At 65.9% G+C, this 57671-nt stretch carries 49 protein-coding genes (2 of these 49 cut by a window edge); 28 read left to right on the forward strand and 21 right to left on the reverse strand.

Features of this window, described 5'->3' with window-relative positions:
* Together EDF56_RS00245 and greB are read right to left on the reverse strand one after the other, a co-directional pair.
* Positions 1-860, reverse strand: the 5' portion of a protein-coding gene (locus tag EDF56_RS00245) for a TauD/TfdA family dioxygenase (protein WP_132384747.1). The gene continues 121 nt to the left of window position 1, outside the view; the window shows 860 of its 981 coding nt (coding positions 1-860); the start codon lies at positions 858-860; the stop codon falls past the left edge of the window.
* A gap of 113 nt (positions 861-973) precedes the next feature.
* The gene (gene greB, locus EDF56_RS00250; RefSeq protein WP_132384748.1) at positions 974-1459 is read right to left on the reverse strand and encodes a transcription elongation factor GreB; all 486 of its coding nucleotides are present in this window, start codon (positions 1457-1459) and stop codon (positions 974-976) included.
* Positions 1460-1717: 258 nt separating this feature from the next.
* On the opposite strand from greB, the gene EDF56_RS00255 reads away from it, so the two are divergent.
* Complete coding sequence (locus EDF56_RS00255) at positions 1718-2944, forward strand: glycoside hydrolase family 27 protein (protein WP_243652402.1); 1227 nt, start codon at positions 1718-1720, stop codon at positions 2942-2944.
* 234 nt (positions 2945-3178) lie between these two features.
* On the opposite strand, the gene EDF56_RS00260 is transcribed toward EDF56_RS00255, so the two are convergent.
* Positions 3179-5143 (reverse strand): lytic transglycosylase domain-containing protein, encoded by a 1965-nt coding sequence (locus tag EDF56_RS00260; protein WP_132384750.1) that lies wholly within the window; start codon positions 5141-5143, stop codon positions 3179-3181.
* Positions 5144-5222: 79 nt separating this feature from the next.
* On the opposite strand from EDF56_RS00260, the gene dapA reads away from it, so the two are divergent.
* Complete coding sequence (dapA, locus tag EDF56_RS00265; protein ID WP_132384751.1) at positions 5223-6104, forward strand: 4-hydroxy-tetrahydrodipicolinate synthase; 882 nt, start codon at positions 5223-5225, stop codon at positions 6102-6104.
* A 463-nt stretch (positions 6105-6567) separates the two neighbouring features.
* Here the strand turns inward: dapA and EDF56_RS00270 are convergent, their stop codons facing one another.
* The gene (locus EDF56_RS00270; RefSeq protein WP_132384752.1) at positions 6568-8508 is read right to left on the reverse strand and encodes a S9 family peptidase; all 1941 of its coding nucleotides are present in this window, start codon (positions 8506-8508) and stop codon (positions 6568-6570) included.
* A 253-nt stretch (positions 8509-8761) separates the two neighbouring features.
* Between EDF56_RS00270 and smpB the strand changes: the two genes are divergently transcribed.
* The 4 genes from smpB (at position 8762) to recA (ending at position 13494) form a co-directional block, all read left to right on the forward strand.
* Positions 8762-9244, forward strand: a complete 483-nt coding sequence (smpB, locus tag EDF56_RS00275; protein WP_132385708.1) for an SsrA-binding protein SmpB — start codon at positions 8762-8764, stop codon at positions 9242-9244.
* Entirely contained in the window at positions 9241-9870 is a 630-nt protein-coding gene (locus EDF56_RS00280) for a DUF2062 domain-containing protein (protein ID WP_132384753.1), read from the forward strand. Before smpB ends, EDF56_RS00280 begins: the two co-directional genes overlap by 4 nt.
* On the forward strand, positions 9867-12320 hold the full coding sequence (locus EDF56_RS00285) for a PAS domain-containing sensor histidine kinase (RefSeq protein ID WP_132384754.1): 2454 nt from the start codon (positions 9867-9869) through the stop codon (positions 12318-12320). The genes EDF56_RS00280 and EDF56_RS00285 overlap by 4 nt, the downstream gene beginning before the upstream one ends.
* A 97-nt stretch (positions 12321-12417) precedes the next feature.
* On the forward strand, positions 12418-13494 hold the full coding sequence (gene recA / locus EDF56_RS00290; RefSeq protein ID WP_132384755.1) for a recombinase RecA: 1077 nt from the start codon (positions 12418-12420) through the stop codon (positions 13492-13494).
* Between the two features lie 369 nt (positions 13495-13863).
* On the opposite strand, the gene EDF56_RS00295 is transcribed toward recA, so the two are convergent.
* Positions 13864-14163 (reverse strand): hypothetical protein, encoded by a 300-nt coding sequence (locus tag EDF56_RS00295; RefSeq protein ID WP_132384756.1) that lies wholly within the window; start codon positions 14161-14163, stop codon positions 13864-13866.
* Here EDF56_RS00295 and alaS point away from each other — a divergent pair.
* The gene (gene alaS, locus EDF56_RS00300; protein WP_132384757.1) at positions 14162-16822 is read left to right on the forward strand and encodes an alanine--tRNA ligase; all 2661 of its coding nucleotides are present in this window, start codon (positions 14162-14164) and stop codon (positions 16820-16822) included. The two genes, EDF56_RS00295 and alaS, sit on opposite strands and share 2 nt — an antisense overlap.
* 78 nt (positions 16823-16900) lie before the next feature.
* Here the strand turns inward: alaS and EDF56_RS00305 are convergent, their stop codons facing one another.
* The 6 genes from EDF56_RS00305 to EDF56_RS00330 are packed head-to-tail and all read right to left on the reverse strand — an operon-like array spanning position 16901 to position 23799.
* On the reverse strand, positions 16901-17926 hold the full coding sequence (locus EDF56_RS00305) for an NAD(P)-dependent oxidoreductase (RefSeq protein WP_132384758.1): 1026 nt from the start codon (positions 17924-17926) through the stop codon (positions 16901-16903).
* Positions 17927-17928: 2 nt separating this feature from the next.
* The gene (locus tag EDF56_RS00310; protein WP_132384759.1) at positions 17929-19377 is read right to left on the reverse strand and encodes a GMC family oxidoreductase; all 1449 of its coding nucleotides are present in this window, start codon (positions 19375-19377) and stop codon (positions 17929-17931) included.
* Entirely contained in the window at positions 19374-19757 is a 384-nt protein-coding gene (locus EDF56_RS00315; protein WP_132384760.1) for a hypothetical protein, read from the reverse strand. The genes EDF56_RS00310 and EDF56_RS00315 overlap by 4 nt, the downstream gene beginning before the upstream one ends.
* A gap of 1 nt (position 19758) precedes the next feature.
* Positions 19759-20757, reverse strand: coding sequence for a UbiA family prenyltransferase (locus EDF56_RS00320; RefSeq protein ID WP_132384761.1), 999 nt, complete (start codon positions 20755-20757; stop codon positions 19759-19761).
* A gap of 43 nt (positions 20758-20800) precedes the next feature.
* Positions 20801-22399, reverse strand: coding sequence for a glycosyltransferase family 39 protein (locus tag EDF56_RS00325; RefSeq protein ID WP_132384762.1), 1599 nt, complete (start codon positions 22397-22399; stop codon positions 20801-20803).
* Positions 22399-23799: an aspartate aminotransferase family protein gene (locus EDF56_RS00330; RefSeq protein WP_132384763.1), complete on the reverse strand. Its 1401-nt coding sequence runs from the start codon at positions 23797-23799 to the stop codon at positions 22399-22401. The genes EDF56_RS00325 and EDF56_RS00330 overlap by 1 nt, the downstream gene beginning before the upstream one ends.
* A gap of 314 nt (positions 23800-24113) precedes the next feature.
* Here EDF56_RS00330 and EDF56_RS00335 point away from each other — a divergent pair, with 314 nt between their 5' ends.
* Together EDF56_RS00335 and EDF56_RS00340 are read left to right on the forward strand one after the other, a co-directional pair.
* Positions 24114-25067 (forward strand): glutaminase, encoded by a 954-nt coding sequence (locus EDF56_RS00335; RefSeq protein ID WP_132384764.1) that lies wholly within the window; start codon positions 24114-24116, stop codon positions 25065-25067.
* A 251-nt stretch (positions 25068-25318) separates the two neighbouring features.
* Positions 25319-25828 (forward strand): DNA-deoxyinosine glycosylase, encoded by a 510-nt coding sequence (locus EDF56_RS00340; RefSeq protein WP_132384765.1) that lies wholly within the window; start codon positions 25319-25321, stop codon positions 25826-25828.
* A 4-nt stretch (positions 25829-25832) separates the two neighbouring features.
* Here EDF56_RS00340 and EDF56_RS00345 read toward each other — a convergent pair whose 3' ends face one another.
* From EDF56_RS00345 to EDF56_RS00355, 3 genes are read right to left on the reverse strand one after another with little or no spacing between them, the layout of a single operon-like run.
* The gene (locus EDF56_RS00345) at positions 25833-26042 is read right to left on the reverse strand and encodes a hypothetical protein (RefSeq protein WP_132384766.1); all 210 of its coding nucleotides are present in this window, start codon (positions 26040-26042) and stop codon (positions 25833-25835) included.
* 44 nt (positions 26043-26086) lie between these two features.
* Positions 26087-27070 (reverse strand): hypothetical protein, encoded by a 984-nt coding sequence (locus tag EDF56_RS00350; protein WP_165912034.1) that lies wholly within the window; start codon positions 27068-27070, stop codon positions 26087-26089.
* 54 nt (positions 27071-27124) lie between these two features.
* Complete coding sequence (locus EDF56_RS00355; protein WP_132384768.1) at positions 27125-28903, reverse strand: cation:proton antiporter; 1779 nt, start codon at positions 28901-28903, stop codon at positions 27125-27127.
* Positions 28904-29113: 210 nt separating this feature from the next.
* Between EDF56_RS00355 and EDF56_RS00360 the strand changes: the two genes are divergently transcribed.
* The 4 genes from EDF56_RS00360 to ligA all read left to right on the forward strand — a co-directional run bounded on the left by EDF56_RS00360 (position 29114) and on the right by ligA (position 35606).
* The gene (locus EDF56_RS00360) at positions 29114-29914 is read left to right on the forward strand and encodes an outer membrane protein assembly factor BamD (protein ID WP_132384769.1); all 801 of its coding nucleotides are present in this window, start codon (positions 29114-29116) and stop codon (positions 29912-29914) included.
* Between the two features lie 185 nt (positions 29915-30099).
* Positions 30100-31776, forward strand: a complete 1677-nt coding sequence (recN, locus tag EDF56_RS00365) for a DNA repair protein RecN (RefSeq protein ID WP_132384770.1) — start codon at positions 30100-30102, stop codon at positions 31774-31776.
* 395 nt (positions 31777-32171) lie between these two features.
* Complete coding sequence (locus EDF56_RS00370; RefSeq protein ID WP_132384771.1) at positions 32172-33266, forward strand: OmpA family protein; 1095 nt, start codon at positions 32172-32174, stop codon at positions 33264-33266.
* A 180-nt stretch (positions 33267-33446) separates the two neighbouring features.
* Entirely contained in the window at positions 33447-35606 is a 2160-nt protein-coding gene (ligA, locus tag EDF56_RS00375) for an NAD-dependent DNA ligase LigA (RefSeq protein ID WP_132384772.1), read from the forward strand.
* A gap of 203 nt (positions 35607-35809) precedes the next feature.
* Here ligA and EDF56_RS00380 read toward each other — a convergent pair whose 3' ends face one another.
* Positions 35810-36112, reverse strand: a complete 303-nt coding sequence (locus tag EDF56_RS00380) for a DUF1153 domain-containing protein (RefSeq protein ID WP_132384773.1) — start codon at positions 36110-36112, stop codon at positions 35810-35812.
* A 306-nt stretch (positions 36113-36418) separates the two neighbouring features.
* Here EDF56_RS00380 and EDF56_RS00385 point away from each other — a divergent pair, with 306 nt between their 5' ends.
* Entirely contained in the window at positions 36419-36616 is a 198-nt protein-coding gene (locus EDF56_RS00385; RefSeq protein ID WP_243652307.1) for a hypothetical protein, read from the forward strand.
* Positions 36617-36655: 39 nt separating this feature from the next.
* Here the strand turns inward: EDF56_RS00385 and EDF56_RS00390 are convergent, their stop codons facing one another.
* A complete protein-coding gene (locus tag EDF56_RS00390; RefSeq protein WP_132384775.1) occupies positions 36656-37558 on the reverse strand; it encodes a 50S ribosomal protein L11 methyltransferase in 903 nt (300 codons plus the stop codon).
* A complete protein-coding gene (gene bla, locus EDF56_RS00395; RefSeq protein ID WP_132384776.1) occupies positions 37555-38523 on the reverse strand; it encodes a subclass B3 metallo-beta-lactamase in 969 nt (322 codons plus the stop codon). The genes EDF56_RS00390 and bla overlap by 4 nt, the downstream gene beginning before the upstream one ends.
* Positions 38524-38759: 236 nt before the next feature.
* Here bla and sdhC point away from each other — a divergent pair, with 236 nt between their 5' ends.
* The 7 genes from sdhC (at position 38760) to EDF56_RS00430 (ending at position 44830) form a co-directional block, all read left to right on the forward strand.
* Positions 38760-39155, forward strand: coding sequence for a succinate dehydrogenase, cytochrome b556 subunit (gene sdhC / locus EDF56_RS00400; protein WP_132384777.1), 396 nt, complete (start codon positions 38760-38762; stop codon positions 39153-39155).
* A 10-nt stretch (positions 39156-39165) separates the two neighbouring features.
* On the forward strand, positions 39166-39552 hold the full coding sequence (gene sdhD, locus EDF56_RS00405) for a succinate dehydrogenase, hydrophobic membrane anchor protein (protein ID WP_132384778.1): 387 nt from the start codon (positions 39166-39168) through the stop codon (positions 39550-39552).
* Positions 39552-41360 (forward strand): succinate dehydrogenase flavoprotein subunit, encoded by a 1809-nt coding sequence (gene sdhA / locus EDF56_RS00410; RefSeq protein WP_132384779.1) that lies wholly within the window; start codon positions 39552-39554, stop codon positions 41358-41360. Before sdhD ends, sdhA begins: the two co-directional genes overlap by 1 nt.
* A gap of 195 nt (positions 41361-41555) precedes the next feature.
* Positions 41556-42146 (forward strand): DUF308 domain-containing protein, encoded by a 591-nt coding sequence (locus EDF56_RS00415; protein WP_132384780.1) that lies wholly within the window; start codon positions 41556-41558, stop codon positions 42144-42146.
* Positions 42147-42172: 26 nt separating this feature from the next.
* Entirely contained in the window at positions 42173-42604 is a 432-nt protein-coding gene (locus tag EDF56_RS00420; protein WP_132384781.1) for a DUF202 domain-containing protein, read from the forward strand.
* Positions 42605-42677: 73 nt separating this feature from the next.
* Entirely contained in the window at positions 42678-43091 is a 414-nt protein-coding gene (locus tag EDF56_RS00425; protein WP_132384782.1) for a BlaI/MecI/CopY family transcriptional regulator, read from the forward strand.
* The gene (locus EDF56_RS00430; protein WP_132384783.1) at positions 43088-44830 is read left to right on the forward strand and encodes a M56 family metallopeptidase; all 1743 of its coding nucleotides are present in this window, start codon (positions 43088-43090) and stop codon (positions 44828-44830) included. Before EDF56_RS00425 ends, EDF56_RS00430 begins: the two co-directional genes overlap by 4 nt.
* Before the next feature lie 16 nt (positions 44831-44846).
* Here the strand turns inward: EDF56_RS00430 and EDF56_RS00435 are convergent, their stop codons facing one another.
* Together EDF56_RS00435 and EDF56_RS00440 are read right to left on the reverse strand one after the other, a co-directional pair.
* A complete protein-coding gene (locus EDF56_RS00435; RefSeq protein WP_207904592.1) occupies positions 44847-45587 on the reverse strand; it encodes a hypothetical protein in 741 nt (246 codons plus the stop codon).
* 133 nt (positions 45588-45720) lie between these two features.
* A complete protein-coding gene (locus EDF56_RS00440) occupies positions 45721-46590 on the reverse strand; it encodes a neutral zinc metallopeptidase (protein ID WP_132384784.1) in 870 nt (289 codons plus the stop codon).
* Positions 46591-46807: 217 nt separating this feature from the next.
* On the opposite strand from EDF56_RS00440, the gene EDF56_RS00445 reads away from it, so the two are divergent.
* From EDF56_RS00445 to EDF56_RS00460, 4 genes are all read left to right on the forward strand, one after another.
* A complete protein-coding gene (locus EDF56_RS00445; RefSeq protein WP_243652308.1) occupies positions 46808-48418 on the forward strand; it encodes a M28 family peptidase in 1611 nt (536 codons plus the stop codon).
* A gap of 74 nt (positions 48419-48492) precedes the next feature.
* Entirely contained in the window at positions 48493-49950 is a 1458-nt protein-coding gene (guaB, locus tag EDF56_RS00450) for an IMP dehydrogenase (protein ID WP_132384785.1), read from the forward strand.
* A 21-nt stretch (positions 49951-49971) separates the two neighbouring features.
* The gene (locus tag EDF56_RS00455) at positions 49972-51144 is read left to right on the forward strand and encodes an RsmB/NOP family class I SAM-dependent RNA methyltransferase (protein WP_132384786.1); all 1173 of its coding nucleotides are present in this window, start codon (positions 49972-49974) and stop codon (positions 51142-51144) included.
* Between the two features lie 49 nt (positions 51145-51193).
* Positions 51194-51700, forward strand: a complete 507-nt coding sequence (locus EDF56_RS00460) for a hypothetical protein (protein ID WP_243652309.1) — start codon at positions 51194-51196, stop codon at positions 51698-51700.
* Positions 51701-51989: 289 nt separating this feature from the next.
* Here EDF56_RS00460 and EDF56_RS00465 read toward each other — a convergent pair whose 3' ends face one another.
* Complete coding sequence (locus EDF56_RS00465; RefSeq protein WP_132384788.1) at positions 51990-52472, reverse strand: RNA pyrophosphohydrolase; 483 nt, start codon at positions 52470-52472, stop codon at positions 51990-51992.
* A gap of 282 nt (positions 52473-52754) precedes the next feature.
* Here EDF56_RS00465 and EDF56_RS00470 point away from each other — a divergent pair, with 282 nt between their 5' ends.
* From EDF56_RS00470 to EDF56_RS00480, 3 genes are all read left to right on the forward strand, one after another.
* Complete coding sequence (locus EDF56_RS00470; RefSeq protein WP_132384789.1) at positions 52755-54734, forward strand: 2-oxoacid:acceptor oxidoreductase subunit alpha; 1980 nt, start codon at positions 52755-52757, stop codon at positions 54732-54734.
* Positions 54735-54756: 22 nt separating this feature from the next.
* Complete coding sequence (locus tag EDF56_RS00475; protein ID WP_132384790.1) at positions 54757-55788, forward strand: 2-oxoacid:ferredoxin oxidoreductase subunit beta; 1032 nt, start codon at positions 54757-54759, stop codon at positions 55786-55788.
* Between the two features lie 352 nt (positions 55789-56140).
* Positions 56141-57109: a metal-dependent hydrolase gene (locus EDF56_RS00480; RefSeq protein ID WP_132384791.1), complete on the forward strand. Its 969-nt coding sequence runs from the start codon at positions 56141-56143 to the stop codon at positions 57107-57109.
* Here the strand turns inward: EDF56_RS00480 and EDF56_RS00485 are convergent.
* Positions 57066-57671, reverse strand: partial view of a phosphatase PAP2 family protein gene (locus tag EDF56_RS00485; RefSeq protein ID WP_132384792.1) — the 3' portion only. The gene runs 135 nt beyond the window's last position; 606 of the gene's 741 nt are visible here — the last part of the coding sequence; its start codon lies off the right edge, out of view; its stop codon occupies positions 57066-57068. The genes EDF56_RS00480 and EDF56_RS00485 overlap by 44 nt on opposite strands.

Here is a 57671-nt window from a genome sequence, read left to right on the forward strand (position 1 = left end):
ACCGCGTGGAGCATGCGGTGGTTGTCCCAGATCACCATGTCGGTCGGCTTCCAGTCATGCCAGTAGGCGCTGGTTCCGGTGCCGAGGCGATTGATCGCCTGGGCCGCCTCGTCGAGCAGGGCATCGCCATCGGCATCCTCGTGATGTTCCAGCGCGACGGCCATCCATGGGCCGAAGTGCAGCACTTTCTCTCCGGTCTGCCGCTTCCAGACGGCCGGGTGCATCGCACGAGGGAAGCGCGCGGCTTCGGCCAGCAATTGCGGCGTCGATTCGTATTCGGTGAGCGGCGTGAAATCGACGCCGTACTTCATCGTAGAGAGCCGGGTATCGAGGGTGTAGACCACGTTGTGCCCTTCCAGCCGGCGGCGCAGGCCTTCGGGAAACTGGCGGTAGAGCTCGACGCCGTCCATGAACCCGGTGCGCCCGCCGACCGGCGCATTGACCGGCGCGCGCAGCACGCCTGCGTAGTTCAGCTCATCGTTGTAGCAGTGGTCGAAATGCCAGGGCGAGAAGCGGGCGAGGATCTGCCCGTCGATCTCCACCAGACCTTCGCCGCGCGCGATCTCGTCGCGGGGCTGGTAATGCATGTCGATCACGCCTTCGGCATCGTCGCCGGTTTCCGCGTCGCGGGTGGTGGTCTTGGTCGGATGGTCCTTGAGCGGGCCGAACACCCGGCTGAGCGCCACCTGCATTTTCGAGCTGGGCTCCATGCCGGTGAAGACGATGACGCCGCGCTCGACGAACAGATCGCGCAATTGCTGGCGGACCGCCTCGTCCTCCAGCGCCGCGAAGGTCACGCCTTCGACCCGCGCGCCGAAGCTGGGGTTGTCCTGAAGATTCTCCACACGAATGCCGCTCATGGCCTTGCTCCTCTCTGGCCGTTCCGGTGCGTGCCGGAACGATCCTAAGCTTGCTGAGCATGGTGCCACGGCCTTTGTGCCGGGGCCAAGGAGAATTTGATCTTCTTGCCGCCTCAGGCAGTCGGGTAGGCGATCTCCATCACTTCCCATTCCTTCTCGCCGGAGGGCAGGCGCACCATGCGAAGGTCGCCGATGGCGGCTCCGCGCAGGGCGCGGGCGATGGGGGCGCTCCAGCCGATCAGGCCCTTCGCCGCGTCCTGCTCGTCATCGCCGACGATGGTGACGGTCTTGTGGTTGTCGTCCTCGTCCGCGATCGTGACGGTGGCGCCAAAGAAGACCTTGGCGCGTTCGGTCTGCTCGCGCGGATCGACCACGCGCAGCGCCTTCATGCGGCGGGCGAGGAAAGCCAGTTCCCGGTCGATTTCGCGCATGCGCTTGCGGCCGTAGAGATAGTCGCCGTTCTCCGAACGGTCGCCATTGCCCGCCGCCCACGAGACGATTTCCACGATCTCCGGCCGCTCCTTGCCGAGCAGATGGTCGTAGCGGGCGCGCAATTTCGCCATTCCGGCGGGCGTGATCGGGGGACCTGCGGGTTTCATCGGGTGAGCCTTATCCGGCGAGGCTGATGCGGGGAAGGGGCGGGGACGCTTCTCCACCGCCTTGCGCTCGGCTTATTAGTCCGACAAAAGAAGGCAAATCTATCGGGGATCGAGGAAATCATGGAACTCTCACGCCGCTCCGCGCTCATCGCTGCTGCTGCCGCGCCGCTTGCCGGGATGGCCGCGCGCGCCGTTGCGGCGGAGGGCGTCGGCGCTCTGCCGACCGCGCCGGGCGCGACACTGGCGCCGCGTCCGCCCATGGGCTGGAATTCGTGGAACAGCTTCGCCGGTACCATTACCGAGGCGCAGGCGCTCGAAACCGCCGCGATCATGCGCGATAAGCTGCTGCCCTTCGGCTACGACGTCTTCACCGTCGACATCCAGTGGTACGAGCCTGAGGCGAAGAGCTACACTTACAACGCCAACCCGGTGCCCGCGCTGGACGCCAACGGGCGGCTGATCCCCGCGCCGAACCGTTTCCCTTTGTCCAAGGGCGGGAAGGGCTTCGCGCCCTTGGCGGCCAAGGTCCATGCGATGGGCATGAAGTTCGGCATCCACGTCATGCGCGGCATCGCGCGGCTGGCGGTCGAGAAGAACCTGCCGATCCTCGGCACGCCCTATCGCGCGCAGGACATTGCCGACACCAGCAGCATCTGCCCATGGAACCCGGACATGTACGGCGTCGACATGACCAAGCCCGGCGCGCAGGAATACTACGACAGCATCTTCCTCCTCTACGCCTCGTGGGGCGTGGACTTCGTGAAGATGGACGACATGAGCCGCCCTTACGATGCCCACGCGCCGGAGATCGAGGCGGCCGCCAAGGCCATCGCGCGTTGCGGCCGACCGATCGTGCTCAGCCTCTCGCCGGGCGAAACCCCGGTTCCGCGCGGCAGCGAAGTGCGCAAGCATGCGCAGATGTGGCGCATCTCGGACGATTTCTGGGACGAATGGCCGCAGCTTTATGCGCAGTTCACGCGGCTGGAGAACTGGTCGCCGTTCACCGGTCCGGGCTCATGGCCCGACGCCGACATGCTACCGCTGGGCCGCATCGCTCTTGGCGAGCGCAGCAGCCGCTTCACGGCGGACGAGCAGCAGACCCTGATGACGTTGTGGTCCATTGCCCGTTCGCCGCTTATCATGGGCGGGGATCTGCGCGGCGTCGATCAGGCGACCATGGCGCTGCTGACCAATCGCGAGGTGCTGGCGGTGAACCAGCACAGCACCGGCAACCGCCCGCATTTCCTTGCCGACAACACCCGCGTCTGGTCGGCGTGGGCGGAGGGGGGCGAGGATCGCTATCTGGCGCTGTTCAACACCGGTGATGCGCCGCTGGAGGTTTCGGTACCGCTGCGCGAACTCGGCCTTCAGCGCGCGGCGGTGCGCGATCTGTGGAAGGGCGAGGACCTTGGCGTGAGCGAGGGCCGAGTGATCGCCAAGCTGCGCTCGCACGCCTCGGCGCTATACCGGGTGAAGGCAGCGTAAGCCGCCTCAAGCCACGCTAAGCCACACCACACCTCACTCACCAATCCCCGTCATCCCCGCGAAGGCGGGGATCCCGCTTCTTTTTCCTTGCACAGCCGCGGAGAGAACGGCGCATTGCTGCACGCCCCCCCCCTGCGTCTCCGCGTGAACTCAAGAAAAGCGGGCCCCCCGCTTTCGCGGGGGCGACGGAGTTCTGTGGTGAGAGGTGGAGGATGTTTGGTCCCCGTGCCCCCCTCAACCCGGCGTGTTCTTGCCCATCAACCGGCTCAGCGGCAGGCTGCTGCGTACACCCGCTTTGTCCGGATACATCGCCTGATAGACCACCGCGTTTTCCAGCACGCGCTGGATATAGTTGCGCGTCTCGGAAATCGGGATCTGCTCGATCCAGGTCACCCAGTCGACCGAGCCCATGCGCGGATCGCCGTTGGCGGCGAGCCACTTGTTCACATTGCCCATGCCCGCGTTGTAAGCGCCGATCGCCAGCGGATAGGAACCGCCGAAGTAGCTGCGCACGCGCGCGAAATAGGCATCGCCCAGCGTGATATTGAACTGCGCGTCGCTGACCAGACGGCCGTCGTCGTAGGACAGGCCGAGCTTGCCCGCCTGCTCGCGCGCGGTAGTGGGCATCAGCTGCATCAGACCGCGCGCACCGGCGTGGCTGAGTGCGTTCTGCGCGAACTGGCTCTCCTGACGGGTGAGCGCATGTACCATCGTCCAGTCCGCGCCCGGCGGAGTGGGGATCATCGGATAGGCGATCTGGCCGAAGTCACCATAGCCATCCGCATGGGCGCTCTGGCCGAGGATCACGGCAAGGTCGCGCCGCCCGATCTCGCGCGCCAGATCGGCGACCAGCACGTGGTCCGCCTCGCTCTGTGCCTGATCGGAGATTTCCTTGAAGAATTGAACGGCGGTCTTCCAGTCCGCATCGCGGGCCACGTCGCGCACGGCCTTGGTGATCGGCTCGGCCATGAAGGCGCTGCGCTGGGCCGATGTCGGCATCGAGCGCGGCTTGGAATCGAGGTCGGGCAGGGGGCGTCCCAGCCGTTCCAGCGCCAGCTGGCCGTAGAAGTACTGCGGATAAGCGGCCGCCATCTCGAAATAGCGCTTCGCCCCGGAGCTGTCGCCCGCTTGCGCCAGTGCGCGGCCCGCCCAGTAGAAGCCCTTGGACCGCGTGCCCGGGGTCTGCGCGGCGGCGCCGTAGCGGTAGAACAGCGGCGCTGCGCGGCGCGGATCGCCCATCGACCACAGCGCCTTGGTGCCGCCCAGCCAGACCAGCGAGGTGTAATCGTCACGCAGGCGGAAGGACTGCTTGGATATATCCGTGCCCGGCGCGAAGGCATCGTCGATCGAACTGGCGATCCGCACTGCCGAATCCGAACCCGCCCCGCGCGCCGCGTTGAGCAGTTCGCGCACCCACTTCTCGGGCTCCGGTACCGGCTTGGACAGCGGCGGACGGGTGGAGAGCAGCGAGATCTCGCCGGGCAGGTTGCCCGATTTCCGCGCCTGCACCGCGCGGGCATAGATATAGCCCGGATCCGCGTTCATCTGCGGGCTCAGCGTCAGCCCCATGGTGCCGGGGGGCGAGCCTTGCAGCATCGACAGCCGCTCCATGAACAGCGAACGATTGGCGGCCGAGACGAAGGAGATCTGCCGCTGCGCCTGATCGGTCTGGCCCTGCCAGAGCAGCTCGTCCATCCGCGCATCGTGATCCGCCTGCGTGAAGCGCGATCCATAGGTCGACATCAGCCGGGCTTCGTCATCCGCTGCCAGACTGCCGCCGCGCCATGCGGCAACCGCTTTTTGCGCGGCGTCCGGCCGCTGCAACGTAGAAAGCGCCACGGCGTAGCGCCCGGCGGCCTCGCTCGTCAGCGGCGGAAAGCGGGTAAAGAAGGCGACGGTGGTATTCGCGTCGGCCGGATAACGGGTCAGCGCGCCTTCGGCGTAGCGGCGAATCCGATCCTCCATCGGATAACCCGGATAGGTCATCAGGAAGTTCGAATAAGTACCGAAGTCGAGCTGATCGCTGGCCGAAAGCTGGCGCCAACGGTCGATGGACTGATGCACGCTCATGTCGTGCGATTGCATTTGCTGCGCTTTGGCGATGTCCCATTCGCGGCCGTCCTGTGCGAGAACAGGGCTCGTGAAAAGGAACGTGGAAGCAAGCAGGATGAGGGGGGCGGCACGCTGCATGCTGGACATTTGGGGAAAAGGCTCCTTATCAGGCGCTGAACGTCGGGACCGATCACCCGATGAATGACGATCAGCTGAGGTAAAGTCCATGTTCTCGGGGTCTATTCCTGCTCTTGTTACACCGTTTCGCGACGGAGCGTTCGACGAACAGGCTTTTCGGCGGCTGGTGGACTGGCAGATTGATTCGGGTTCTTCCGCGCTTGTGCCATGCGGTACCACCGGTGAAAACTCCACGCTTTCGAACGCCGAACACCATCGCGTGATCGAACTTTGCGTGGAACAGGCGGCGGGCCGCGTGCCCGTGATCGCCGGCTGCGGCAGCAACGACACGATGAACGCGCTGCTGCACATGAATTTCTCCAAGAAGTGCGGCGCCTCGGCCGCGCTGCTGGTGGCGCCTTACTACAACCGCCCCAGCCAGGAAGGCCTGCTGGCCCATTTCAGCTACTTGGCCGAGCACAACGACCTGCCGATCGTGCTCTACAACGTGCCCGGCCGCACGGTGACCGACCTGCTGCCCGAAACCGTGATCGAACTGGCGCGCCGCTATCCGGATCGCTTCGTCGCCATCAAGGACGCCAGCGGCGACCTCAGCCGCGTGACCGATCACCGCATGGGCATCGGCAAGGATTTCTGCCAGCTTTCGGGCGACGACGAACTGGCCCTGCCGTTCAACGCGGCCGGCGGCGTCGGCTGCATTTCGGTGACCGCGAACGTGGCACCGAAGCTCTGCGCCGAGTTCCAGGCAGCCTGCGCGGCGAACGACCTTGAGGAAGCGCGCCGCCTGAACGACCTGCTCTATCCGCTGCACTATGCGATGTTCGAGGACAGCTCGCCGGGGCCGTGCAAGTACGCGCTGGCGCAGGTCCACGACTGGATTGAGAACGAACTGCGCCTGCCGCTGGTCCCCTGCGGCGACAAGGCCCGCAAGGCCGTGGATGACGCACTGGTGCATGCCGGTCTGATCTGAGCGGTTTCGGTTTTCAGGGATAAGGGGGTGTCGGTGCGAACCGGCGCCCCTTTTTCTTTCTGTTCGGTGCGGGTTTCAAGCGGGCCACGCCCTCCCATGCACCGCTCATCCTGTGCTTGTCGAAGGATGGCAGCACCGCGCCCCGCTCTCCGGGGGCTTCGACAGGCTCAGCCTGAGCGGGATTGGAGAGCGCTATCCAGTCCGCCCCATGTCATCCTGACGTCCCACGTCATCCTGAACTTGTTTCAGGATCCATTTCGCGGCCTGTCCCGAACGGCGGTGTGAAGGGCGCGGCGATTGCCGGTTGCCGATCGAAGCACAACGCGGGCGGAAAAATGGATCCTGAAACAAGTTCAGGATGACGTTTGGGGATCCACGGTTTTCATTGTCGTCAGCCGGCATTTTTGCCGGGCTGACGGCAAGGCAAGAGCAGCGTGCGCTGCCCATCGCGTAACGAGGCCGCTCAATCCGCCGGATTGTACTTCTGCACAAAGCGCATCGTTTCCGAGAGCATGCGCTTGCGCGTCTCCTCACGCGACAGCCAGTGGTCCTCGCCGGGCAGCGTGACCATTTCGTAGGGCTTGCCTGCGTCCTTCAGCGCGTCGGCCATGATCGTGCTCTGGCGGTAGGCGACGACGGTATCGTCCTTGCCGTGGATCAGCAGCACCGGCGCGTCGGCCTTGGCGGCGAAGCGGCGGGGCGATATCGCGTCGAAGCCCGATGGATCGCCCAATTCTTCGAGCAGATTCTTGCGCAGCATCCGCGAATCGCCGCTTTCGGTGAGGTCGGTGTCATACATCAGTCTGACGTCGGCCACCCCGGCCACCGCGACGGCGCAGCGGTAGAGGCCGTGTTGCAGGGTGACGCCCGCCAGCGCCGCATAGCCGCCATAGCTGGCCCCGACGATGCAGGCGCGCTTGGGATCGGCCACGCCGCGCTTTACCAGTTCGGCAAGGCCGTCCGAGATGTCGGTCTGCATCTTGCGGCCCCACTGGCCGTCCCCGGCATGGCGGAAGGCGTCGGTGCGGCCGGTGGAGCCCCGGAAATTGGGCTGGAACACCGCGTACCCGCGCGAGGCGAAGGCCTGTGCCCACCAGTCGAACACCGGCTTGTCCTCCGCCGCCGGGCCGCCGTGGGGCAGCACCACGATCGGCAGATTCTTTGCCTCGCGTCCCGGCGGCAGGGTCAGCACGCCGTCCATCTCAAGGCCGTCGGCCGCCTTGTACTGGACCATGGAGATCGGCCCGACCTGTTCGGCAGCGATTGCCGGGCGTTCGTTGCCGACCGGATCGGCATGGCGCCCCGCCACGTCGACAAGGTACCAGGTGCCGCTGTCGCCATTGCCGCTGGTGTTGAGCAGCACCTTGGAGAAGTCGGGCGTCCAGTCCACCAGGTGCGGATTGCGGCCGGTGAAGGCCTTGAAGATCTTGTTGAGCGCGACCTGCTTGGCGGGATCGTACATCACCGTCGTCGCCTTCTCGCCGTCGAGCCGATAGCCGAGCAGGTTGCCGTTGGCGCGATCGACGAAGATGCGGTCGATCTTGCTGTCGTCCAGGATTTCGTGCGCCTCACCGCCGGCAAGCGGAACCTCGAACCAGTGCGAGGCGCCTTCCTTGTCGTCGATGGAGTAGACCACGGTGCTGCCGTCCTTGCCGAAGCAGATCAGGCTGACATTGCCGTGGAGATCGACGCCGCGCGCCAGTTCGGCGCCCTTCACGGCGTTGATCTTCCACGTGCCGCTGTTCTCGTCGATATCGAGAAGGACCGAGACCTGGCCTGCCGCGTCAATCAGCCAGTCGCGGTAATGGTCCTCGGCCGGGGCATTGGCGACCAGTCGCGGGCGATTGGTCTTCAGGTCGACTGCAAAGAGCGTGGTGCGGCCATGGACGAACTGCGGATCCGTGCCCCGGGTATCGAGCGCGATGCCGCCGTAGAAGCCCACCGTCTTGCCGCCGATCTGGCGAATGCCGAAGCTGCCGCGGGTGACAGTGGCGATGCTGTGGGTCTTGCTGAAGACGAGGCCTGCGGCGCCGCCGTTCAGGGGCAGGATGACCGTGCCGTAAAATTCGTACTTGGCAGCGGCAAAGCCGAAGAGGGGAACCGTCGCGCTGTTGGTGAGCAGGACGGTGTCGTCATCGGCCCATTCGATCGAGCGCACCTTGGACTTGCCCGACGAGACATTGAATTTGATCGCGCCGGTCTCGTCGAACACCGAGATACGACGGTCCCCCTCCACCTGGGTAACGCTGGCAAGATTGTGCCCATTGGGCGAGATCGCCGCATCCTCGACGCGGGGAAGTTCGCCATAGGCGTCAAGCGGCGGCGGCTCGACCGCTGCATGCGCCAGAAATGGCCAGAACGCAGGCAGCAGCGCCGCCTGCGCCCATCTCGCACGTGACTTCATATTGAAAATTCCCCCTTCGATTTCGTCGGTATTTCCGGCTGCTCCGAAATCGGCAAGGGGGGAGGATCACGGCCCCGCGATTAAATACTTGTTATCCTGCTTTCTTCGCTTTGCCGTGGCGTGCATCCGGCCGTTTCCGGCGCGCTTGCGTGGGGCGATGCGGCGCGGTCTGCGCGGGTTTGGTGCCGTATGGTCGCAAATCGCGCAAACGGACATTTCCTTTTCGCGCGCGAAACCCTAAATGCGCTTCGACATGGCACGCCCGCAGCACACGACATTCGACAAGAAGAAGACCGTCGCCGAAAACCGCAAGGCGCGCTTCGACTATTATATCGACGAGACTTTCGAGGCCGGCATCGCGCTGACCGGCACGGAGGTTAAATCGCTGCGCTTCGGCGAGGGGTCGATTGCCGAGTCCTATGCCGAGATCAAGAACGGCGAGTGCTGGCTGGTCAATTCCAACGTGCCCGAATTCAGCCACGGCAACCGCTACAACCACGTGCCCAAGCGGCCGCGCAAGCTGCTGCTGCACGAACGCGAACTGTCGCGCCTGCAGGGCTCTGTGGAGCGCAAGGGCATGACGCTGGTGCCGCTCTCGATCTATTTCAACGGCCGGGGCCGCGCCAAGGTCGAACTCGCACTCGCCAAGGGCAAGAACGCGGCCGACAAGCGCCATACGATCAAGGAACGCGACTGGAAGCGGGAACAGGGCCGCATCCTGCGCGAACACAAGTGAGCACGCTGTTGCAGCGGCTCGGAGCCTGGCTGCACAGCCAGATGCCCACGCACGCGCAGCTTGAGGCGAATCGCTTCACCGCGCCGTTCACGCGTCGCCCGGAACTGTTCCGCTTCACCCGCCGCTCGGTGCCGCGCGGCGTGGCGGTGGGCATGTTCATCGGCATCTTTGCGCTGATCCCGGGCGTCCAGATCGTCGGCGCTGCCGTGATGTGCGTGCCGTTTCGCGGCAATATCCCGCTCGCCGCCGCTGTCACCTTCATCAGCAACCCGGTGACGACGCTGCTCATCATCCTTCCGGTGGCGGTCGCGATCGGCAACAGCTTCGGCTACCACGCCGACATCGCAACCGTGGAATCCATGGTGCGCGAAGGCGCCGGTCTGGCCGAGTGGCGGGTCTGGATGCTGACCGACACCGCGCCCGCCGTGGTGATCGGGTTGTTCATCCAATCGGTGATCGCCGCCGTCCTGAGCTATTTCGTCACTGTGTGGTTCTGGCGCTACTGGATCGGCCGCAAGCACCGCGCTCGCCGCAATCGCGCGCCGTTCCGCCATCTCGCGACTGCGGACGGCCCGGCGAAAGTGGTCGAAGCGGAAAAGGTTGAGGACAGGGAAGGAATCGCATGATCGCAGGCCAGCAGCGCTCCGGCAGGTTGCCCGACACATCGATCGTCGGGCTGGCCCTGGCGGGAAGCGTCGCGCTGGTCTGGCTGGTAAGCGGGGACGGCCTGCTGGCGGCGGTTCTGGCCGGCGCGCTCATGGTTTTTGCGGGCCTCGCATGGATGATCTCCAACCGGCGCGTCGCCGTGACCGAGCCCGAATTCGCGCTGCCCGACTGGTCGGTGACGGTCGCCGCGATCGACCGCAGCGACATGGCCATTGCCCTCACGGACCGGGCCGGACGCCTGACTTGCGCCAATTCCAGCTACGAGAACTGGTTCGGCATCGGCCATGATCCGTCACGCCTGCCAATGGGCGATGCCGCGCTGGAGCAGATCGCCGAACTGGTGCGCTCGGCATGGCGCGACGGGCAGGGCGTCACGCAAGTGCGCGCCGCGATCCCCGGCGGCGCCGAGACCGACTGGCGCATCGAAGTGCGCCGTTCCGGCCGGGGCGAGGACTTTCTGGTCTGGCGCGTCCAGCCCGTCAGCACGGTCGATCTGGTCGGGGATCTGGTCCGGCAGGTCGACGGCAAGCTCGGCAAGGGGCTGGCGCGTTCGGGCATCGCCACCGCGCTGGTCGATCCCGACGGCACCATCCGCGCCGCCAGCGCCGGTTTTGCACAGCGTGCCACCGGCGATGCCCTGGCCGACGTGACCGGTCTCGATTTCGTCTCGCTGCTGAGCCAGGAAGAGGGCGAACGCATCGGCTGGGCGCGCGAGGGCGGGCGCGGCGGGCCGCTGGTGCTCTATCATGTGCCGGTGGCCGATCCGGACCTTCCGGGCGATCCCGATCCGAACCTGACGCCATCGCTCATGCTGGTGGTGGAAGCCGGGCAGGGCATCGGCGCCAGCGGCGGCGGCGGCACGGCCGCACCACATCTCGAAGCGCTGCTTAGTCAGCTTCCGCTCGGCCTTGCCATGGCCGACCGCGACGGCCGCCTGCTGTTCGCCAACCCCGCCTTCATGCGTGCCGCTGGACGCGAGGGACAGGTCCCGCCGACCTACCCGACCGATCTCGTCACGCGCGAAGACAAGCGCGCGCTGTCCGAGGCGATCCGCCGCTTCGCGCAGGGCCCCTCGGCGGCGGGCGACATTGCCGTGCGGCTGTCCGAACTGCCGGACGATCCGGTTTCGCTCAGCCTTGCCGGCGTGCGCGGGCTGGGCGAGGCAGCGGTGCTGCTCGGCCTGACCGACACTTCGGAGGAAACGCGCTTGAAGCGGCAAGTCGCGCAGGCCACCAAGATGCAGGCGGTGGGTCAGCTTGCTGGCGGCGTCGCGCATGACTTCAACAATGTGCTGACTGCGATCCTGGGCACCTGCGATCTCATGCTGATGCGCCATACGCCGGGCGATTCGGACTATGACGACATCCAGCAGATCCGCGCCAACTCCAATCGCGCGGCCTCGCTGACGCGCCAGTTGCTCGCCTTCTCGCGCCAGCAGACGCTGCGCCCCGAAGTGCTCCAACTGCCCGACGTGGTGGCGGACGTTTCGCAGATGCTGCGCCGCCTGATCGGCGAGAAGATCCAGCTCGTCGTCACCCATGACCGCGATCTCGGCCCGGTGCGTGCGGACCCGACCCAGCTCGAACAGGTGATCGTCAATCTCGCGGTCAATGCGCGCGACGCCATGCAGATGAAGAAGGGCGCGGACGGTTCGGGCACGCTGACGCTGGCGACCCACCGCGTCACCACGACGGATGTGCGCGCCATGCGCAGCGAGATCATCCCGGCGGGCGATTATACCGCGCTGATCGTGCAGGATACCGGCGGCGGCATCCCGCCCGAACACCTCGGCAAGATCTTCGAGCCGTTCTTCACCACCAAGGAGCAAGGCAAAGGCACCGGTCTTGGCCTTTCCACCGTCTACGGCATCGTCAAGCAATCGGGTGGCTTCATCTTTGCCGAGAGCGAAGCGGGCATCGGCACGCGCTTCGTCGTCTATCTGCCGGTCCACCACGTGGCGCCGGGCAGCGAGAAGGCCGTCCCCGCCGTGAAGGACGAGGCTCCGCCCAGCCAGTGGGCGGGCGGCGGCTCGATCCTGCTGGTGGAGGACGAGGACCCGGTGCGTGTCGTCGCCGAGCGCGCGCTTACCCGACAGGGCTATGAGGTGACGTGCGCGCGCGATGGCGAGGAAGGCCTGGAACTGGTCCAGAGCGGCGGGCAGTTCGACATTGTCGTCTCCGACGTCGTCATGCCGACGATGGACGGCCCGGCGATGGCGCGGGAGATTCGCCGCATCGCGCCCGGCCTGCCGGTGCTGTTCATGTCGGGCTATGCCGAGGAGCAGCTTCGCAAGGAGATCGGCATCGCCAATGCCTGGTTCATGCCGAAACCCTTCTCCGTGCAGCAACTGTCGGAAAAAGTGGGGGATGTTCTCGCCCGCACGGCAGGCGGTGTTAAAAATAGGAAATAAGCCGTTGTTCGCCTCTTGTTCTCTGAGAACAAAGGCGATACATCGTTCCCCGTGACGTTGACCTTTCCGGTCAGGCCAGTAGCAAAGGGGAAGTGTAATGGCTGCTCAGCTCAAGCTGATCCAGGAAGGCAAGGAAAAGGAAGCGATGGACCGTCAGAAGGCGCTCGAAGCCGCGCTTGCGCAGATCGACAAGGCGTTCGGCAAGGGCTCCGCGATGAAGCTGGGTTCCAAGGAGACGATGCAGGTGGAGGCAATCTCCACCGGCTCGCTGGGGCTCGACATCGCGCTGGGGGTCGGTGGTCTTCCGCGCGGCCGTGTGATCGAAGTCTACGGGCCGGAAAGCTCGGGCAAGACCACGCTGGCGCTCCATGTCATCGCAGAGGCTCAAAAGTCCGGCGGCACTGCTGCCTTCATCGATGCCGAGCACGCGCTCGATCCGGTTTACGCCAAGAAGCTGGGCGTCAACATCGATGAACTGATCGTCTCGCAGCCCGATACGGGTGAACAGGCGCTCGAAATCACCGACACGCTCGTACGCTCGAATGCGATCGACGTGCTGGTGGTGGACTCGGTCGCCGCGCTGGTTCCCCGCGCGGAAATCGAAGGCGAGATGGGCGACAGCCACGTCGGTCTTCAGGCCCGCCTGATGAGCCAGTCGCTGCGCAAGCTGACCGGTTCGATCAGCCGTTCGCGCTGCATGGTGATCTTCATCAACCAGCTGCGCATGAAGATCGGCGTCATGTACGGCAACCCCGAGACGACCACGGGCGGTAACGCGCTCAAGTTCTACGCCTCGGTCCGCCTCGACATCCGCCGCACCGGCCAGATCAAGGACCGCGACGATATCGTCGGCAACGCCACCCGCGTGAAGGTTGTGAAGAACAAGGTCGCGCCGCCGTTCAAGCAGGTCGAATTCGACATCATGTACGGCGAAGGCATCTCGAAGATCGGTGAGATCCTCGACCTTGGCGTCAAGGCGGGCATCGTCGAGAAGTCGGGCGCGTGGTTCAGCTACGATTCGATCCGCATCGGTCAGGGCCGTGAAAACGCCAAGACCTACCTGCGGGAAAATCCCGAACTCTGCGACCGCCTCGAAAAGGCAATCCGCGCCCGCACCGAAGGCCTCTCCGACGAGATGATGGTCGGCCCTTCGGCGGATGACGATACCGAATGAGCCTTCCAGCGCTTCTCTCTTGGGAAGGCGAAACGAAAACCCCCGGTCCGCAAGGGCCGGGGGTTTTCGTTTTAGGGCCGAAATGTCTGAAATGGGCGATGTGAGGGGCTAAGTCGCTCTGGATTGCTTCCTCGGCTTCGCCTCCTCGCAATGACGAGGGAGTCGCTGACAACCCGATCCGAATGCTCTGCAGCCCATGCGGAGTGGGCTGGAGAGCATTCGGATGGGAGTCCAGATGGGAGTGTGGACTGACGCAACCCCAACCATTCCCGTCGCCCCCGCGAAGGCGGGGGCCCCGCTTTCCTTCGCGCCACAGAGACACGTGACCATCATCAACCGAACACGGGCGCAACGCACACGCACCTACGTTTAGAGTACCGCAAACGGCGGAGCGCCCTCTCGATCGTCATCTTCTCGCTGCTTCGGCGCTTGGTGATACATGCCCGATTCGACGACGAGACGCGCCGCCCGAAACAGAAGGGACTGGGGATAGCCGACCTGACCCAGCCGGAACCAGTCGAGGCCGGATCCCGAGGCAAAACCCCGCACCGAAAGCGCTTCAAGACGTGGCGTTCCCACCACGCTAGGCGGGATATCGCAATTCCCGAACAGTCTGACCGCTGCAACCCGCTTGCCGCCGCCGCGCGGCTGCATTATCGGCGCGTTCATGCACACGACCAACGAGATCCGCCGGTCCTTCCTCGACTACTTCGCCCAGAATGGCCATCAGGCCGTTCCGTCTGCGCCGCTCGTGCCGTACAACGACCCGACGCTGATGTTCGTGAATGCCGGCATGGTGCCGTTCAAGAACGTGTTCACGGGTCTTGAAACGCCCTTCGCTCCGCGCGCCACGTCCTCGCAGAAGTGCGTCCGCGCCGGCGGCAAGCATAACGATCTCGACAACGTCGGCTACACCGCGCGCCACCACACCTTCTTCGAGATGCTGGGCAACTTCTCGTTCGGCGACTATTTCAAGGAACAGGCGATCACCCACGCCTGGACCCTGCTGACCAAGGAATGGGGCCTTCCGGTCGAGAAGCTGCTGGTCACCGTGTACCACACGGACGACGAAGCCTTCGACCTGTGGAAGAAGATCGCCGGCCTGCCGGAATCGAAGATCATCCGCATCCCCACGAAGGACAACTTCTGGGCGATGGGCGACGAAGGCCCGTGCGGTCCGTGCTCGGAAATCTTCTTCGACCACGGCGACCACATCTGGGGCGGCCCTCCGGGATCGCCGGAAGAAGACGGCGACCGCTTCATCGAGATTTGGAACCTCGTGTTCATGCAGTTCGAGCAGAGCGCCGGCGAAATCGTCGGCAACCTGCCGAAGCCCTCGATCGACACCGGCATGGGCCTTGAGCGCATCTCGGCGGTCATGCAGGGCGTGCATGACAACTACGATATCGACACCTTCAAGGCACTGATCGCCGCCTCGGAAAGCCTGACCGGCGTTGCCGCGCAGGGTGAACAGCGCGCCAGCCACCGCGTGATCGCGGACCACCTGCGCTCGACCAGCTTCCTGCTGGCCGACGGCGTGCTGCCGTCGAACGAAGGCCGCGGCTACGTCCTGCGCCGCATCATGCGCCGCGCCATGCGCCATGCCCACCTGCTGGGCGCCAAGGAGCCCCTGATGCACCGTCTGGTGCCGTCGCTGGTGGCCGAAATGGGTCAGGCTTATCCGGAACTCGGCCGCGCGCAGCCGCTGATCGAGGAAACGCTGCAGCGCGAGGAAGTGCAGTTCCGTCGCACGCTGGCCAACGGCCTGAAGTTGCTGGACGAAGCCACTGCCGACATGGGCGAGGGCGGCGAGCTTCCGGGCGAGACCGCGTTCAAGCTCTACGACACTTACGGCTTCCCCTACGACCTCACCGTCGATGCCCTGCGTCCGCGCGGCATCACCGTGAACGACGATGGCTTCCAGGCCGCGATGGCGCAGCAGAAGGCTGCCGCGCGCGCCGCGTGGAAGGGTTCGGGCGCCGCGGCCGACAGCGAAGTCTGGTTCGACATTGCCGAGCGCGAAGGCGCCAGTGAGTTCACCGGCTACACCTCGACCGTCGGCGAAGGACAGGTTGTGGCGCTGGTACGCGACGGCAAGGAAGTCGCATCGGCCACGGCCGGTGAGGAAGTGACCGTGCTGACCAACCAGACGCCGTTCTATGGCGAATCGGGCGGTCAGGTCGGCGATGCCGGCACGATCACGACCAACGCAGGCCTCAAGATCGCCGTGCTCGACACCGCCAAGCCGCTCGGCCGCCTCCACGCGATGGTCGGCAAGGTCGAGGCAGGCACGATCAAGGTGGGCGATGCCGTCAACCTGACCGTGGACGTGACGCGCCGCGATTCCGTGCGCGCCAACCATTCGGCCACGCACCTGCTGCACGCGGCGCTGCGCAATCGTCTGGGCGGCCATGTCACCCAGAAGGGCTCGCTGGTCGCTGCCGAGCGCCTGCGCTTCGACTTCTCGCACCCCACCGCGCTCTCGGTAGAGGACATTGCGGCGATCGAGGCCGAAGTGAATGCCGAGATCCGCGCCAACGAACCCGTTCTCACCCGCCTGATGACGCCGGAAGACGCCATCGAGGCCGGCGCCATGGCACTGTTCGGTGAGAAGTACGGCGATGAAGTGCGCGTGCTGTCGATGGGCACCTCGTCGAAGGATGCCTCGGGCGAGCACACTTACTCGGTCGAACTCTGCGGCGGCACCCACGTGCGGGCCACCGGCGACATCGGCGTGTTCCGCATCGTTTCGGAAAGCGCGGTTTCGTCCGGCGTGCGCCGTGTCGAGGCGCTGACCGGCGAAGGCGCGCGCCAGTGGCTCGTCGCCCGCGAGGAAGCGCTGAAGAGCGCAGCCAGCGCGCTGCGTACGACGCCGGAAGACGTCGAAGCCCGTGTCGTCGCGCTGCTCGAAGAACGTCGCAAGCTGGAACGCGAACTGGCCGAAGCCAAGAAGGCGCTGGCGCTGGGCGGCGGTTCGGGCAAGGCCGAAGCGGCGGACGAAGAAGTGAACGGCGTCAAGTTCTCGGGTCAGGTGCTCGAGGGCCTCGATCCCAAGGAACTGCGCGGCCTGCTCGATCAGGCGAAGCAGCGCATGGGCTCGGGCGTCGCCGCGATCGTCGCGGTGAACGAGGGCAAGGCGAGCATCGCCGCTGCCGTCACCGAAGACCTCACTGGCACGATCAGCGCCGTCGATCTCGTCCGCAAGGGCGTCGAGACGCTGGGCGGCAAGGGCGGCGGCGGCCGCGCCGACATGGCGCAGGGCGGCGGTCCCGACGGTGACAAGGCTGCCGACGCCATCGCAGCCGTGAAGGCCGTGCTGGCGGGCTGATCCGGCCTAATTCGGAATTTCAGGCGGGGGCGTGGGCAGTTGGTGCCTGCGCCCCCGTTTGCTGTGCAGCGGGTCTTCTCAGGAAAACGCCCGCAGCACCCGCAGCGCGCGCTGTTCCAGCGGGCGCTGGTGGGGGGAGGGGCCGTGTTCGCCTTGGGCCCGACTCTGGGCAAGGAAGCCGTCGTAGCTCTCGCGCAGCATGTCGAGGTTGGAATGGCGCGGTTTCCAGCCGCTCGCCAGCAGTGGCGCCACGTCGAAATGGCAGTCGCGATGGTAGGTGCGGTAATGCCATGCCGTCAGCGGCGAGAGGCCCACTGTGTGCAGCGCGTGGAGCAGCGCTTTCGACGGCGCGACGGGCAGGCCGGTAACGCGTGAGCGGGAACCGGCGTGGCCGATCAGCGCGTCCAGATCCTCGCGCAGGCTGCCGAACCGGTCGGTCCCGACGTTCCAGGTGCCCGAACGGCCCATCTCCAACGCATGCATGTGGAAATCGACCAGATCGTCCACATGGATGAACTGCTGGCGCTGGTGGCCGTCGCCGATCACGTAGACCCGGCGGGAGGCGCGGATCCAGTCGAACAGGATCGCGAAGATGCCCAGCCGACCGGCGCCGAGCGTCACGCGCGGGCGGATCGTCACCACCGGGATCCCGGCATTCTGGCAGGCCGCTTGCATGGCCCGCTCGCCCGCCAGCTTGGAGCGGCCGTAGTCCTCGATCGGGCGCGGCACGGTGGCTGCCGTGATCGGCCCATCGGGCGGTAGCCCGTAGACTGCCGTGGTGCTGAGATGCATGACCATGCGCACCCCGGCGCAGACGGCGGCATCGGCGACGATCCGTGTGCCATGCTCGTTGACGTCGTAATAGGCGCGGCCCGCCGCTGCCTGCGCGACCAGCGCGGCATTGTGGTGGACCACGTCCACGCCCGCCATCGCCGCCTCGACCATGGCCGGATCGGTCACGCTGCCGGGGAGGAATTCGATATCGGCAGGGCGGGCGGGATCGTCCACCACGTCCAGCACGCGAACGCGCTCTCCCTTTGCGCGCAGCCGCGCCGCAAGGCGCGTGCCGATGAAGCCGGAGCCGCCGGTGATCAGGTGCAGCATCGTCAATGAAACCGATGGGCCATCATCGCCTGCGCATTGCGGTGCGCGATGGCCATGACGGTGCCTTGCGGATTGACCATTGTCGGCGTGCACAGCAGCGAGGCGTCGCCGATATAGAGCCCCTCGGTGCCGTGGACCTTGCCGAACGAATCGGCAGCGCAGAGGCTCTCGTCCTCTCCCATCGGGCAGGAGGAGAACACGTGCACCGAAGTCAGCGCCCCGTCCGATGCGGCCAGCACTTCGGGCAGTTCCGCGATCTCGGCGGCGGAGTTCAGGGTGGGATAGCCGGCGATGCAGGGATGGACGCGCAGCGCGCCCGCCGCGAACAGCGCCTGCGCCAGCCGGGCGAGGCCCTCCGCCAGAACCCGCAGGTCATCCGGCGCGAAGCGGATGCGGACGAGCGGGTCGCGGAAGCCCGGCAGGTTGCGTACGGAGGCCGTGCCGACGCCGCTCTGGACGTAGTAGATGCCCATGGTCCGCCAGCGCTCGGCAATGAGGTCCCAGGCATCCGTGCGGCCCGCCAGCGCCATACCGAGCATGGCCGGATTGCTGATCGAGCAACCCATGCCGAAGCGCGGCTCGAACTCCTTGATCTGGTGGACGGGATCGCAGTCGCCCGCACGGTTCACATCGTGGTCGAACTCGGCGACGACCTTGACCATTGGATGGAATCGCAGCGAATTGCCGACATTGCGCGTTACGCCCGAGCGGCGCAGCAGGGCGGGGGTCTGCACGGCCCCGCAGGCGACGATCACCACCGGCGCGCGGAAGCTGACCCGGCGGCGCACGCCGTCGGCATCGGTGCGGCTGCCCTCGGCGATCCAAAGGCTGCCCGCGCGGTGCAGGCGCTCGATCCGGGTCGAGGGCGATAGGCGGCCCCCGGCGGCGAGGAAGCTGGGCACGAAAGTGGCGGACATCGATTGCCGCTCGCCGGTTCCGTTACCCGCACCGTCGCCGCGATAATGGAACAGGCGGGGCGTTTCGATCGAATGCCAACCATTCGCAGTCGCCCCGCGATGCAGCATCTGCGACATCTCGGACGGGCGGCCCGCCACATATTCCACCAGCGCCACTTGCTCGCAGGCCTCGAAATGCGGGGTCATGCCCGCAAGGTCGAGATCGTTCACCGCGAAACGGCGGCGCCAGTCGTCCAGCACATAATCGGGCGTGCGGTGATAGAGGCCGCGATTTATCTCGCTGCCGCCGCCGACGCAGCGTCCCTCCACCCAGGCCAGCTTGCTGCCGCCCATGGCGACGCTGACCCCGCCATTGCGGTACTTGGACAGCATTTCCTCGCGCGAGAAATGGGCGACCTCGGCCAGCGGCACATGCGCGCCTTCCTCCAGCATCAGCACCGCATGCCCGGCGCGGGCAAGCTGCGCGGCGCTGACCGCGCCGCCGGGGCCGGAGCCGATCACCAGGACATCGGCTGCTTCCTCGCTGCCCGTCATGCTGCGATCCTGCCGCGCTCGTCCTGCCCGGCCGGATAGGCGACCGAATAGAGGCCATAGGCCGAAAAACTGGCGTAGAAGGCGATCATCGAGCGCAGCGGCGCAATGGCGGAGCCGCGCCAGCGGGCGACATGCGCCTTGCGCCGTGCCGGGACGAGGTGCGAAAAGCGCGCCTCTCCGTGCAGTATCGGCGCATATTCGAACAGGTACGCGAGCAGGTGAAAGCCCAGCCGGAAGAAGTCCGGCATGGCGGCCACGGTGGCCAGCACATAGTCTTGCACCATGACGCGCTCGTGTTCGCGCGTGGCGGCGCACTGGTCGTCGACAAGTGTGTCGACCAGCGGGGCGACGATGCGGCCGAAGGCAGTCGCCGGCGCCATCTCAATTGCCCTTGTGCAGGTGCAACATGTCGACCGGCGTGAAGCTGCGGTTGGTCAGCGTGGCAAGGCGCGGCACGTCAAGGAACGTCACCAACAGCAGCACGCAAAGGTTCACGCCCAGCATCGTCATCAGGCGGCGCGACCGGAACATGCGCTCGGGCCGCTGCGCGATCGAATCGGGCAGCATGGAGAGCCAGAGGTAGCAGCCGAACAGCCCGGTGATGAACGGGAAGGCCAGCACATATTCGATGCGGTACTTGATGAGGAACACCCCAAGGAAGAACGAGGAAAGCATCGCATAAGTCAGGCAGCTGACGATCAGGCTCTCGGCCGTGTAGCCGCCGAACGACTTGCGATAGCGGGTGAGCGTTTCCAGCCCGACGCTGGCGGTGATGTCGCGGTATTCCGACAGGCGCTTGGAGCCCATCAGGAAGGCGCCGCCGGTCCAGTAGGCCAGCAGCAGGCTGACCGGCGGCATGCTGGTGGGGTCCATCATCAGCCAGCCCAGCGTCAGGCGGATCGGGTTGTTGATCGATTCGGAGACCACGTCGAGGAACGGGCGATCCTTGGAGCGCAGCGGCTGCACGTTGTAGACGAGCCCCGATATCAGGAACACCGCCGCGCAGGCGAAGAACGGTCCGCCCATCCACGCCGCCAGCAGCAGGCCTACCGCTGCGAAAGCCGCATATTCCAGATAGACCAGCGTCGGCGAGAGTTGCAGCGAAACGGCGGTGCGGCGGTGCTTGGAAGGGTGGTGTGCGTCAAATTCGCGGTCCAGCCATTCGTTGATGACATAGTTGGCTGAGGCGATGGCGATGGCCACTATGAAGCCGACTACCACCCGCTGCGGCATGTCGAGCAGCGAAGGTTCGCGCAGGGCATAGGCCAGGATCAGGCCGGGCACGATGAACACGTGCTTGGAGATGTGATCGAACCGCGCAAGGCTCAGGTAGTCGCGCAGCCGCGCCGTTCGGCTCTCCATGGTCACGGAAACGGGCATTTGCGGTTTCTCCTGGGGCATGATGGGCCGGGCGAGCGGTGGGTCATCGGGGCGCGGTGGCTGCGGGAGGGGGCGGAACGCGGTAGATCCGCCCGTCGGGCAGGCGCGTCGGAGCGGGGAGCGAGAGATCGCGCACCAGCCGGTCCTCGGTGGCGAGATAGAAGCGCCAGTCCACGTTATCGAACATCACGAGGTAGACCGGCGCGGCACCGGCAGCCGATGCGCGGAGATCGGCGATCTGGCGGGTAACCGGGTTGTTCGGATCGGGCCGGTCGGTGCGCAACTGGCGCTCCTGCGGCGAGAGCAGCGCCCGGCGGCCGACGTCGAGCAGGGCGATCACCTCGGGCGCATTGGAAAAGATCACCGCGTCGGCCGGTAGAGTGTGGACGGCGGCAATGGTCGGGGATTCGCGCCAGACTTTCGCGTTGTAGCCGAAGCCCTTGGCATAGACCTCATGCGTGCGGATCGCCGAGCGCGCGCCGTGTGAGACCAGCACGGCGGCTCCGACCACAATGAGGGCGATCAACACGCCGCGCTCGCCCTTGCGGCTGAGATCCAGCCCGCTCGCCTCCACGCCCATGAGCATGACGAAGGCGAAATAGGCGGGCAGGGCATAGCGCCCGTTCAGCGAGAGATTGGCCTCCAGCGAGGTCGAGAGCCAGATGAAGGCAAGGTAGGCGACAAGGAACGCGGCCAGCACCAGCGAGAGCGGCGTGCGCAAGTCGAAGACGGTGCCGGGGGCCATGGCACGCCAGCGCTGCCAGTGGCTCAGCGTTTGCCGGCCCGAAAAGCCGAACAGCCCCAGCAGCACGGCCACGCGCGCGCCGAGCGGCACCTGATCGGGGAACAGCCATGCCGCCAATGTCTCCAGATTGTTGTGCCACTGCTGCGGGCCCATATTGCCGTAGAAGCGCAGCTCGCGGCCGATCGAGTGGCCGACCGTCTCGGTGCTCCAGCCCACCCATGCGAAGAACAGCGCGCCGCCGAGCAGGGCCAGCAGCACGCAGTCGGCAATACGGCGGCCCATCGGCACACCCGGCCGGGCGAGAATGACCAGCGCGATGGCCGCGCCCATCGGCGGTCCGGTGAAGCGCGTCAGGGTCGCCACGCCCAGCAGGATCGAGGCGATCAGCAAGTCGCGCCGGCGGCCATGTTCGAAATAGTCGAGCGCGAACCACAAGGTGCCCAGTAGGAACATCATGAACGGCGCTTCGGACATCGCGCCCGCGTGCAGCGTGACGAACTGCGGCGCGAGGATCAGCAGCGCGGTAGCGGCGGCGGCAAAACGCCAGTCATGGCTGCCGCGCTGCACCAGCGCAAAGACCAGCACGACATTGGCGAACAGGCAGGCGATCGCGACCACCATCGCCGCCGTTAGCAGCGAGACGCCCAACGCGTGGCCGCCCGTCAGCATCCAGTGGTAGACCGGCGCGTCGTAGGGGACCGGGCTGATGCCCATGTACCGCGTGGTGTCGGGATAGATGCCAAGGCCGTGATGCACGTTGAATGCAAACGTCGCGAAAGCGACCGCCAGCAGCAGCGTGCAGGCGATCCAGCCCTGCACGCTGCTGCCCCGGGCCTGCGCGCGGTCGCGGTAGGGACGTTCGCGTTCCAGCGCGCCAGCCGAGGCGGTCATGTCCATCAGTGCAGCATCCTTCCCGTGACCGGCGCATGGCCGCCGATGCGGCCCAGCACATCGTCGAGCGCGGCAATCAGCCGGTCGATCTGCGCCTCGGTCACCACGTAGGGCGGCATGAAATGGAGCACTTCGGGCGCTTCCGGCAGGTAGTGGGCGAGAACGCCGTGCCGCTCGAGCAGGTTGGCGGTGAGCGTGGCGATCGGCGGCTTCCGGCCGAGCGTCCGGATCGGGCTGAAATCGAAGGCCACGGCCTGAAAGCAGCCTTTGCCGCGCAATGAGGCGATGCAGCGGGGGTGCTTGGCCTGAAGCCGTTCGAGCCCGGCCCGAAGGTAGGCGCCCATGGCTCCGGCACGTTCGATCAGGCGCTCCTCGGCCAGCACATTGAGCGTCTCGATGGCGACCGCGCAGCTCTCACCCATGCCGGAGAAGCTGGAACTGTGCAGGTTGCAATCCTGCGTGTTGCCATAGGCCTTGTCGAACAGCGCCTGCGAGGTGACCATCGCCCCCATCTCGCGCTTGCCGCCGCCCAGCGTCTTGGCGAGCGTGACCACGTCGGGAACCGCGTCCTCGTGCTGGAAGGCGCAGAACAGGCCGGTGCGGCCCATGCCGACTTTGACCTCGTCGAAGATCGTCAGGATGTCCGCTGCACGGCAGGCTTCGACCAGTTCGGTGAAGTATCCCGGCGGCGGGGATTCGCAGGAGGTGCCGCGCAGGGTTTCGACCATTACGGCGATGATGCCGTTCTCCGCGCCGCCCTCACGGGCAATCGCCTCGCGGACCGAGGCGATGTCGCCGTAGTGGCAGAAAATCACATTCTCCTCTGGCACGCCCATCAGGAACGGGCCCAAGCCGTCGGCGCCGTCCCCGATGCAGAGGAACTTGGTCTTGCCCTTGGGCGTCTGCACGCGCTCGCACAGCTTCATCGCCGCTTCGTTGGCCTCGGCGCCCGAGACCGCGAGGAACGAGACGTCGAGCGGTTCGGGCAGGAACCGCGCGATGTTGTAGGCCAGCGCGCCTTGCAGCTTGTGCGGGGCGATCTTGATGCAGTCGAGCACAAGATCGTCATGGCAGCGCCGCTCGGCAGCGATGATCCGGGGATGGTTGTGGCCGAGCCCCAACACCCCGAAGCCGCCCGAGTAATCGAGGATCCGCCGCCCGTCGCGCAGCACGATCTCGCAGCCCTGCGCGCTGGCGATGTCCATCTTCCGCAGGCCGAGCAGCTCGGCATAGAGAAAGGCATAGCGATCGAGGTGGGCGGCATGGAGGTCCAGCGCTGTCTCTTCGTCCAGCGCGAGGCTCTGTTCCAGCGTCAGCAGATCGCGCCGGGTATTGCGGTCCCGCCGGGCCTTGGGCTGCGGGTTCGTAATCGTCTTTCCGGCTGGTATCGATACCTGACTCGCCACGCGGAAACGCTCCCCATTCCACCATTCTGCGCCGCAACTGTACGGTTTTTCGGGGGCCGGAAGTATCTACAGGAAGGTATAATCCCGAAGACCCCAGAGCCCGTCCGGCCGGACGGGGCACTGTCCCTTTCGGGAGCGTGGCGGCCATTTGGGGATCAACTGTGGTAGCCCCAATGCGCTGCCTTTTTGCCGCCGGTTCGGGCAGTGGTCTGCAGGCCGATCCGCTTGCCCGGAACCGCGCCTTGCGGCAGACGAGAGCAGATCGGTCGCTTCCGGCCCTCGCTGCCTCTTTTTGCCTCCGGGGAATTTCGACGATGGATAACCTCGACCACATTCTGGCCGGGATCGCCGCGGAAATGCGCGGGATGGAGAACCGGGGCAAAGTGGCCGACTACATCCAGCCACTGGCCGCCGTTTCGCCCCACAAGTTCGGCATGGCAGTGGTGACGGCCGGAGGATCGGTGCATCTGGCGGGCGATGCCGAGGAGGCGTTCTCGATCCAGTCGATCTCCAAGGTCTTCGCGCTGACGCTGGCGATCGGTGCAGTGGGGGACCAGCTCTGGCGCCGGGTGGGGCGAGAGCCCTCGGGCAGCGCGTTCAATTCGATCGTCCAGCTTGAGAGCGAGCACGGCATTCCGCGCAATCCGTTCATCAACGCAGGGGCCATCGTGGTGACCGACGTGCTGCTGGGCCATCACCAGCCGCGCGAGGCGATCGGCCAGATGCTGCGCTTCGTGCGCGAACTGGCGGGCGACGATACCATCACCGTGGACGAAGCCGTCGCCCGGGCCGAGCAGGACACCGGCTTTCGCAACAAGGCGCTGGCCAACTACATGCGCGCCTTCGGCAATATCCATGGCGACGTGGAGCAAGTGCTGGGCACTTATTTCCACTTCTGCGCGCTGGCCATGAGCTGCCGCCAGCTTGCGCTCGCCGGTCGTTACCTGATGGACGGCGGCCGCACCACGCGCGAGAAGGGCGGCCACCGCGTAATCACCGACCGCCGCGCGCGGCGCATCAATGCGCTGATGATGTCCTGCGGGCACTACGACAATTCGGGCGACTTCGCCTATCGCATCGGCCTGCCGGGCAAGTCCGGTGTCGGCGGCGGCATCCTTGCGGTGGCGCCGGGCATCGCCAGCATTGCGGTGTGGTCGCCGGGGCTCAACGCCAGCGGCAATTCGCAGTTGGGGCAACTGGCGCTGGAGCGGCTTGTGCAGCACACGGGGTGGTCGGTCTTCGAGCCGCGTGGGGGTGCAGGGGGCTGATCACGGGATTGTTTGAAGGGGATATTCGGATGCTTTCAGCAACCTCCCCGGAACGACGCGTGAATTGAACCAACCTATCAGTTCGTCGCCCCCGCGAAGGGGGGGCTCCGCTGCCTTCGCACCACGTCGCAAGAACAAGCGGGATCCCCGCCTTCGCGGGGATGACGGGGAGGCTTCTGTTATTGTCAGGTTGGTCAGGCGATTGTTGATGTCTAGGTACATCGCCTCCACCAAAACTTGGCCCTCAATCCATGCAGAACTCGCCCGTCAAAACCAGCTTTCCACCATGGGTAGACGCAAACACGCGCGTCTTGCTGCTGGGTAGTCTGCCCGGCGAAAAGTCGCTGGCGGCGGGCGAATACTACGCCAACCCCAGCAACGGCTTCTGGTGGCTACTGGGTGAGATTCTCGGCGAAAGCGAACTCCCCACCATGCCTTACACCGCCAAGCTTTCGGTGCTGCGAAACCATCGCATAGGCCTCTGGGATGTCATCGAAAGCGCGAAACGACGGGGCAGCCTCGACACTGCGATTCGCGAAGCCACGAACCGGGACCTGACCGCCTTCGCCGCCACGCTCCCCCATCTGCGGGCCATCGCGTTCAACGGCGGCAAGGCGGCAAAAGTCGGGCGCAAGCAACTGGCGGGGCAGGAAGAGCGCTGGACGCTGCTGGACCTTCCTTCATCCAGCGGCGCCCATGCCAGCATGTCGAAAGCCGCCAAGCTCACCTTGTGGCGGACGATCGAACGCTATCTGCGATAGCCCTTCAGTCTTCCCGTTTCCCGGCGAACGTCTTCATTACCGCGTAAGCGGCATCCTGTTCTTCAGACGGCAGCGTTCCCAGATGGGCCAAGGCTTCCTTGTATGTGAGGAAGGGCTTTCCTCCCACCACGATGGGGACCGTTCGGCCGTTGAAGACTCGCCGCAAGAGCCGCTTTTGGGTCCGTCCCAGCGCCTGGCTGCTCTCTTCGGTCATGACATGTCCCAAAAGCGCCCCTGTGGCGCAATTCGCTCGCGTTGTTAACGATTTTCGGGACCGTCCTGCCGTGCCGCCTCTAGCGCGGCGAGAAAAGCGGCCGGATCGTCCACCCGAAAGGCGAGAGCCCGGATCGGCGGGCGCGGGCGCAGCAAGGGTTTTCGCTCAACGGGGTGGCTTAGCCGCAGGATCACATTGGGCCACGCGAGCAGCGCCATATTGCGCGTGGTCGCGGCCTTGACCTCTTCGGCGGTCACCTCGGGGGCAGGTTCGGCGATGTGCTCCAGTCGCACCATTTGCCCCGCGATCATGCCGCTGCGGATCAGCAGGCCGTCCGCACTCAGCAGGATCGGCCGGAGCCGCAGAGAGTGGATCAGGCCAACGCTGTAGAGCAGCAGCACCACGCCCACTTCCAGCAGCAGGTTCGCGGCGCGCGGACTCCACAGCCGCAGCAGGACATCCTGCACGGCGATCTCGATGGCTTGCAAGGTCAGCAGCACAGCCATCATCGGCGCCAGATGGCGATGATACGCGAAGGGCAGGGCGCCGGCGGGCACGTGCGGTTTGGCACGCCAGCCGGTGAGCGCCATGCGCAGCACGGTTACCTCGGCCATGGCAAGGCGCAGCAGCGGTTCGGGCACGAGCACGGCCGCCGCCTTGCGCCAACGCTCGCCGGGCGCGTTCACCCGCCAAGCCTTGCCTGCCCGCAGCAGCGACCAGCCGGTGTGCACCAGCAGCGTCAGGATGAGCGCGACAGAAACGGACGGCATGGTCGCCAGCCCGCTCCGCACGGCCGGGGGCGCGCCCAGCAAGACGACCAGCGCTGCGGTCGCCAGCCGCGCGAGAACAGCCTCACGCGAAGGGCGGTGCTCCTTCGCCATCAGCGACAGCATCAGCGTGTCGGCGGCGATCCACACGAACAGCAGCGCGGCGATGCGGGGGTGGCGCTGGGCAAGGCCGCTGTGCCCGGCCAGTTTCGCAAGCGCGATGGCAAGGAGCGGAAGCGCCAGCCATGCGAAGTTTCGCAAGGGAGATTGGGCGGTCCGGGTCCTTGTTGCGCGCATTGCTTTCCTCTTGGATGGTCAGGTCCGCTCGGCTTCGCGAAGCTGGCCGGACTTGAGTGCCGGTTTCTGCGAAAGGCCGCCTTGCTCCATGATCTGCTCGCGGAATTCGTCGCGCTTTTCGTGGATCGAGGCGATCACCGGGCCCATCGCCACGCCGATCTCGACCAGCGCCGCCTCGGACAGTTGCAGCGAGCTTTCCAGGGTCTCGGGTACCGCGTGGGTGGCCCCTGCGCGGTAGAGCACGCCCGCGTGGTCGGTATCGCGGGCGCGGGCAATGATCGGCAGGTCGGGAAAGTCCGCGCGCAGCTTGCGGACGATGCGCTGGGCGGAGACCGGCTCGTCCATCGTCAGGATCACGGCTGCCGCGCTCGACACGCCCAGCCGCAGCATCGCGTCTCCCCGCGCGGCGTCGGCGAAGGCCACGGTGTAGCCAAGGCGGCGGCCTTCGGTGACGAGGTCGGTATTGCTGTCCACCGCCAGATAGGGCCGGCCGTGGCGCGTCAGCATATCGGCGACGAGGCGGCCAACGCGGCCGAATCCGACGATCAACGTGGGCGGCTTGTCGGCAGCGGAGACCGGCTGATGCGGAGCTTCAACGCCCTCGACCCGGCGGGCCATGATCCGGCCGATCTTGGCGAGCAGCGGCGTGATAGTGAGGCCCAGCGCAGTCACGATCTGCCAGAACATGGCCGTGCCCGGCTGGATCAACTGCGCCGCGCTGGCCGCGCTCAGCACGATCAGGGTGGTTTCCGAAGGGCTGGCCATGAGGATGCCGGTCTCGGTCGCGGTGCCGCGCCGCGCGCCCATCAGCCGCAGCAGCAGGCTGGTGACTACGGCCTTGAGGACGATCACCCCCGCAGTCGCCACCAGAATCGGGCCGAGATTCTCCCATACCACCCGCAAGTCGATGCGCATGCCGACGGTGATCAGAAACACGCCGAGGGCGAGGCCCTTGAACGGCTCGGTCATCTGCTCGACTTCGGTGTGGTACTCGGTCTCGGCAATCAGCAGCCCGGCCACGAGCGCACCGACGATGGGCGAGAGGCCGGTGGCCGCCGTCGCCAGCGAGGCGAGGATGACCACCAGCAGGCTGGCGCTGAGGAACAGTTCTGGGCTCTTGGTCCGTGCCGCCTGCGCGAAGAGCGGAGGCAACAGGTATCGCCCCGCCACCAGCAGCCCGAGCACGACTGCCGTGCCCCAGATCAGGGTATGGATCAGGCCGTCCATCCCGCCCTTGGCATGCGGTGCCAGCGCGCCGAGCAGGAACACGATCGGCACCAGCGCGATGTCCTCGAACAGCAGCATGGCAAGCGCCGCCCGGCCCACCGGATTGCTGGTATCGGTGATCTTGAGCACCAGCGCGGTGGAGGAAAGCGCCAGCGCCAGCCCCAGCGCCAGCGCGCCCGACAGGCCCTGTCCCAGCGCCGCGAAGATGAACGCCATCGACCCGCCGATCAGTACCAGTTCGAGAGATCCCAGCCCGAACACGAAGCGCCGCATCGCCCACAGGCGCGCGAAGGACAGCTCCAGCCCGATCGAGAACAGCAGGAGGATGATGCCGAACTCTGCGAATATCTCCAGTCCGTCGGGGTCGGTGATCGTCACCCACGAAAGCCAGGGATGGTCGAACACCAGCCGCCCAAGGCCGAACGGGCCCACCAGCAAGCCGACCAGAATGAAACCGATCACCGGGGTGATGCGGTATCGGCTGAACACGGGAATGACGATGCCCGCAGCGCCCAGAATCACCAGGGCGTCGGACATGACGGGAGAGGAAAGTGCGTTGGTACCGGCCATGTCCGGCCACTATGGCAGGGCGGGGCGGACAGACAATGCCCATGTGCCCGTGCTCATGGCGTTCGGGCAAATCGCTGCAAACCGCCATGCACGTCCGCAGGGGCCGGGCATCGCGCGGAAAACACCCCCTCGGCGCATTATTCCAATCGTTAGGCGAGGGCGTGTAACTTCACTTGGCGTTCAGCAAAGCGCTGTCTATAGACCGGCCCCATGTACGAACGTTCGCGCTTCAAGATCGCTCTCCTTGCCGCCGCTACCGGGGCTCTCGTTCTCACCGCCGGCTGTGCCGGGAAGGGTAACAAGAACAAGGACACTGCATACGTCGCGCGCGACGTCGATACGCTTTACGCGGCGGCGCAAGACCGCCTGAACAAGGGGCAGACCAAGGCTGCTGCCGCCCTGTTCGACGAAGTGGAGCGTCAGCATCCCTATTCGCCCTGGGCCCGCCGCGCCCAGCTGATGAGCGCGTTCAGCTATTATGCCGCGCGCGATTACAACAAGGCGATCCAGTCGGCGCAGCGCTTCCTTTCGATCCACCCGGGCAACAAGGACGCGCCCTACGCCTATTACCTCATCGCGATCTCCTACTATGAACAGATCAGCGACGTGACGCGCGACCAGAAGACCACCGAGCAGGCCAAGCAGGCGCTTACCGACGTGATGCGCCGCTATCCGAACTCGCCTTACGCGGCGGACGCCAAGGTGAAGATCGACCTTGTGAACGATCACCTTGCGGGCAAGGAAATGACCATCGGCCGTTCGTACGAGAACAGCGGCAAGTGGCTCGCCGCCACGCTGCGCTTCCGCAACGTGGTCGACAATTTCCAGACCACCAGCCACACGCCCGAGGCGCTGTACCGTCTGGTCGAGGGCTATCTGTCGCTGGGCATTCCGTCCGAAGCGCAGAAGGCCGCGGCGGTGCTGGAGCACAACTATCCCGATTCGAAGTGGTATGAGCGCGCCTATCGCCTCATGAGCCGCCACGCGCCGAAGAACGTCGCCGCCGCCTGACGGCGCCGCACTTCGCAGGCTTTCGACGCCGGTCGGCCCCCGTGGCCGGCCGGCGTTGTCGTTTGGCGAATCGGGGATGCCCGCGCGATCAATGCGATAGAGCGCCCGTCGCACAGCGCTCTTTGCGACAACCGCACGAAGGGGCGTGACGGGCGAATTTCTTTTCGCTAGAACGCAACGCGAACATGCTGACGCGCCTCGCCATTCGCAACATCGTGCTGATCGAAGCGCTCGATCTCGATTTCGCGCGCGGTCTTGGCGTTCTCACGGGTGAGACGGGCGCGGGCAAGTCAATCCTGCTCGATGCGCTGGGCCTCGTGATCGGCAATCGCGCCGACAGCGGGCTGGTGCGCGCCGGGGAAGACCGCGCGAGCGTGACCGCCAGCTTCGAGTTTTCCGCGCTTCCCGCCGCCGTGCGCACCGTGCTGGACGCCGCCGACCTTGAAGTGGAGCCGGGCGAACCCCTGCTGCTCAAGCGCCAGCTTCGCGCCGATGGCGGCAGCCGCGCCTTCCTCAACGACCAGCCGGTCAGCGTCTCGCTGCTGCGCGAGATCGCCCCGGCGCTGGTGGAGATCCACGGTCAGCACGACGATCGCGGACTGGTGAACCCCAAGGGCCACCGCACGCTGCTCGACCGTTTCGCGGGCGGCGACGTGGCCGGCGTGGAGGCCGCGTGGAAGACCTGGCGCGCGGCGCAGGGCGCACTGGATGCGGCGCGCGGGCAAGTCGCCAAGGCGGCCGAGGATCAGGACCTGCTGCTTGCGCATCTGGCCGAACTCAATGCCCTTGCCCCGCAGGAGGGCGAGGAGGAGCAACTCGCCCACGCCCGCGCCGACATGCAGAAGGGCGAGAAGCTGACCGACGATCTCTCGGCGCTGCAACACCTCTGGACCGGCTCCGATTCGGCGCTGGCACGCCTGCGCGGCGCGGCGCGGCGGCTCGATCGCATTGCCGGGGAGCATCCGCTGCTGGGCGATGCGCTCGAAGCGCTTGACCGCGCGGTGATCGAGGCGAGTGAGGCGGAGGAAAAGCTGGAACGCGCGGCGGAAGCGCTGGCCTTCGATCCCGACGAACTGGACCGCATCGAAACCCGCCTGTTCGATCTGCGTGCCGCTGCCCGCAAGCAGCTCTGCACGGTGGACGAACTGCCCGAAAAGATGCGCGAGATGCGTGAGGCGCTCGATGCCATCGAGGGGGGCGAGGAACATGTCGCCGCGCTTGAGGCCGCCGCGCAGAAGGCCGCGCTGGCCTATCGCCAGCAGGCCGAGGCGCTGCACGATTTGCGCCGCTCGGCTGCCAAGCGGCTGGATAAGGCGGTTGCCGCCGAACTCGCGCCGCTCAAGCTCGATGCCGCGCGCTTCCAGACCTCGGTGCTCAAGCTCAGCGAGGATCGCTGGGGTGCGCACGGCATGGACGCGGTGGAATTCCTGATCAGCACCAACCCCGGTGCCGACTTCGCGCCGCTCGCCAAGATCGCCTCGGGCGGCGAGCTTTCGCGCTTCATCCTCGCGCTCAAGGTGGCGCTGGCCGAAGAGGGCGGGGCGGCGACCGTGATCTTCGACGAGATCGACCGGGGCGTGGGCGGCGCGGTGGCGGATGCCATTGGCGAGCGTCTGGCGCGGCTGGCGAATGGCAGCGGGCAGGGCGGCCAGTTGCTGGCCGTGACGCACAGTCCGCAAGTGGCCGCGCGCGGCGACCGCCACTTCATGATCGCCAAGTCCTCGCAAGGCACGGTGACGCGCACCTCGGTAACGCCGCTCAGCGCCGCCGAACGACAGGAAGAGATCGCCCGCATGCTCTCCGGCGCGGAAGTGACCGAAGAGGCGAGGGCGCAAGCGAACCGGTTGCTGGAACGGGCTTAAGGCCCGTTTGAACATTCGCTGGGGGCGAATTGTGCTGCGCGGGTCCCTCTTGCAGTGATTATCTCAGGCATGCTCTTAAAGCAGAACGCGCACGGCTGACGATTTCGCCGGATCGTACCAAAGACAATGCCTGTTGCCGCAGGATTATCTGTCTGCGGTAATGAAATGACATCGAAATCGATGTTTGGTATTCTGCACATTCAATTGAACATTTCTGCGAAACTAATTGAAGAAATGAGAATGTGTTTTTTGCACATATAAAACCGGCCCGATCGGTATAAGTACCGATTGCCCAATTGATGCCAATAGATAATTCCACTTAGTGCAATGGACTGATTTTGCCGGGTTGGCGTTTGCCGATCTCGAAATGGGGGGTGCCGGAAGAGGAGAAGAAAGTGGCTCTACTCGACACCATTCGCGGGGCCATCGCGCCCGGCACCGTTGACAATCTGGCGGCGAAACTGGGCGAAAGCCCGCAGGCCACCGGAATCGCTCTGGGCGGGATCGTCCCCGTCATCCTCGCCGCAATGTCCAGCCGCGTCGCCGCAGGCAGTGGTGGCGGGGTCCTCAGCATGATCAAGGCCGCGCTGGCCAGTGGAAACCCGCTGGATCACCAGGCAGCACTGACCGACCGCGTGGGCGCCGAGCCGGCCATCACTCCGCATGGAGGTGGTTTTCCGGACCTGTTCGGCTCCAACTTCGGTGGTCTGGTATCCACGCTGGCGGGCCACTACGGCATAGCTCCGCAAAGCGTGCGCTCTCTCCTGGGAGTTGGCGGGCTGTTCGCGGCTGGCGGCATCGGCAAGTTGCTGGGCTCGACGCCGTCGCTCCCCGAAGTCACCACATTGCTCAATGGCGAGCGGGCATCGATCCATGCCGCCTTGCCGCCCGGCGTGTCGGGCCTTTTGGGTTCCCCCGCCGCGACGGCATCGCAGAGGTTGGAGGAACCCGTCCGCGCCGCATCCGGCGGGATGGGCAAGTGGTGGCCTCTGCTCCTGCTTTTGCTGGCGATCATTGCGCTCATCTGGGCCCTGCGCTCGTGCAGCAACAAGGAGGTCACGACTCCCAGCATGGAACCGACTGCGGCGGTCGAGCCCAGCCCGATGGTCGAACCCACTCCAACGGCCGCGATCCCAACCGGTTCCGGCATGGTGAGCGAAGTGACCGACGGACGGCCGGTGCTGCGGGTGTTCTTCGCCGTCGGCAAATCCGATGTGACCAAGGACCTGTCGAACGCGGCGAGCAGCGTGAAGGAATACCTCGACGCGCATCCTGGCTCCTTCGTGGCCGTTTCGGGCTATAACGACCCGACCGGAGACCCCGTTGCCAATGCCGCCCTTTCGAAGCGGCGCGCTGAGGAAGTGAGCAAGGCGCTGGTGGATACCGGGATCCCGGCCGCATCCATCAAGATGATCAAGCCCGCCGATACGACCGGTAACGGCGATACCAACGCCCAAGCACGCCGCGTGGACGTGACCGTAGGCGAATGACAATTCCGGTGGTGTGCACGCTTTACGCTGAACGGTGTGCACACCACCGTCGTCCGGTCATCGTATCCGGGCCGAGCAGCCTCACGAAGCCACCCAAATTGCTCTGAACCGTGTAAACAGTGTCGGCCGCGTCACCTTGTGGTCTACCGTCCGGCCAAGGCTTGCGGCATAGGCTAGGGCATGACCGAAAATCCCGATCTGTTTGCGAAGCCGGACCTTCCGGGCGAAGCCGAAGCCGCCAACGAACTCATGCGCCTGGCGCGCCAGATCAACCGAGCGAACCGGCTCTATCACGCCGAGGACGCGCCCGACATCACGGACGCCGAATACGACGCGCTGGTGCGCCGCAATGCCGAACTGGAAGCGGCCTATCCGCATCTGATCCGTCCCGATTCGCCTTCGAACAAGGTCGGCCACGATGTCGCCGCTTCGCCGCTGGGCAAAGTGCGGCACGAGGTTCGGATGATGAGCCTCGACAACGCCTTCACCGATGAGGAAGTGGAAGACTTTGTCGGCCGCGTGCGCCGCTTCCTCTCGCTCTCCGCCGCAGAGCCCGTGCAGGTGACGGCGGAGGACAAGATCGACGGCCTGTCCTGCTCGCTGCGCTACGAGAACGGCAAGCTGGTGCGCGCCGCCACGCGCGGCGACGGGCAGGTGGGTGAGGACGTGACCCCCAATGTCGCCCACATCGCCGACATCGTGCAGGAACTGAAGGGAGAGGATATCCCGGAGGTCTTCGAGGTGCGCGGCGAAGTCTACATGGAGAAGGCCGCCTTCCACGCTCTGAACGAGACGCTGATGGCCGAGGCGCGCGCGCTGGCCGAGGAGAAGGGCGAAGCTTTCGACGAGAGCAAGGTCCGCCAGTTCGCCAACCCGCGCAACGCCGCAGCCGGATCGCTCCGCCAGAAGGACGCTGCGGTCACCGCCAAGCGCCCGCTGCGCTTCTGGGCCCATGGCTGGGGCGCGGCCAGCCACGTTCCGGGGGCGAGCCAGCACGAAGTAATCCGCCGCATCGAAAGCTGGGGCCTGCCGGTCTCGCCGCAGTTCCGGCTCTGCCATTCGGTCGAGGAAATGCTCGTCGCCTACCGCGCGATCCGCGACGGGCGGCCCGATTTGCCTTTCGAGATCGATGGCGTGGTCTACAAGATCGACCGGCTCGACTGGCAGCAGCGCCTCGGTTTCGTTGCCAAGGCACCGCGCTGGGGGCTCGCGCACAAGTTCCCGGCCGAGCGGGCGGAAACGACGCTGGAATCGATCGACATCCAGGTCGGCCGTACCGGCAAGCTGACGCCGGTGGGGCGCTTGAAGCCGGTGTTGGTGGGCGGCGTTACCGTCACCAACGTCACGCTGCATAACCGCGACGAGATCGGCCGTTTGGGCGTGCGTCCAGGGGATACCGTGGTGCTCCAGCGTGCGGGCGACGTGATCCCGCAGATCGTCGACAACCTGACTCGCGACGTGGAGCGCGATGCTTTCGCATTCCCCGATCACTGCCCCGAATGCCACTCCGAAGCCGTCGCCGAGGAAGGTGAGGTGGACGTGCGCTGCACCGGCGGGCTGATCTGCCCGGCGCAGCGGACCGAGCGCCTCAAGCACTTCGTCAGCCGCGCCGCGCTCGACATCGAGGGGCTGGGCGAGAAGACCATCGACGAGTTCTTCGCGCACGGCTGGCTGGAGAGCCCGGCCGATATCTTCCGCCTGCGCAAACGTCGGGAGGAGATCCTTGCGCTCGACGGGTGGAAAGGCAAGTCTGTGGACAACCTGTTGGCAGCGGTGGAAAACAAGCGTCAGCCTGATGCCGCGCGCCTGCTGTTCGGCCTCGGTATCCGCCATGTGGGGGCGGTGACGGCGCGCGATCTCATGAAGCGGTTCGAGACGCTTCCGGCGCTGCGCGAGATCGCCGAGAAAACGCACGAGAAGGTGGGCGAGGAAGCCGCGCTGGCCGGCAGCGAGGCCTATTCCGAGCTGGTCTCGATCGACGGCATCGGCCCGGCTGTGGTGGAAGCGCTGGGCGACTTCTTCCATGAGGAGCACAACCGCGCGGTGTGGGAGGATATCCTCTCCGAAGTCGCTCCGCCGCCTTACGTGGTGGAGACGGTGGAGAGCGAAGTCGCGGGCAAGACCGTGGTCTTCACCGGCAAGCTGGAAACGATGAGCCGCGACGAGGCGAAGGCACAGGCCGAACGGCTGGGCGCCAAAGCGGCAGGCTCGATCTCGGCCAAGACCGACATTCTGGTCGCGGGGCCGGGTGCGGGCTCGAAGCTGAAGAAGGCGGCCGACCTTGGCATCAAGGTCATCGATGAAGCTGAATGGGCCCGGATCGTGGAAGCCGCCGGCTGACGGGTCGCAAGATCAGCCGGGGTTCGCGTCCCGGACCCATGCCCGGTGCCGGAGGGGCGCATTGCCCCTGCCGGCACCTCCAGAGCATTTTCAAGTCAGATGGGATCACCTGACGATTCAGAAAATGCGGCAAACAAAGGATGAATAGAGCACGATCCGATTCAGGATGAACGGATCATGCTCTATTGTGAGTGACGTGCCGCTCAGGAGACGCGGTTCTGTCGCTCATGCACCTGGCGGTAGTGCTGCACGCGGGTTGCGCGCAGTCCTGCCATTCCTTCGCGCTCTACCGCGCGTTGCCACGAGGCAAGTTCCTCGAGCGTGAGATCGTAGCGTTCGCAGGCCTCGGCAATCGTAATCAGGCCCCCATTGACGGCAGCCACGACTTCCGCCTTGCGGCGCGCAACCCATCGCAGCGTGTTGCGCGGCGGCAGGCTCTTGCGGTCGAGAGCTTCACCCAGGGGTCCCACGACGACGTTCGGTCGGTCGAGTTCGGTACGAAGCATATTTGGCCTCTTGAGCTGTTGTTACCAGCCCCCCTTGGTCACTAATTCTTGTTTGTAATCCCTAATTCGACCTTACTAAAGATGGTTAATTTCCGATTTTGGCGTTTTAGGTAAGATACTGGAAAATATAGGTAAATTTTCCTATGAAATATTGCTGAGATATTAACGCGGCGTTTACCTCTCTTAATTACACTCCCGGATAGAGCGGATCCCCCCGATCCGCATGGAGTTGTGAACGTGTCCCCCGGGCTTTCCCCTTATGCGATCGCGCTTGCGCGCCACGTTTCGCCGGAAGGGTGCCAGCTCGTGGTAGAGCGGAATTTGCTCGAAAAGGGTGTGCGGCTGGTGCTGGCGCTGGCGGGGAATCCGCGGGCGACGGGAACCGTTCGCTGGGTCGTGGCCGACCGCGCGGGCTTTGCCTTCGACGCACCGATCGCCGCGGACCTGATGCGGATCATGCGGCTTGGCCCGCAGGGGCCGGGGCTGGAACTCCACCGCGCCTGAGCGCGCGCTTCACAGCCTCCGGCCAATTGACGTTCCGGATCAGCGCCGACGCGCGCGCATCCACAGGATCGACCAGTCGCCCTTGACCAGCCTTGCAGCCAGTCGCAGCCCGGCCCGACGGCAGGCGCGGCGCACGGCATCTTCCTGCGTTTCGAGCAGGCCCGCCAGCAGCAGGTGTCCGCCCGGTGCCATCGACTTGGCGAAATCGGGCGCCAGGCTGACGAGTGGCCCGGCGAGGATGTTCGCCATGATGAGGTCGTAAGGCCCGCGCGCGGCGAGCAGCGGGTTGTCCATGCCGTCGGCGATGGTCATGACCAGTTCGCCCGAGCGACCGCCCAGTTTCATGCCGTTGGCATCGGCATTGTCGGCCACCACCGAGGCGCAGACCGCGTCGATATCGCTGGCCGTGGCGAGCGCGCGCGGCCAGAGCGTCATCGCCGCGAAGGCGAGCAGACCAGTGCCCGTGCCGATGTCCGCATGGTTGCGCACGATCACCCCCTGCGCCTTCATGTGGCTGAGCATTTCGAGGCAGCCGGCGGTCGTGGCGTGCTGGCCGGTGCCGAACGCCTGGCTGGCGGGGATCACGAAGTCGGTCACGCCGGGCTCGTCCAGCGGCGGATATTCGGGCGTGTGGACGTAGAAGCGACCCGCGCGGATCGGCTCCAGGCCTTCCTGGCTGGCAACCAGCCAGTCCGTTTCGGGCAGTTCCTCGACGATGAATTCGGGCACGTCGCCGGTGAACAGCGCGGCGAGGGCGTCCTTGTCGGCCTTCTTCGGCTTATGGGCGAGCCACGCCTCCAGTTGCCAGTCGTCGGGCTTGTCCTCAGCAATTTCGCTGCCGGAAATGACGATATCTGGATCCCAGTCGAACGCGTCCTCATGGGCGATGAGCGCGCCCTCGACGACGGTGCGGGGGGCGAAGGCAGTGATTTTCCAACTCACGAATGCGTCTCCTTCGCTTCGGGAGCGGCCTCTTCGGCAAGGCGCTGGTCGAAGCGAGCGTGGGCTGCGGCTGCATATTTGCGGCACGCGGTGGGATCGACGAGCGGGGCCGTGCCCGCAAGGCGCGCGAAGAGATCGCTTGCGCCCGGATGCGGGGAGACCAGCAGGTCGCAGGGAAGTTCGGCGATTCGCGCATAGCCTTCGCGGACGGCGGCAATGCGCTCAGGGTGGTCGGTAAAGCGGTAGCTCTTGACAGAAATCGCGCTCACGCTGTCCGCATAGGCGATGGTCAGGCACTTGCCCGCATCGTCGCACGATCGCCAGGTCCAGCTGGTCGATCCGGCGGCATGGGCCGGGGTGGAATGGGCGGTGAGCGTGATGGTGCCAAGCGTCAGCTTCTCGCCATCGGTCAGGCGCCTGTCGACATGGACAGGCGGGAAGGCGTCAAGCTGGCCGAACTGCGGGTCGGCGGCATCGGCCTTGCCACTTTCCAGCACTTGCGCGGCGGCGGGCAGGGCGGCGACGCGCGCGCCGGTTTCACGCTGGAGCGCGCCGAGGGCGCCGGCATGGTCGAAATGCTCGTGCGTGGAGAGGATCCAGCGCACGTCCTTGGGGTTGAAGCCCGCCGCCTTGATATTGGCGAGAACCAGCGGCGCCGCTTCCGGCACGCCGCCGTCGATCAGCACATGGCCCTGTTTGCCCGTGATGAGAATGGCGGAGATCCCGCAAGTGCCGACGTACCAGCTATTGCCGAAAAGCCGTGCGGGCGGGGCGGGATAGGCCCAGCCGTCGTGGTCCTTGCAGGCGGCGACGAGTCGCGCTGCGTCGGTGCCGGCCGGAAGTGCTCCGGCATTGTTCGCGGTATTTGCGCTCGCCGTCTCCGGTGACGATGCCGCCGCGCCGGGAGAGGCGGAGCAGGCGGCCAGCAGCAAGGCCGGTGCGAGGATGTTCGGCAGGCGATTCATAAGCGTGCGCTTTAGACCGCGCCTGCGGCCAAGGCCAGTGGCAGGGGACCGGTGCTCCCGCACGTACAAGGCGATCGGGGCGGCTCGTCCGATGTGGCGGGCGAAAGGACGCTTGTGGGCGATGCATCCGCGTTGTGCGTCGCGGAACTTGCGCCAAGCCGTGATTTGTCTAAGGGGACTTCTCGACAGGGGCAGCCTCAGGGGCTGCTAAAAGGCAAAAAGGATTCGAAAGAGCCATGGCCAAAGACGGCACCAGGAACCGTCCGCTTTCGCCCCATCTCGAGATCTGGCGTTGGGGCCCTCACATGTTCGTCTCGATTCTGCACCGCGTGACGGGCGATGGCATGGCATTCGCCGGCCTCGGCCTGCTGCTGTGGTGGCTGGGGGCGCTGGCCAGCGGTCCCGCGGCTTACGCGCAGTTCGCCAAGTGCATGACGTCGATTCCGGGCTATGTCGTGCTCATCGGCGTCTCCTGGGCCTTCTTCACGCACATGATGAGCGGCCTGCGCCACTTCGTGCTCGATATCGGCGCCGGCTTCGAACTGAAGGCCAACCGGACCTTCTCGATCCTTGCCCCGGTCATGGGTGTGCTCGTCACGGTCGCCTTCTGGGCGCTCCTGCTGCTTCGCTGAGGAACGGAACATGGGTAACGGAACTTCCATCGGCCGCGTTCGCGGCCTCGGCGCGGCCAAGACTGGCGTTCATCACTGGCTGCTGCAGCGCTTCACCGCGATCGGCAACCTGCTGACCGGCATCTTCCTCGCCGTCTCGCTCGTGCTCCTGCCGGACCTCAGCTACGCCTCGGTTGCCGAGTGGCTGGCCCGCCCGGTTCCGGCCGTGGCGATGATCCTGCTGGTCGTCACGACCTTCTGGCACGCACGCCTCGGCCTGCAAGTGCTGGTCGAAGACTACGTGCATGAGCACGCCAACAAGTTCGCCTGCATCGTGGCGCTGAACCTTGCTGCCTGCGGCGGCATCGCCTTCGGCGTCTTCTGCGTCATTCGCCTCGCGCTGGGAGCCCACGCCTAATGTCCGGCCCTGCCTACAAGATCATCGATCACACCTATGACACCGTCGTCGTCGGCGCCGGTGGTTCGGGTCTGCGCGCCACGATGGGTTCGGCGGAAGCCGGCCTGCGCACCGCGTGCATCACCAAGGTGTTCCCCACCCGCTCGCACACCGTTGCGGCGCAGGGCGGCATCGCCGCCTCGCTCAAGAACAACACGCCGGACCACTGGACCTGGCACATGTACGACACCGTCAAGGGTTCGGACTGGCTGGGCGACCAGGACGCCATCGAATACATGGTGCGCGAAGCCCCGGCAGCGGTCTACGAGCTGGAGCACGCCGGCGTGCCCTTCAGCCGCAATGCCGACGGCACGATCTACCAGCGCCCGTTCGGCGGCCACATGCAGAACATGGGCGAAGGCCCGCCGGTGCAGCGCACTTGCGCCGCCGCGGACCGTACCGGCCACGCCATGCTGCACGCGCTCTACCAGCAGTCGCTGAAGTACGACGCGGACTTCTTCATCGAATACTTCGCGATCGACCTTATCATGGACGGCGGCAAGTGCGTCGGCGTGATCGCGCTGTGCATGGATGACGGCTCGATCCACCGCTTCCGCTCGCAGGCCGTCGTGCTCGCGACCGGCGGCTATGGCCGCAGCTACTTCACCGCCACGTCGGCCCATACCTGCACCGGCGACGGCGGCGGCATGGTGCTGCGCGCGGGCCTGCCGCTTCAGGACATGGAATTCGTGCAGTTCCACCCGACCGGCATCTACGGCGCAGGCGTGCTCATCACCGAAGGCGCGCGCGGCGAGGGCGGCTACCTCACCAACTCCGAAGGCGAGCGCTTCATGGAGCGCTATGCACCGTCGGCAAAGGACCTCGCCTCGCGCGACGTCGTCTCGCGTTCGATGGCGCTGGAAATCCGTGAAGGCCGCGGCGTCGGCCCGAACAAGGACCACATCTACCTGCACCTCGATCACATCGATCCCAAGGTGCTGGCAGAGCGTCTTCCCGGCATCACCGAAAGCGGCAAGATCTTCGCGGGCGTCGATCTTACCCGCCAGCCGCTGCCGGTCGTCCCGACCGTCCACTACAACATGGGCGGCATTCCGACGAACTATCACGGCGAAGTCGTCACCATCGGTGCCGATGGCAATCCCGAAACCGTGGTTCCCGGCCTCTTTGCGGTCGGTGAAGCGGCCTGCGTTTCGGTCCACGGCGCCAACCGCCTCGGCTCGAACTCGCTGATCGACCTCGTGGTCTTCGGCCGCGCAACCGGTCACCGCCTGAAGGAACTGGTCAAGCCCGGCGCCAATCAGGACGAACTGCCCAAGGATTCGGCAGACCTCGCGCTCGGCCGCCTCGATCACTTCCGCCATGCCAACGGCAGCACGCCGACGGCCGAGATTCGTACGGAAATGCAGCGCAACATGTCGGCCCACGCCGCCGTGTTCCGCACCGACGAACTCATGGTCGAGGGCAAGGCGGCAATCGCCAAGACCTACGAGAAGATGCAGGACATCAAGGTCACCGACCGCGGCCTGATCTGGAACTCGGATCTGGTCGAGACGATGGAGCTGGACAACCTGATCTCGCAGGCCACCGTCACGCTGCACGGCGCCCAGGCGCGTCAGGAAAGCCGCGGCGCCCATGCGCACGAAGACTTCCCCAACCGCGACGACGCGAACTGGATGAAGCACACCGTGGGCTGGTTCAACGGCTGGGGCGGCAAGGGCGGCGAAGTCCGTCTCGATTACCGCCCGGTCCACGAATATACGCTGACCGACGACGTCGAGTACATCAAGCCCAAGGCCCGCGTGTACTGATCGACGCGCCGGCAACGGGCCGGTAAATCGATAACGAAAAATGGCGGCGCTCCGGACAACCGGGGCGCCGCCATTTTCATTTGATTGGCTATTCGGCCAATCATTTGCCCCGACATCTGCCCAACTATTTGCATTGCAACCGAATCCACTCCGTCGCATTACTTGTGCGACATCGCGGGAACAGGAGTCGATTGCATGACGACCTCACACACCGACCCGAATGCCTTCACCGATCCGCTGGCCCCTCCCTTTCTCGGTTCCCCGCCGCTCGGCTGGGGCTGGGTCCTGGCCTATGGCGTGCTGCTCATCCTCGTTGCGGTCGTCGTCATCGCCAATCCTCTGGTAGCGAGCTTTGCAACCGGGTTCCTGCTGGGCATCGTGCTCTGCGTCTACGGCGTCGCGGCGATTGCCGCCGGTGTCCATTCGATGTCGCGCCGCGCGCGCTGGACGGAGATCCTGCTGGGCGCGATCGGCCTGATTGCCGGGCTCTACGTGCTGTTCAACCCTGTGGCCGGCGCGCTCACGGTGGTCTGGGCGATCGGTGCATGGCTGCTGATTTCCGGCGGGTTCGAGATCGCGTTTGCGCTCAAGGCCCGTCACGACAAGGCTTGGCGGCTGTTCCTCGGCGCGCTGGATGTGGTGCTGGGCGTGCTGTTGTTAACCTCCAACCCAAGGACGGCCATCGGCTTTCTGGCGATCATGGTGGCGATCAGCTTCTTCATGCGCGGGATATTCATGATCGCCGTCGCTCTGGGCCTGCGCAGGCTGGGCAAGGCGGTAGGGTGATCGGGTTCCGGTAGCGGAGATCGACGATGACCGAGCGGCCCGAAGGCAAACTCGCCGGCGAAATCGTCGAGGACGCGCACAAGGTCGCCCGCAACGTCGAAAAGCAGACGGACACGGCGGACCGGCGAACGGTGCTTGCCGCCGACCGCACAATCCTCGCGGCCGAGAGGACTTATGCCGCCTGGGTGCGCACCGGCCTCGGCGCTCTCGCGTCGGGGATCGGCGCGCGCGCCTTGCTGCAAGGGGTGGTGAGTGAATGGCTGGTACTGACCACCACCGTCGCCCTGCTGCTCTTCTCCGAATTCTGCTTCATCGCCGGCATCTGGCGCGAGCTTCGGCCGATGACGCCGGCACCTGAGAGCGACACGCCGCGTCTGCCAGCGGCGTTGCTGGTCGGCTTCAACGGGTTTCTGGTCGTGCTGGGAATCGCCGTGATCGTGGGCATCCTTTCCAAGTAGTCGGGGAGGCGCTCCCGCCCGCCGTTCATCTGGCGTTCATGTTTACAAACGTAGTCGATTACGTGTGTAAACGATGGAGAGCGACGTGGCCGAAGAGCCCGACACCCCTAACGAGAACTCTCCCGAGCGGATCTCGGATGCCGAACATGCGGTGATGGAAGCCTTGTGGGAGCGCAGCCCGATCACCGCCGCCGACGTGTGCGAGCGGGTCTGCGGGCCGCGCGGGTGGAGCCTCGCCACGGTCAAGACCCTGCTCTCCCGCCTCGTCGCCAAGCAGGCCGTCGCCACCGAGCCTGACGGCAAACGCTTCCTCTATTCGCCCAGGATCGCCCGCGAGGCCTATGTCGGCACCGAGAGCCGTCGTCTGGTCGACCGCCTGTTCGGCGGCCGCGCCGCGCCGCTTTTCGCGCATCTTGCCGAAGCGGACGCCTTGACCGAAGATGACATCGCCGAAATCGAGGCCCTCCTGAAGGAGCTCAGGTCATGATCGCATGGCTTGCCGATACGCTTGTGATGACCGGCGCGCTGATGGCGCTGATCCTGCTGGTCCGCCGCCCGGTGGCGCGCCTGTTCGGCCCGATGGCCGCCTATGCGCTCTGGGCCCTGCCGATGATCCGGCTGGTCCTGCCCCCGCTGTCGCTGCCGCGCGGGCTGATTCCGCAGCTTTCGTTGGGCGTGGAGCCGATCACGGCTGCTGCGGTGCCGGTTGAGGCCCCGATGGCTTCGGTTCCGGTCGATACGGTGATGGACATGCCGCAGGCGACCTCCGCCGCTGAGCCGGCCGCGACCGATCTCGGCACCCATCTTGCCGCGACTCCGGTCGCCGATCCGGGCCTCTTTGCACATGTGCCGTGGACCGCGCTGCTGCTGACCGTGTGGCTGGGCGGGGCTGCCGTATTCCTGGCCTGGCGGATCTGGAACTATCGCCTGATGCGCCGCGAGATCCTGGCCGAGGCGCGCCTTGTGGCCCGTTCGGGCGACGTGCGCATCATCGAGAGCCCGGCAGCGGGCGCGCCGCTGGCGTTCGGCGTCTTCGAAAAGCTGGTCGCGCTGCCGCAGGGCTTCCTTGCGAGCGTCGACTCGGAATCGTCCGATTTCGCCATCGCGCACGAACTGGAGCATCATGCCGGCAATGACCTGCTGGCGATCATGGCGCTTCAGCCGCTGTTCGCGCTGCACTGGTTCAATCCGCTTGGCTGGGCGGCGTGGCGCGCGCTGCGGGCGGATCAGGAAGCGGCGTGCGATGCCCGCGTCATGGCGGGGTGCGGACGCGAGATGCGGGCGCGCTATGGCCGCCTGATCGCCAGCTTTGCGGCGGCCACGCGGCTGTCACTGGCCGCGCCGATGGCGGGAACGCTGTCAGGCGAAAAGCCGATTATCCAGCGCTTGAAGGCACTGGGCCGGGCCGAAGTCTCGCCCGCGCGCAAGGTTGCCGCACGCAGTCTCTTCGCGCTCGCCGTGGTTTCGGTGCCGTTCACGGCTACCGTCACTTACGCCGCGATGGAAGCGCCGGAAGTGCCGGAAGTCCCCGCCGTGCCGGAGGCTCCCGTGCCGCCGGAACCTGCGGCGCCGTCGATCCGTGCGGTTGATCCCGATGTGCCCGATGTTCCCAATGCGCCCGATGCACCGGCCATACCTGCAAGTCCGGCGCCTGCACCCGCCGTTGGTGCGATGACCGCCGCTGCGCCGATGGCACCGCCGGTACCGCCGACGCCGCCTGTTCCCCCCGCCGTTTCGCTGCGGGACAGCATCAGCCGCGATGTCGAGACCACCGTGACGAACGCAATGCGCAACGTGCCGGAGGTCCGCCAGACGGTATCGTCCGATGGCAAAGTCCAGGTCATCCACATCGTGCGCCGGGACGGGAACGGCCAGACGCGGATCGAAAGGAAAATGACGATCGACAGCCGCTGTCCGGCCGACAGCCGACGCGCTCAGGCGCAGGTCGGGCAGGGCGCCACGGTGACGTCGACGGTCATCTGCACCGGCGCGCCGAAGCACACGGCCGACGCGGCCGTGCAGGCCATCGCCAAGGCCCGCGCTGCGGTGGCCGCGAACCAGAGGCTCGATGCCGCGACGCGCACCGAAATCCTCGCCGATCTCGATGCGGAAATGATCGAGACCCGTGCCGACGTGGAGCGCGACCGTGCCGAGGCCGAGCGGGATCGGGCCGAAGCCGAACGCGATCGTGCGGAGGCCTATCGCGAACGCAACACCAACTGGTGAGGGGGACGCTCCCGGCTCAGGGAATCTTCTGAACGACCGGAATCGCCGTGAAGGGAACGGGGGCCATGCTCACGTTCCCTTTCCTGTTGGATGATGTGTCCGCAACAGTGATGAGCGTGGCGTGCGGATACTCTTCCTCTGCGGCGCTGGGCATGGGGAGCACCGGACCGGGGGTGGCAGTGGCGATATTCGCGGCCCTGTTCGCGCCTTTCCGGTCCCGCCGTACGTGGGTGTCCATCGCGCGGGCCTGAATGATCGCAGGCGTCGCGGGTGAGGCGGGATACTTGCAATCCTTGGCCTCGCCCACGCCCTTGAGAAAAGCCCGCCGCGCGATGCCTGCGCGCGCCGCCGCGAGCACGCTCTGGTCTTGTGCATTGGCGCCCGAAATCTCGCGAATCAGGCCGCGAAAGGGAATGAACGACGCGACCGCCCACTTGGCGACGCGGCCGGGGCTGATGATGTCGCGCCCGGGGGAGGGAAGGTCGATATCGGGCCCGAGCACGGTGTCGAGTTCCTGCACCGCCGCCGCAATCTGGTCGCAAGTCTTGAGGCCGCTGAGATCATAGGGCTTGTGGATCGCCGCCTTGAGCAGCGGCGGAATTTCGATCCTGTCCAGATTGAGGTCGGTCACCGGCGTCTTGGCCACGTCTATCGCATCGGGTTCCGAATCGGTGATCGCGCGCTGGGGCTGTTTTGCTGCCGCTGGAGAGCCGATGAGCAGCACGGTCAACGCGGCGGCAGTCCAGACCTGGCGCATGGTCGTCTCCTGTCTGCCGGGAGAGGCGCGCGTTCCGGATTAACGGTCTGGGCCCCTTGATGACGCCGGAACCACGGGGTCCGGAATCATGCCCAGCCTAAGGATCGGTCGCACCCGCCCGTCGGTCAAATCATCACACGTCGGAGAACGTGTCGCAAGCGTCCTCGTTCCCGCTGTCGAGGCCGCGCTTGAGCCATTTCATGCGCTGCGCGCTCGACCCGTGGGTGAAGCTTTCGGGGCTGACGCGCTGGCCGGCGTTTTTCATCAGCGTATCGTCGCCGATGGCGCTGGCGGCGGTCATCCCTTCCTCCATGTCGCCCGGCTCGATGCGGTTCCGGTTCTTGCCCGCCCAGACGCCTGCATAGCAGTCCGCCTGAAGCTCCATGCGCACTTGCAAGGCATTGGCCTGCGAGGGATTCTGCTGCTGCGCGCGGCGGACTTTGGCGTCCAGCCCGAGCAGGTGCTGGACATGATGCCCGTACTCGTGCGCGACCACGTAATATCGGGCGAAGTCGCCCTTGGCGCCGAGTTTCTGGTCAAGCTCGTCATAGAAGCTGGTGTCGATATAGATGCCCTGATCGGCCGGGCAGTAGAACGGGCCCATTGCGCTTTGCGCGGCGCCGCAGCCGGAGCGATCGGTGCCGTTATAGAAGTGCAGTTCGGGTTGTTCGAAAGCGATGTTCGCTTGCTTGAACGGCTGCTCCCACGTCTGGTTGAGCGAACTCAGCGCGTTGCACGCCTCCAGCGCATATTCGTTCTGGCCGCAGATCTGGGCGGCGCTTTGCGGCTGGCCCGGTTGCGCGGGAGCGCCTTGCCCGGGTTCCTGCTGCTGCACGCTGTCGATGGTACCGAGCATCTGCTGGGGGTCGACGCCGAAGACGAACATGCCGATCAGCACGATTACCAGCGCGCCGCAGCCGATCTTGCCGCCGCCGCCACCGGGAAAGCGACTGCCACCTTGCGTGACGCGGATGTTGTCGGGATTGAACCTGTCGAGCCGCATCCGCTGTCGTCCTCTCGCACCTGCCCTGTGGGGCCGAGCCTAATCGCGCGGCACCGTCCTGTTCAATCGAAAAGGCATCCTGTGGTTCCGCGCCCTTGTTCCACGGAACTACCCTGTGGTTCCGTAGGCACGCCACACGGGAAAAATCGCGTCCATTCCGGGCACTGGTCGAGATTCGCTAACCGGGTCCGCAATTCGCGGTTATGCATGCCAAACGATGAGCAGGGGTTTCAAGGCGAGCATGGTCCGGCGTGAATGGGTCCGGACTTTCGGGGTGACGGCGCTGGGCGGAGCGCTGGTCTGCGCCGGTGTCGCGCATTCGGCTAGCTCGCGTGCGGATCAGGATATCGCCGCAAGGCTGCACGCGCAGATCGAAGTGCTCGCCAGCGACGACTTCGACGGCCGCGAACCCGGCACGCAGGGCGAGGCCAAGACCCTGCGCTACCTTGGCAAGCAGTGGTTCGATATCGGCATGACCTCGGGCACCAACGATCCCGGCCACGAATGGTTCGCCCCGGTCACGCTCGTCGCGCGGGAGCCTGCCACGTCCTCGGCGCAGTTCCAGCGCAAGGGCGCGCGCGCGCCGTCCTCGCCCAGCGGCGTGCTGGTGCTGACCTCGGGCAAGCGCAGCATGGTGCGCAACGTGCCGCTGCTGTTTCTCGGCACGGCCAAGGCGCGCGACTATTCGCGCACCGAGCTGGCCGGGCGCATCGCCGTGGTGCTGGACGGCGACACCCCCGACAGCAAGCGCCAGAACGACCTGCTGGAAATGGGCGCCTCCGCCGTGCTGACCGTGCTCGATGGGGACCGCAGCCTCGATCAGGTTTCCGCGCGCCGCAAGCGGTCCGGCTATGCGCTGTCCAACGAATCGCTGGGCGGCGATCTGGAGGCGTTCATCACGCGCGAGGCGATGACCGCGCTGCTCAAGGGTTCCTCGCATACGCTTGCCGGGCTTGAGGCGCTGGCGGCAAAGTCCGATTTTGCGCCGGTCCCGCTCGACATCACGGCCTCGCTCGAAGCCACCACGCGTGAGACCACGATCCGCACCCACAACCTGATCGGCAAGCTGCCCGGCCGCCGACCGGAAGCGGGCGCGGTGCTGTTTCTCGCGCATTGGGATCATTTCGGCGAATGCGGCGAGCCCCCGGCCGAGGACGTGATCTGCAACGGTGCGATAGACAATGCCAGCGGCGTCGCCACGATGACCGAAGTGGCGCGCCGCCTCTCGCGCGGGCCGCAAATGGACCGCGACGTCTATTTCCTCGCCACCACGGGTGAGGAACTCGGCCTGCTCGGCGCCCATGCCTTTACCGAGAGCCCGCCGCTGCCGCTGCGCCAGATCGTGGCTGCCTTCAACATCGATTCGAACGCCATCGCGCCGCATGGCACGCCTTTCGTCATCGTCGGGCGCGGCATGACCGGGCTGGACGGAACGATCGCCAAAGTGGCCAAGTCCGAAAAGTTCAAGGTTTCCAACAGCGACGACGGCAATGAATATGTCCGCCGTCAGGATGGCTGGGCTCTGCTCCAGCACGACATTCCGGCCGTGCTCGTCTCGACCGCCTATGGCGACATGACGCGCATGCGGGCATTCTTCGACGGTGATTACCACCGGCCGAGCGACGATCTGGTGCACATGGCCCATCCGCTCGAACTGGGCGGGGCGGTGGATGACGTGAAGCTGCTTTCCGCGCTGGGCCGGTGGTTTGCGGACACCCGGAAGGTTCCCGCGAGCGCGGTGACGGGCGCTGCCGCCGGGGGTGCGGCGGGGAGCGCTACCACTCCGGCAACCCGGACTTTGCCGCCCGATCCGCCAACGGGAAAATGAGGCCTAGCACTATTGCCCCCACTTGATTACATGGGCCGCCACGATTCTCCCCCGACAAGACAATGGTGGCGCACATGGACATTCCCCTCGGACTTACTTTCGACGACGTACTTCTGCGTCCCGCCAAGTCCGACATAGTCCCCACCCAGGCAGACACCCGCAGCCGCCTGACGCGTGACATCGGTCTCAACATTCCCGTCATCTCCTCGGCCATGGACACCGTGACCGAAGCCGACATGGCCATCGTCATGGCCCAACTCGGCGGCATCGGCGTCCTGCACCGCAACCTCACGATCGAGGAACAGTGCGCCGCCGTCCGCGCCGTGAAGCGTTTCGAGAGCGGCATGGTGGTCAACCCGATCACGATCAGCCCCGACGCCACGCTGGGCGAGGCGCAGGCCGTCATGCAGGCCAACCGCATCAGCGGCATCCCGGTGGTCGAGAACTCCGGCAAGCTGGTCGGCATCCTCACCAACCGCGACGTGCGCTTCGCCGCCAACCCGGCGCAGCCGGTGCGCGAGCTGATGACGCATGAGAACCTCGCCACCGTGAAGGTCGGCGTCGATCAGGACGAAGCGCGCCGCCTGCTGCACGCCCGCCGGATCGAGAAGCTGCTGGTGGTGGACAATGCCTTCCACTGCGTCGGCCTCATCACCGTCAAGGACATCGAGAAGGCCGTCAATTACCCGGACGCCACCAAGGACGCCGCCGGCCGCCTGCGCGTCGCCGCCGCAACCACGGTGGGCGACAAGGGCTTCGCCCGCACCGAAGCGCTGCTGGCTGCCGAGTGTGACGTCGTCGTGATCGACACCGCCCACGGCCATAACCGGGACGTGGCGCTCGCGGTCGAACGCGTGAAGAAGCTGTCGAACTCGGCACAAGTCATCGCCGGCAACATCGCCACCGCTGAAGCAGCCCGTGCGCTGATCGACGCGGGCGCGGACTGCGTGAAGGTGGGCATCGGGCCGGGCTCGATCTGCACCACGCGCATCGTCGCCGGTGTCGGCGTGCCGCAGCTGACCGCGATCATGGAAGCCGCCGAAGAGGCCGACAAGTCGGGTGTGCCGGTGATCGCCGATGGCGGTCTGCGCACTTCGGGTGACGCTGCCAAGGCGCTGGCCGCCGGTGCCTCGACCATCATGGTCGGCTCGATGCTCGCGGGCACCGAGGAAGCGCCGGGCGAGACGTTCCTCTATCAGGGCCGTGCCTACAAGTCGTATCGCGGCATGGGTTCGGTGGGCGCGATGGGCCGTGGTTCGGCCGACCGCTACTTCCAGGGCGACATCAAGGACCAGATGAAGCTGGTTCCCGAAGGCATCGAAGGTCAGGTCGCCTACAAGGGCCCGGCCAAGGACGTCATCCACCAGCTCGTCGGCGGCATCAAGGCGGCGATGGGCTACACCGGCTCGGCCACGGTCGAGGATCTGCGCAAGAACGCCCAGTTCGTGCGCATCACCAATGCCGGTCTGCGCGAAAGCCACGTCCACGACGTGACGATCACCCGCGAGGCTCCGAACTACCCGACGCGCTGATCGCGTCGGAGGAATCGAAGCATGACACCGGGCGCGCGCGTCCAGGCGGCCATCGAGGTTCTGGACCTCGTGATCGAGGCGGCGCGTGCCAATGGTGCGCCCGCCGACCGCTTGATCGGGGACTGGTTCCGTACGCGCCGCTTTGCCGGCAGCAAGGACCGCCGCGCGGTGCGCGAACTGGCCTACCGCGCGATCCGTGCCTGCGGTGAAGTGCCCGCCGATGGCCGCGCCGCGATGCTGCGCGTTGCCGCCGAAGACCCGCAAGTGGCCGCGCTGTTTGACGGCACGGGCCACGCACCCGCATCCATCGATCCCGCAGAACGAGCGGCAGAGCAGGGCCTCGCCCCGCGCTGGCTGGTGGACCGCCTCGCCGCGAGCGGTGTGAGCGAGGCGGACGGCATGGCACTGCTGGGCCGCGCGCCGCTGGACGTGCGGGTGAACACCTTGCGCGCCGCAGCCGCGCCGCTGCCTGAAGGCGGCGAAGCCACGGTGCTGCCCCACGCGTTGCGCTATCCGCCCGAAACCCGCATCGAGCAGTCGGCGGCTTATGTCGACGGCATGATCGAAGTGCAGGATCTGGGGTCGCAACTGACATGCGAAGCGGTAGCCGCGCGTCCGGGCGAGACGGTGATCGACCTTTGCGCCGGGGCCGGAGGCAAGACGCTCGCGCTCGCCGCCGCCATGGAGAACACCGGCACGCTGATCGCCAGCGATTCCGACCGGGCACGCCTGTCGCGCCTTGCGCCGCGTGCGGAGCGGGCAGGGGCGGGCGGGATCGAAACCGTGCTGCTCAATCCGGGACGCGAGATCGAGGCGCTGGAGCGCTTCGTCGGCGCCGCCGATGCGGTGCTGGTCGACGCGCCGTGCTCGGGCACCGGCACCTGGCGCCGCAACCCGGAAGCGCGCTGGCGCCTCACTGAATCGCAGCTTGCCCGCTATGTGTCGACGCAATCGCGCCTGCTCGACGTGGCGGCGGGGCTGGTGCGGCCGGGCGGGCGGTTGATCTTCGTCACATGCTCGCTGCTGGACGAAGAGGGCGCCGATCAGGCGGCGAAGTTCCTTGCCAGACGGTCCGGCTGGCGTGCCGATCTGCCGGAATTGGCGGCCGGAACGCCACGCGGAAGCGGCCTCAGGCTCTCCCCGTGGCACGACGGGACAGATGGCTTTTTCGTCGCACGCTTCGTGCGGCTGTGATAGCGTCGGCCCTATGATGAGGACCAAGCCCTCGGCCAAGGACCTGTTGATGCGTTACACGCCTGTTGCCATTGCCCTTTCTCTCGTTGTTGCCGTTTCTTCCAGCGCCATCTTCTCGCAGCCCGCCGTTGCGATCGATCCGCGTGCAGCGGCTCTTCTGAATGAAGGACATACCGCCGTTGCCTCTGGCAACATCAATGGCGCTATCGATGCCTACGAAGCCGCGCTGACTGTCGCGCCCGGCGATGTGAGCGTGCTGCTCGCGCTCGCCGATGCCACGCGCCGTCAGGGCCTTCAGGGCAAGGCGCTCCATTATTACCGCGTCGCGCTGGTGTCCGATCCGCGCAATCTGGAAGCGATCGCGGGCGAAGGCATCGCGCTGGCCGAAAAGGGCGCGACCGACAAGGCCGGGCGCAATCTCGCCCGCTTGCAGACGCTCTGCGGCAAGGACTGCGCGGAAACGCAGGAACTGGCGGCGGAGATCTCGAAGGCCGGCGCCCCGCGCATGGTCAGCGCCGATGCGGTGGCGCCCAAGCCGGTAGTTTCGGAAAACTGAGGTTTTTGGCTGGGCTGGGGCGGGCTTGAGCTAGGGCTTCGACAGGCTCAGCCTGAGCGGGCCTTGGTGGTTTGCCCGGGGTCTCGATGGGCTCGGCTTGAGCGGGCCCGGTTTCGTTCTCGGGCTCTGCAAGCTGAGGATGAGGATCTTGAGCAATCCCCTCTCCTGAGCCTGTCATAACCTCCGGGCTAGTCACCAAACCCGACCGCCGAACCTCGGGAGGCCCCGCACCCAACCCCGCTCATCCTGAGCTTGTCGAAGGATCACAGCACCTAACCCCGGCCAAAATTCAGATCAAAGCGCGGAACTCTTCCAGCACCGCACGGTAAACGCGCTTCTTGAACGGCACGATCAGCTCCGGCAGCAGCTCGGCCTCGACCCACTTCCAGTCGTTGAATTCGGCGGGCTTGTGCGCCTCCAGATTGACGTCGTCATCGCTGCCGTCGAAGCGCAGCAGGAACCAGGTCTGGCGCTGGCCGCGATACTTGCCCTTCCAGAGCTTGCCGATCAGTTCGTCCGGCAGGTCGTAAAGCAGTTCCTCGCGGGTGCGGGACAGGAACGTGACGTTCTGCTCGGCCACGCCGGTTTCTTCCCAAAGCTCGCGCAGCGCGGCGGCCTTCAGGTCTTCACCGTCGTCGACGCCGCCCTGGGGCATCTGCCACCAGTCGCCTTCCTTGGTGTCGATTCGCTTGCCGACAAAAACCTTGCCGTCGGCATTGACGAGCATGACGCCCACGCACGGGCGGTAGGGCAGGGACGCGAAATCATTCATCGTCGGGATGGTATCCAGATTGTAAGGAGGAGGCTCGTCGCGGAGATCTGCTCGTGGATCGCTGTTTCGGAGCGCATGGCCGGCACAATGGCCCAAGCCCGCGCGCAATGCCAGTGGGATTTATCGATCCGCCCCCGTTAACCATCCGGGAACGATTCAGCGGGGGTCGAGATTGTGACTTAGACAGTTTTTCTGTTTTGCACCGTTACTAAGCAGGCATAGTCTGGGGCGCGGGAGACAAATTGGCCGGCATCAGAACGGTACTCCCGGAGGAGGACGATGATGGCGACAGTGTTGTCGGATCAAGGCCCATCTAACGAAAAGGCGTCGCAGCACGACGCATCCCAGCAGAATGGCTCCGTAGAGGCCGTCGTCGTTCGCTTCGCCGGCGATTCGGGTGACGGCATGCAACTCACCGGCGGGCAGTTCACCCTGTCCACCGCGCTCGCCGGCAACGATCTGGCGACGTTCCCGGATTTCCCCGCAGAGATTCGCGCGCCGCAAGGCACGCTGTTCGGGGTCTCCGCCTTCCAGATCAACTTCGGGTCGAGCGAGATCACCACCGCGGGCGACGCGCCCGACGTGCTGGTGGCGATGAACCCCGCCGCGCTGAAGACCAACGTGCAGGCGCTCAAGCCCGGCGGCCTGATCGTGATCGACACCGGCGAGTTCAACAAGCGCAACCTCGAAAAGGCGAAGTACGAGGCCAATCCGGTCGAGGACGGCAGCCTTGCGAAGTGGGACGTGCTCGCCTTCGACATTTCGGCGCTGACGCTGGAGGCGGTGAAGCCCTTCGGCCTTGGCAACAAGGAAGCGCTGCGCTGCAAGAACATGTGGACGCTGGGTCTGGCGCTCTGGATGTTCGACCGTGACCGGCAGCCGCTGGTCGACTGGCTCAAGGCCAAGTTCGCGAAGAACCCGGTGCTGGCCGATGCCAACATCGCCGCGCTCAACGCCGGGCATGCCTATGGCGAGACGGCGGAACTCGCCGGGCCGCTGAGGAAGCTGCACATCGATCCGGTGCCCTCCGAGCCCGGCCTCTACCGCACGATCACCGGCGCGGAAGCGGTCTCGCTCGGCCTTGTGGCGGGTGCGCAGCTTGCCGGATTGCCGATGTTCTTCGGCGGCTATCCGATAACCCCGGCCTCGGCGATTCTTCACAATCTGGTGAAGATGAAGGAATTCGGCGTCACGACCTTTCAGGCCGAGGATGAGATCGCCGCGATCTGCGCCGCCATCGGCGCGAGTTACGCCGGGCACCTTGGCGTAACCTCGTCCTCCGGACCCGGCATCGCGCTCAAGGGAGAGGCGATGGGGCTGGCGATCATGACCGAACTGCCGCTCGTCATCGTCAATTCGCAGCGCGGCGGCCCGTCCACCGGGCTGCCCACCAAGACCGAGCAGTCGGACCTCTATCAAGCAGTCTACGGCCGCAACGGCGATGCGCCGATGCCGGTGATCGCCGCCTGCTCTCCGGCTGATGCCTTCGAATGCGCGATAGAGGCCTGCCGCATCGCCACCAGTTTCATGACCCCGGTGATCCTGCTGACGGACGGCTATATCGGGAATGCCTCGGAGCCGTGGAAAGTGCCCGATCCGGCCACGTTCACGCCGTTCCCGGTGGCGTTCCTCGAAGACAGCAACGACCCCGAAGGCAAAGTCCTGCCCTTCCGGCGCGACGAGCGGGGCGTGCGTCCGTGGATCAAGCCCGGAACGCCGGGCTTGATGCACCGCATCGGCGGTATCGAGAAGGCGGTGGATACCGGCAACATCGACTATGCGCCCAACGTCCACCAGGCCCAGACCGATGCCCGCAAGGCCAAGATCGACGGTGTTGCCAAGGCCATTCCGGCGCAGCAGGTGTGCCTCGGCAACGCGACCGGAAAGCTGGTGGTGGTCGGCTGGGGATCCACCTTCGGGCCGATCCATCAGGCCGTGCGCCGCGCGCGCAAGAAAGGGCAGGACGTCAGCCATATCCATGTTCGCCACGTCTGGCCGCTGCCCGAAAACCTTGGCGCGCTGCTGAAGGGCTTCGAGCATGTGCTGGTGCCGGAGATGAACACCGGCCAGTTCAAGACCGTGCTGCGCGACCAGTTCCTGATCGATGCGGTGCCTCTGGCCAAGACCAGCGGCCAGCCCTTTGCCATCGCCGAACTGGAACAGGCGATAGGCAGGTTCTTCGACGGCATTCCTGAAAATGAGGGCGGCGAAGTGCCGGTCAACGAAAGCCAGCTTCCCGCACCGGAAATCGAACAGCCCTGAGCGCCAGTGGCGGAGACCCATCATGAATGACATGACTCCCATTGCGACGACCCTGAAAGACTGGGAAACCGATCAGGAAGTGCGCTGGTGCCCCGGCTGCGGGGACTACGCGATCCTCAAGGCGGTGCAGCGCACTTTGCCGATGGTCGGCGCCGATCCGAAGAACACTGTCTTCGTTTCCGGCATCGGCTGTTCGAGCCGCTTTCCCTACTACATCGAAAGCTATGGCTTCCACACGATCCACGGCCGCGCTCCGGCTTTCGCGACCGGCATCAAGCTGGCGAATCCGGATCTAGACGTCTGGCTGGTGACCGGCGACGGCGACGGTATGTCGATCGGCGGCAATCACACGATGCACGTGCTGCGCCGGAACGTGAATTGCCAGATCATGTTGTTCAACAATGAGATCTACGGCCTGACCAAGGGCCAATACTCGCCCACCAGCCGCATCGGCACCAGTTCGCCCACTTCCCCCATCGGTTCGGTGGACCGCCCGGCACTGCCTTGCGCTTTCGCGCTGGGGGCAGGCGCCCGCTTCGTGGCGCGCGGCTACGACGTGTCCAAGGACCTGCCCGAAGTGCTGAAGGCGGCCTACGAGCACCAAGGCGCGGCGTTCGTCGAGATCTTCCAGAACTGCATCGTCTACAACAAGGACCGGTTCGACGATTTCGTCGCCAAGGCCGTGGCGGCGGACAACCAGATCTGGGTCCGGCAGGGTGAGCCGCTGCTGTTCGCCAAGGAAACCAAGGGCCTTGCGCTCGACATGGATACGCTCTCGCTCAAGGTGGTCGACGTGGTGGATGGCGACTGGCAGGCGGCGGGCGTGGCGGTGCACAACGTCAGGAACCGTGGCCTTGCGCATATGCTGGTGGAGATGCCTTTCGGCCCGTTCCCGATGGCGCTGGGCGTTATCTATGACGATCCGGCGCCGACATTCGAAAGCGCCGTGATCGAGGAGCGCGCGAAGCTGGTTGCGGGCAAGACCGCCGATCTCGGCAAGCTGCTGGGCAAGGGGCAGACGTGGACTGTGGCGGAGAAGCCGGAGGCCGGGTAGCGGGAGAGGGGCGGCTTTCCGGACCGTTCGCCCGATCGGATGTTGTTCGTTCCCCGAGCGTGCCATCTATTGGACCAACCTCCGCTCATCCTGAGCTTGTCGAAGGATCATCCTGAGCTTGTCGAAGGATCATCCGAGCCTGTCGAAGGATCGGCCACCCGCACCAGCGGTGATACCCCTCCGTCAGCGCTTCGCGCTGCCACCTCCCCTTGCAGGGGAGGAGATGGGGGTGAACCAAAACACCCCGTCGTCCCCGCGAAGGCGAGGACCCCGCTTGTTCTCTTTGCGATCACGCTTGCACGTAAGCAGATGCCACCCGATATGACCTATCCGATGCAAGACACTGCCCTTCATGGATAATCTGACCCACAGCCTCGTCGGCTGGGCTCTCGCGGAAACCGGGCTCAAGCGCCGCACGCGCAAGGGGCTGGCGGCATGCGTGCTGGCGGCGAACATGCCCGATATCGACGTATTCTTCGGCTGGTCGCCCTGGGCGCCGCTGGCGATGCATCGCGGGTTCACGCATGGGCTGGTGGGCGGGGTGCTGCTGATGCCGCCGGTTCTGGCGCTGCTGCTCTGGCTGTTCGACCGCTGGCAGGTGCGGCGGGGCACGGTATTTCCCAGCGGACTGGCCATGCACTTCGGCTGGCTGCTGACGCTCTGCTATCTCGGCGCGCTGACGCATCCCTTGCTCGATATGCAGAACGTCTATGCGATCCAGCTGCTGTCGCCAATGAGCGCGCGCTGGTTCCATAGCGACGGTCTGTTCATCATCTCGCCGTGGCTGCTGGCGATGCTGGGCGCGGGAATCTGCGCGAGCCGGCGCCGCGCGAAGCGGGGCAGGCGGGGCGTCGGTCGCCCCGCAGGGCTGGCGCTGGCCGGCGTAGTCGGGTTCATCGCGCTCAACATTGGCCTTTCCGCGCTGGCGTGGCGGGCTCCGTCAGTTGGGGAGCTTCACGCGGCGCCCGACCGCATTTTCGCATCGCCCGAGCCGCTGGCATTCTGGCGCCGCGACGTGATCTGGCGGCAGGACGGACGGATCGCCTTCGGCCGCTACGATCCGCTGCGCGGTGTCTTCACGCTGGTCGAACACAGCGCGCCGGTCGCGGACAACATGGCCGATCCGCTGGCGGTAAAGGCCGCAAGCGCGACGCCGGAGGCGGTGAAGTTCCTTGCCTGGTCGCAGCTTCCGATGGCGCGGATCGAGCGGCACGGCTGCACCGCCACGGTGACGTTCACCGACGCGCGTTATTCGGGCACCTTCGTGCGCCGCAACTTCAATTTTCCGGTGGAGGTGCCTGCGGGCTGTCCGGCTCGCTGAAGTCCCCCGTCGTTTCCAGAACGACCCGGGCGGGGCGGTAGAGCAGGGCGCTGGCGGTGAAAGTCCACGCCGCACCGCCCAGCCATCCGGCCATGACGTCGCTTGGCCAGTGGACGCCGAGCCAGACCCGGCTCCATGCCACCATGAGGCTCAGTACGATCGAACCGGCGATCAGGGTATGACGCACATTCGCACGCGGGCTCAGCGCCGCGAAGGCGAGGGCGAGCGCGATATAGGTCGATGCGGAATTGAAGCTGTGCCCGCTCGGGAAACTGGCGCCGCCCGCTTCGGTAAGGTGGGGCACGATCTCCGGCCGGGGGCGGCCGAAGACCAGCTTGAGCAGGGCATTGACCGCGCTGCCGCTCAGCACTGTCAGTGCCAGCAGCACCGCCTCGCGCCGACGCCGCAGCCAGAACAGCGCGACGAAGGCCATGATCGTGTAGAGCTTGAGTTGCAGGAATCCGCCCATGGCGGTCAGGTCGCGCACCCATTCAAGCACCCAGGGCGGCCCCAGCGGGTGAAGGTCGTGCGCGCGCCAGAACATCAGGCCAAGCTGGTCGAA

The organism is Novosphingobium sp. PhB165, assembly GCF_004341845.1.
GTDB lineage: Bacteria > Pseudomonadota > Alphaproteobacteria > Sphingomonadales > Sphingomonadaceae > Novosphingobium.

Coding starts and splice junctions, on each gene's coding strand:
- alaS (WP_132384757.1), top strand. CDS start 14,162: ATGCACACGACCAACGAGATCCGCCGGTCCTTCCTCGACTACTTCGCC.
- EDF56_RS00470 (WP_132384789.1), top strand. CDS start 52,755: ATGGCGACAGTGTTGTCGGATCAAGGCCCATCTAACGAAAAGGCGTCG.
- EDF56_RS00285 (WP_132384754.1), top strand. CDS start 9,867: ATGATCGCAGGCCAGCAGCGCTCCGGCAGGTTGCCCGACACATCGATC.
- EDF56_RS00415 (WP_132384780.1), top strand. CDS start 41,556: ATGACGACCTCACACACCGACCCGAATGCCTTCACCGATCCGCTGGCC.
- EDF56_RS00335 (WP_132384764.1), top strand. CDS start 24,114: ATGGATAACCTCGACCACATTCTGGCCGGGATCGCCGCGGAAATGCGC.
- guaB (WP_132384785.1), top strand. CDS start 48,493: ATGGACATTCCCCTCGGACTTACTTTCGACGACGTACTTCTGCGTCCC.
- greB (WP_132384748.1), bottom strand. CDS start 1,459: ATGAAACCCGCAGGTCCCCCGATCACGCCCGCCGGAATGGCGAAATTG.
- EDF56_RS00325 (WP_132384762.1), bottom strand. CDS start 22,399: ATGGACATGACCGCCTCGGCTGGCGCGCTGGAACGCGAACGTCCCTAC.
- smpB (WP_132385708.1), top strand. CDS start 8,762: ATGGCACGCCCGCAGCACACGACATTCGACAAGAAGAAGACCGTCGCC.
- bla (WP_132384776.1), bottom strand. CDS start 38,523: ATGAATCGCCTGCCGAACATCCTCGCACCGGCCTTGCTGCTGGCCGCC.
- EDF56_RS00480 (WP_132384791.1), top strand. CDS start 56,141: ATGGATAATCTGACCCACAGCCTCGTCGGCTGGGCTCTCGCGGAAACC.
- EDF56_RS00295 (WP_132384756.1), bottom strand. CDS start 14,163: ATGAACGCGCCGATAATGCAGCCGCGCGGCGGCGGCAAGCGGGTTGCA.
- sdhC (WP_132384777.1), top strand. CDS start 38,760: ATGGCCAAAGACGGCACCAGGAACCGTCCGCTTTCGCCCCATCTCGAG.
- dapA (WP_132384751.1), top strand. CDS start 5,223: ATGTTCTCGGGGTCTATTCCTGCTCTTGTTACACCGTTTCGCGACGGA.
- EDF56_RS00430 (WP_132384783.1), top strand. CDS start 43,088: ATGATCGCATGGCTTGCCGATACGCTTGTGATGACCGGCGCGCTGATG.
- EDF56_RS00315 (WP_132384760.1), bottom strand. CDS start 19,757: ATGGCGCCGGCGACTGCCTTCGGCCGCATCGTCGCCCCGCTGGTCGAC.
- EDF56_RS00260 (WP_132384750.1), bottom strand. CDS start 5,143: ATGTCCAGCATGCAGCGTGCCGCCCCCCTCATCCTGCTTGCTTCCACG.
- EDF56_RS00255 (WP_243652402.1), top strand. CDS start 1,718: ATGGGCTGGAATTCGTGGAACAGCTTCGCCGGTACCATTACCGAGGCG.
- EDF56_RS00445 (WP_243652308.1), top strand. CDS start 46,808: ATGAGCAGGGGTTTCAAGGCGAGCATGGTCCGGCGTGAATGGGTCCGG.
- EDF56_RS00420 (WP_132384781.1), top strand. CDS start 42,173: ATGACCGAGCGGCCCGAAGGCAAACTCGCCGGCGAAATCGTCGAGGAC.
- recN (WP_132384770.1), top strand. CDS start 30,100: ATGCTGACGCGCCTCGCCATTCGCAACATCGTGCTGATCGAAGCGCTC.
- EDF56_RS00270 (WP_132384752.1), bottom strand. CDS start 8,508: ATGAAGTCACGTGCGAGATGGGCGCAGGCGGCGCTGCTGCCTGCGTTC.
- EDF56_RS00310 (WP_132384759.1), bottom strand. CDS start 19,377: ATGACGGGCAGCGAGGAAGCAGCCGATGTCCTGGTGATCGGCTCCGGC.
- EDF56_RS00340 (WP_132384765.1), top strand. CDS start 25,319: ATGCAGAACTCGCCCGTCAAAACCAGCTTTCCACCATGGGTAGACGCA.
- EDF56_RS00460 (WP_243652309.1), top strand. CDS start 51,194: ATGCGTTACACGCCTGTTGCCATTGCCCTTTCTCTCGTTGTTGCCGTT.
- EDF56_RS00360 (WP_132384769.1), top strand. CDS start 29,114: ATGTACGAACGTTCGCGCTTCAAGATCGCTCTCCTTGCCGCCGCTACC.
- EDF56_RS00475 (WP_132384790.1), top strand. CDS start 54,757: ATGAATGACATGACTCCCATTGCGACGACCCTGAAAGACTGGGAAACC.
- EDF56_RS00355 (WP_132384768.1), bottom strand. CDS start 28,903: ATGGCCGGTACCAACGCACTTTCCTCTCCCGTCATGTCCGACGCCCTG.
- EDF56_RS00465 (WP_132384788.1), bottom strand. CDS start 52,472: ATGAATGATTTCGCGTCCCTGCCCTACCGCCCGTGCGTGGGCGTCATG.
- ligA (WP_132384772.1), top strand. CDS start 33,447: ATGACCGAAAATCCCGATCTGTTTGCGAAGCCGGACCTTCCGGGCGAA.
- sdhA (WP_132384779.1), top strand. CDS start 39,552: ATGTCCGGCCCTGCCTACAAGATCATCGATCACACCTATGACACCGTC.
- EDF56_RS00455 (WP_132384786.1), top strand. CDS start 49,972: ATGACACCGGGCGCGCGCGTCCAGGCGGCCATCGAGGTTCTGGACCTC.
- EDF56_RS00440 (WP_132384784.1), bottom strand. CDS start 46,590: ATGCGGCTCGACAGGTTCAATCCCGACAACATCCGCGTCACGCAAGGT.
- EDF56_RS00435 (WP_207904592.1), bottom strand. CDS start 45,587: ATGCGCCAGGTCTGGACTGCCGCCGCGTTGACCGTGCTGCTCATCGGC.
- EDF56_RS00320 (WP_132384761.1), bottom strand. CDS start 20,757: ATGCCCGTTTCCGTGACCATGGAGAGCCGAACGGCGCGGCTGCGCGAC.
- recA (WP_132384755.1), top strand. CDS start 12,418: ATGGCTGCTCAGCTCAAGCTGATCCAGGAAGGCAAGGAAAAGGAAGCG.
- sdhD (WP_132384778.1), top strand. CDS start 39,166: ATGGGTAACGGAACTTCCATCGGCCGCGTTCGCGGCCTCGGCGCGGCC.
- EDF56_RS00345 (WP_132384766.1), bottom strand. CDS start 26,042: ATGACCGAAGAGAGCAGCCAGGCGCTGGGACGGACCCAAAAGCGGCTC.
- EDF56_RS00425 (WP_132384782.1), top strand. CDS start 42,678: ATGGAGAGCGACGTGGCCGAAGAGCCCGACACCCCTAACGAGAACTCT.
- EDF56_RS00380 (WP_132384773.1), bottom strand. CDS start 36,112: ATGCTTCGTACCGAACTCGACCGACCGAACGTCGTCGTGGGACCCCTG.
- EDF56_RS00305 (WP_132384758.1), bottom strand. CDS start 17,926: ATGCTGCACCTGATCACCGGCGGCTCCGGCTTCATCGGCACGCGCCTT.